This is a genomic window from Lentzea sp. NPDC037011, from assembly GCF_055607425.1.
The window spans coordinates 56,087-109,902 of sequence record NZ_JBVJRT010000004.1; the positions used below are offsets into that span (position 1 = coordinate 56,087).

At 71.7% G+C, this 53,816-nt stretch carries 60 protein-coding genes and 1 pseudogene (2 of these 61 running past the window's edge); 33 read left to right on the top strand and 28 right to left on the bottom strand.

The window, feature by feature from the left end; translation table 11 throughout:
- The 3 genes from ACZ7CH_RS12265 to ACZ7CH_RS12275 all read right to left on the bottom strand — a co-directional run.
- Positions 1–44, bottom strand: partial view of an ABC transporter ATP-binding protein gene (locus ACZ7CH_RS12265; protein WP_470374184.1) — the beginning only. The gene continues 1,927 nt to the left of window position 1, outside the view; the window shows 44 of its 1,971 coding nt (coding positions 1–44); the start codon lies at positions 42–44; the stop codon falls past the left edge of the window.
- Complete coding sequence (locus tag ACZ7CH_RS12270; RefSeq protein ID WP_470374185.1) at positions 44–622, bottom strand: TetR/AcrR family transcriptional regulator; 579 nt, start codon at positions 620–622, stop codon at positions 44–46. Before ACZ7CH_RS12270 ends, ACZ7CH_RS12265 begins: the two co-directional genes overlap by 1 nt.
- Positions 623–863: 241 nt before the next feature.
- A complete protein-coding gene (locus tag ACZ7CH_RS12275) occupies positions 864–1,997 on the bottom strand; it encodes an epoxide hydrolase family protein (protein WP_360396549.1) in 1,134 nt (377 codons plus the stop codon).
- A 74-nt stretch (positions 1,998–2,071) separates the two neighbouring features.
- On the opposite strand from ACZ7CH_RS12275, the gene ACZ7CH_RS12280 reads away from it, so the two are divergent.
- Both ACZ7CH_RS12280 and ACZ7CH_RS12285 read left to right on the top strand, forming a co-directional pair.
- Complete coding sequence (locus tag ACZ7CH_RS12280) at positions 2,072–2,701, top strand: TetR/AcrR family transcriptional regulator (protein WP_470371903.1); 630 nt, start codon at positions 2,072–2,074, stop codon at positions 2,699–2,701.
- Positions 2,698–3,105, top strand: coding sequence for a PPOX class F420-dependent oxidoreductase (locus ACZ7CH_RS12285; protein WP_360396553.1), 408 nt, complete (start codon positions 2,698–2,700; stop codon positions 3,103–3,105). The genes ACZ7CH_RS12280 and ACZ7CH_RS12285 overlap by 4 nt, the downstream gene beginning before the upstream one ends.
- Here the strand turns inward: ACZ7CH_RS12285 and ACZ7CH_RS12290 are convergent, their stop codons facing one another.
- The gene (locus tag ACZ7CH_RS12290; RefSeq protein WP_470371902.1) at positions 3,106–3,807 is read right to left on the bottom strand and encodes an SDR family NAD(P)-dependent oxidoreductase; all 702 of its coding nucleotides are present in this window, start codon (positions 3,805–3,807) and stop codon (positions 3,106–3,108) included.
- Between the two features lie 105 nt (positions 3,808–3,912).
- On the opposite strand from ACZ7CH_RS12290, the gene ACZ7CH_RS12295 reads away from it, so the two are divergent.
- Positions 3,913–4,779 carry a helix-turn-helix domain-containing protein gene (locus ACZ7CH_RS12295; RefSeq protein WP_470373869.1) on the top strand — a complete coding sequence of 289 codons (867 nt, stop codon included), beginning with the start codon at positions 3,913–3,915 and terminating at the stop codon, positions 4,777–4,779.
- 9 nt (positions 4,780–4,788) lie between these two features.
- Here ACZ7CH_RS12295 and ACZ7CH_RS12300 read toward each other — a convergent pair whose 3' ends face one another.
- The gene (locus ACZ7CH_RS12300; RefSeq protein ID WP_470373870.1) at positions 4,789–6,414 is read right to left on the bottom strand and encodes a hypothetical protein; all 1,626 of its coding nucleotides are present in this window, start codon (positions 6,412–6,414) and stop codon (positions 4,789–4,791) included.
- An 812-nt stretch (positions 6,415–7,226) separates the two neighbouring features.
- Here ACZ7CH_RS12300 and ACZ7CH_RS12305 point away from each other — a divergent pair.
- Both ACZ7CH_RS12305 and ACZ7CH_RS12310 read left to right on the top strand, forming a co-directional pair.
- Positions 7,227–7,688 (top strand): VOC family protein, encoded by a 462-nt coding sequence (locus ACZ7CH_RS12305; RefSeq protein ID WP_470369328.1) that lies wholly within the window; start codon positions 7,227–7,229, stop codon positions 7,686–7,688.
- Positions 7,689–7,907: 219 nt separating this feature from the next.
- Positions 7,908–8,594, top strand: coding sequence for a nitroreductase (locus ACZ7CH_RS12310; protein WP_360396562.1), 687 nt, complete (start codon positions 7,908–7,910; stop codon positions 8,592–8,594).
- Between the two features lie 6 nt (positions 8,595–8,600).
- Here the strand turns inward: ACZ7CH_RS12310 and ACZ7CH_RS12315 are convergent, their stop codons facing one another.
- Positions 8,601–9,503 carry an AraC family transcriptional regulator gene (locus ACZ7CH_RS12315; RefSeq protein ID WP_470373871.1) on the bottom strand — a complete coding sequence of 301 codons (903 nt, stop codon included), beginning with the start codon at positions 9,501–9,503 and terminating at the stop codon, positions 8,601–8,603.
- Between the two features lie 12 nt (positions 9,504–9,515).
- Positions 9,516–9,809 (bottom strand): putative quinol monooxygenase, encoded by a 294-nt coding sequence (locus ACZ7CH_RS12320; RefSeq protein ID WP_470373872.1) that lies wholly within the window; start codon positions 9,807–9,809, stop codon positions 9,516–9,518.
- 189 nt (positions 9,810–9,998) lie between these two features.
- Here ACZ7CH_RS12320 and ACZ7CH_RS12325 point away from each other — a divergent pair, with 189 nt between their 5' ends.
- Positions 9,999–10,367, top strand: a complete 369-nt coding sequence (locus ACZ7CH_RS12325; protein ID WP_360396568.1) for a MerR family transcriptional regulator — start codon at positions 9,999–10,001, stop codon at positions 10,365–10,367.
- Positions 10,368–10,373: 6 nt separating this feature from the next.
- On the opposite strand, the gene ACZ7CH_RS12330 is transcribed toward ACZ7CH_RS12325, so the two are convergent.
- Positions 10,374–11,300: an NADP-dependent oxidoreductase gene (locus ACZ7CH_RS12330; protein ID WP_470373873.1), complete on the bottom strand. Its 927-nt coding sequence runs from the start codon at positions 11,298–11,300 to the stop codon at positions 10,374–10,376.
- Positions 11,301–11,616: 316 nt separating this feature from the next.
- Here ACZ7CH_RS12330 and ACZ7CH_RS12335 point away from each other — a divergent pair, with 316 nt between their 5' ends.
- Positions 11,617–11,853: a hypothetical protein gene (locus tag ACZ7CH_RS12335; protein ID WP_360396571.1), complete on the top strand. Its 237-nt coding sequence runs from the start codon at positions 11,617–11,619 to the stop codon at positions 11,851–11,853.
- A gap of 250 nt (positions 11,854–12,103) precedes the next feature.
- On the opposite strand, the gene ACZ7CH_RS12340 is transcribed toward ACZ7CH_RS12335, so the two are convergent.
- The 4 genes from ACZ7CH_RS12340 to ACZ7CH_RS12355 are packed head-to-tail and all read right to left on the bottom strand — an operon-like array spanning position 12,104 to position 16,150.
- Complete coding sequence (locus tag ACZ7CH_RS12340; RefSeq protein ID WP_470373874.1) at positions 12,104–13,096, bottom strand: serine hydrolase domain-containing protein; 993 nt, start codon at positions 13,094–13,096, stop codon at positions 12,104–12,106.
- Positions 13,097–13,143: 47 nt separating this feature from the next.
- Positions 13,144–13,803, bottom strand: a complete 660-nt coding sequence (locus ACZ7CH_RS12345; RefSeq protein ID WP_470373875.1) for a response regulator — start codon at positions 13,801–13,803, stop codon at positions 13,144–13,146.
- A complete protein-coding gene (locus ACZ7CH_RS12350; RefSeq protein WP_470373876.1) occupies positions 13,800–15,035 on the bottom strand; it encodes a sensor histidine kinase in 1,236 nt (411 codons plus the stop codon). The genes ACZ7CH_RS12345 and ACZ7CH_RS12350 overlap by 4 nt, the downstream gene beginning before the upstream one ends.
- Positions 15,032–16,150, bottom strand: a complete 1,119-nt coding sequence (locus tag ACZ7CH_RS12355; RefSeq protein WP_360396578.1) for a glycosyltransferase 87 family protein — start codon at positions 16,148–16,150, stop codon at positions 15,032–15,034. The genes ACZ7CH_RS12350 and ACZ7CH_RS12355 overlap by 4 nt, the downstream gene beginning before the upstream one ends.
- 188 nt (positions 16,151–16,338) lie before the next feature.
- On the opposite strand from ACZ7CH_RS12355, the gene ACZ7CH_RS12360 reads away from it, so the two are divergent.
- The gene (locus tag ACZ7CH_RS12360) at positions 16,339–17,118 is read left to right on the top strand and encodes an IclR family transcriptional regulator (RefSeq protein ID WP_470373877.1); all 780 of its coding nucleotides are present in this window, start codon (positions 16,339–16,341) and stop codon (positions 17,116–17,118) included.
- A 34-nt stretch (positions 17,119–17,152) separates the two neighbouring features.
- Here ACZ7CH_RS12360 and ACZ7CH_RS12365 read toward each other — a convergent pair whose 3' ends face one another.
- Complete coding sequence (locus ACZ7CH_RS12365) at positions 17,153–17,812, bottom strand: GntR family transcriptional regulator (RefSeq protein ID WP_470373878.1); 660 nt, start codon at positions 17,810–17,812, stop codon at positions 17,153–17,155.
- Positions 17,813–17,880: 68 nt separating this feature from the next.
- On the opposite strand from ACZ7CH_RS12365, the gene ACZ7CH_RS12370 reads away from it, so the two are divergent.
- The 7 genes from ACZ7CH_RS12370 to ACZ7CH_RS12400 all read left to right on the top strand — a co-directional run bounded on the left by ACZ7CH_RS12370 (position 17,881) and on the right by ACZ7CH_RS12400 (position 25,427).
- Positions 17,881–19,110 carry a sarcosine oxidase subunit beta family protein gene (locus ACZ7CH_RS12370; RefSeq protein ID WP_360396583.1) on the top strand — a complete coding sequence of 410 codons (1,230 nt, stop codon included), beginning with the start codon at positions 17,881–17,883 and terminating at the stop codon, positions 19,108–19,110.
- Positions 19,111–19,289: 179 nt separating this feature from the next.
- Positions 19,290–19,571 carry a sarcosine oxidase subunit delta gene (locus ACZ7CH_RS12375; RefSeq protein WP_360396584.1) on the top strand — a complete coding sequence of 94 codons (282 nt, stop codon included), beginning with the start codon at positions 19,290–19,292 and terminating at the stop codon, positions 19,569–19,571.
- Positions 19,568–22,384, top strand: coding sequence for a 2Fe-2S iron-sulfur cluster-binding protein (locus ACZ7CH_RS12380; protein ID WP_470373879.1), 2,817 nt, complete (start codon positions 19,568–19,570; stop codon positions 22,382–22,384). Before ACZ7CH_RS12375 ends, ACZ7CH_RS12380 begins: the two co-directional genes overlap by 4 nt.
- Positions 22,374–22,991 (top strand): sarcosine oxidase subunit gamma, encoded by a 618-nt coding sequence (locus tag ACZ7CH_RS12385; protein WP_470373880.1) that lies wholly within the window; start codon positions 22,374–22,376, stop codon positions 22,989–22,991. Before ACZ7CH_RS12380 ends, ACZ7CH_RS12385 begins: the two co-directional genes overlap by 11 nt.
- A gap of 73 nt (positions 22,992–23,064) precedes the next feature.
- Positions 23,065–23,421, top strand: a complete 357-nt coding sequence (locus tag ACZ7CH_RS12390) for an OsmC family protein (RefSeq protein WP_360396588.1) — start codon at positions 23,065–23,067, stop codon at positions 23,419–23,421.
- A 90-nt stretch (positions 23,422–23,511) separates the two neighbouring features.
- Positions 23,512–23,847 (top strand): hypothetical protein, encoded by a 336-nt coding sequence (locus tag ACZ7CH_RS12395; RefSeq protein ID WP_470369317.1) that lies wholly within the window; start codon positions 23,512–23,514, stop codon positions 23,845–23,847.
- A gap of 44 nt (positions 23,848–23,891) precedes the next feature.
- Entirely contained in the window at positions 23,892–25,427 is a 1,536-nt protein-coding gene (locus ACZ7CH_RS12400; protein ID WP_470373881.1) for an outer membrane protein assembly factor BamB family protein, read from the top strand.
- A gap of 7 nt (positions 25,428–25,434) precedes the next feature.
- Here ACZ7CH_RS12400 and ACZ7CH_RS12405 read toward each other — a convergent pair whose 3' ends face one another.
- Together ACZ7CH_RS12405 and ACZ7CH_RS12410 are read right to left on the bottom strand one after the other, a co-directional pair.
- Entirely contained in the window at positions 25,435–27,057 is a 1,623-nt protein-coding gene (locus tag ACZ7CH_RS12405) for a RecQ family ATP-dependent DNA helicase (RefSeq protein WP_470373882.1), read from the bottom strand.
- Positions 27,054–27,821, bottom strand: a complete 768-nt coding sequence (locus ACZ7CH_RS12410) for an esterase/lipase family protein (RefSeq protein ID WP_470373883.1) — start codon at positions 27,819–27,821, stop codon at positions 27,054–27,056. Before ACZ7CH_RS12410 ends, ACZ7CH_RS12405 begins: the two co-directional genes overlap by 4 nt.
- A 186-nt stretch (positions 27,822–28,007) precedes the next feature.
- Here ACZ7CH_RS12410 and ACZ7CH_RS12415 point away from each other — a divergent pair, with 186 nt between their 5' ends.
- The 8 genes from ACZ7CH_RS12415 to ACZ7CH_RS12450 all read left to right on the top strand — a co-directional run bounded on the left by ACZ7CH_RS12415 (position 28,008) and on the right by ACZ7CH_RS12450 (position 33,634).
- Positions 28,008–28,886: a hypothetical protein gene (locus tag ACZ7CH_RS12415; RefSeq protein WP_470373884.1), complete on the top strand. Its 879-nt coding sequence runs from the start codon at positions 28,008–28,010 to the stop codon at positions 28,884–28,886.
- Positions 28,873–29,280, top strand: a complete 408-nt coding sequence (locus ACZ7CH_RS12420; RefSeq protein ID WP_360396600.1) for a phage holin family protein — start codon at positions 28,873–28,875, stop codon at positions 29,278–29,280. The genes ACZ7CH_RS12415 and ACZ7CH_RS12420 overlap by 14 nt, the downstream gene beginning before the upstream one ends.
- The gene (locus ACZ7CH_RS12425; protein ID WP_360396602.1) at positions 29,256–29,921 is read left to right on the top strand and encodes a DUF3618 domain-containing protein; all 666 of its coding nucleotides are present in this window, start codon (positions 29,256–29,258) and stop codon (positions 29,919–29,921) included. Before ACZ7CH_RS12420 ends, ACZ7CH_RS12425 begins: the two co-directional genes overlap by 25 nt.
- 43 nt (positions 29,922–29,964) lie before the next feature.
- Complete coding sequence (locus ACZ7CH_RS12430) at positions 29,965–30,216, top strand: hypothetical protein (RefSeq protein WP_470373885.1); 252 nt, start codon at positions 29,965–29,967, stop codon at positions 30,214–30,216.
- 118 nt (positions 30,217–30,334) lie between these two features.
- The gene (locus ACZ7CH_RS12435) at positions 30,335–30,610 is read left to right on the top strand and encodes a hypothetical protein (RefSeq protein ID WP_360396606.1); all 276 of its coding nucleotides are present in this window, start codon (positions 30,335–30,337) and stop codon (positions 30,608–30,610) included.
- A 92-nt stretch (positions 30,611–30,702) separates the two neighbouring features.
- Positions 30,703–31,920, top strand: a complete 1,218-nt coding sequence (locus ACZ7CH_RS12440) for an extracellular solute-binding protein (protein ID WP_360396608.1) — start codon at positions 30,703–30,705, stop codon at positions 31,918–31,920.
- Positions 31,920–32,816: a carbohydrate ABC transporter permease gene (locus ACZ7CH_RS12445; protein ID WP_470369313.1), complete on the top strand. Its 897-nt coding sequence runs from the start codon at positions 31,920–31,922 to the stop codon at positions 32,814–32,816. Before ACZ7CH_RS12440 ends, ACZ7CH_RS12445 begins: the two co-directional genes overlap by 1 nt.
- Positions 32,813–33,634, top strand: coding sequence for a carbohydrate ABC transporter permease (locus ACZ7CH_RS12450; RefSeq protein ID WP_458432200.1), 822 nt, complete (start codon positions 32,813–32,815; stop codon positions 33,632–33,634). The genes ACZ7CH_RS12445 and ACZ7CH_RS12450 overlap by 4 nt, the downstream gene beginning before the upstream one ends.
- Before the next feature lies 1 nt (position 33,635).
- On the opposite strand, the gene ACZ7CH_RS12455 is transcribed toward ACZ7CH_RS12450, so the two are convergent.
- Positions 33,636–33,806: a hypothetical protein gene (locus ACZ7CH_RS12455; protein ID WP_360396613.1), complete on the bottom strand. Its 171-nt coding sequence runs from the start codon at positions 33,804–33,806 to the stop codon at positions 33,636–33,638.
- The gene (locus tag ACZ7CH_RS12460) at positions 33,803–34,150 is read right to left on the bottom strand and encodes a hypothetical protein (RefSeq protein ID WP_360396615.1); all 348 of its coding nucleotides are present in this window, start codon (positions 34,148–34,150) and stop codon (positions 33,803–33,805) included. Before ACZ7CH_RS12460 ends, ACZ7CH_RS12455 begins: the two co-directional genes overlap by 4 nt.
- A gap of 69 nt (positions 34,151–34,219) precedes the next feature.
- On the opposite strand from ACZ7CH_RS12460, the gene ACZ7CH_RS12465 reads away from it, so the two are divergent.
- Positions 34,220–34,714: a DUF2231 domain-containing protein gene (locus ACZ7CH_RS12465; protein WP_360396617.1), complete on the top strand. Its 495-nt coding sequence runs from the start codon at positions 34,220–34,222 to the stop codon at positions 34,712–34,714.
- A gap of 201 nt (positions 34,715–34,915) precedes the next feature.
- Here ACZ7CH_RS12465 and ACZ7CH_RS12470 read toward each other — a convergent pair whose 3' ends face one another.
- The 4 genes from ACZ7CH_RS12470 to ACZ7CH_RS12485 are packed head-to-tail and all read right to left on the bottom strand — an operon-like array spanning position 34,916 to position 38,689.
- Complete coding sequence (locus ACZ7CH_RS12470; RefSeq protein WP_470369310.1) at positions 34,916–35,740, bottom strand: SDR family NAD(P)-dependent oxidoreductase; 825 nt, start codon at positions 35,738–35,740, stop codon at positions 34,916–34,918.
- 4 nt (positions 35,741–35,744) lie between these two features.
- Complete coding sequence (locus ACZ7CH_RS12475; RefSeq protein WP_470373886.1) at positions 35,745–36,782, bottom strand: type III polyketide synthase; 1,038 nt, start codon at positions 36,780–36,782, stop codon at positions 35,745–35,747.
- Complete coding sequence (locus ACZ7CH_RS12480) at positions 36,779–37,921, bottom strand: acyl-CoA dehydrogenase family protein (protein WP_458432202.1); 1,143 nt, start codon at positions 37,919–37,921, stop codon at positions 36,779–36,781. Before ACZ7CH_RS12480 ends, ACZ7CH_RS12475 begins: the two co-directional genes overlap by 4 nt.
- A 3-nt stretch (positions 37,922–37,924) precedes the next feature.
- Positions 37,925–38,689: a methyltransferase domain-containing protein gene (locus ACZ7CH_RS12485; RefSeq protein WP_470373887.1), complete on the bottom strand. Its 765-nt coding sequence runs from the start codon at positions 38,687–38,689 to the stop codon at positions 37,925–37,927.
- On the opposite strand from ACZ7CH_RS12485, the gene ACZ7CH_RS12490 reads away from it, so the two are divergent.
- On the top strand, positions 38,654–39,493 hold the full coding sequence (locus ACZ7CH_RS12490) for a UbiA family prenyltransferase (RefSeq protein ID WP_470373888.1): 840 nt from the start codon (positions 38,654–38,656) through the stop codon (positions 39,491–39,493). The two genes, ACZ7CH_RS12485 and ACZ7CH_RS12490, sit on opposite strands and share 36 nt — an antisense overlap.
- Here ACZ7CH_RS12490 and ACZ7CH_RS12495 read toward each other — a convergent pair.
- Positions 39,486–39,728 carry an acyl carrier protein gene (locus ACZ7CH_RS12495; protein WP_360396629.1) on the bottom strand — a complete coding sequence of 81 codons (243 nt, stop codon included), beginning with the start codon at positions 39,726–39,728 and terminating at the stop codon, positions 39,486–39,488. The two genes, ACZ7CH_RS12490 and ACZ7CH_RS12495, sit on opposite strands and share 8 nt — an antisense overlap.
- Positions 39,729–39,847: 119 nt before the next feature.
- Between ACZ7CH_RS12495 and ACZ7CH_RS12500 the strand changes: the two genes are divergently transcribed.
- Complete coding sequence (locus ACZ7CH_RS12500) at positions 39,848–40,246, top strand: hypothetical protein (protein ID WP_470373889.1); 399 nt, start codon at positions 39,848–39,850, stop codon at positions 40,244–40,246.
- Positions 40,243–41,412: a zinc-dependent alcohol dehydrogenase gene (locus ACZ7CH_RS12505; protein ID WP_360396633.1), complete on the top strand. Its 1,170-nt coding sequence runs from the start codon at positions 40,243–40,245 to the stop codon at positions 41,410–41,412. The genes ACZ7CH_RS12500 and ACZ7CH_RS12505 overlap by 4 nt, the downstream gene beginning before the upstream one ends.
- A 41-nt stretch (positions 41,413–41,453) precedes the next feature.
- Here the strand turns inward: ACZ7CH_RS12505 and ACZ7CH_RS12510 are convergent, their stop codons facing one another.
- Positions 41,454–41,780 carry a DUF8129 domain-containing protein gene (locus ACZ7CH_RS12510; protein WP_470373890.1) on the bottom strand — a complete coding sequence of 109 codons (327 nt, stop codon included), beginning with the start codon at positions 41,778–41,780 and terminating at the stop codon, positions 41,454–41,456.
- 94 nt (positions 41,781–41,874) lie between these two features.
- Between ACZ7CH_RS12510 and ACZ7CH_RS12515 the strand changes: the two genes are divergently transcribed.
- The 3 genes from ACZ7CH_RS12515 (at position 41,875) to ACZ7CH_RS12525 (ending at position 45,854) form a co-directional block, all read left to right on the top strand.
- Positions 41,875–42,966 (top strand): amidohydrolase family protein, encoded by a 1,092-nt coding sequence (locus ACZ7CH_RS12515; protein ID WP_470373891.1) that lies wholly within the window; start codon positions 41,875–41,877, stop codon positions 42,964–42,966.
- 102 nt (positions 42,967–43,068) lie between these two features.
- Positions 43,069–45,339: a proprotein convertase P-domain-containing protein gene (locus ACZ7CH_RS12520; RefSeq protein ID WP_470373892.1), complete on the top strand. Its 2,271-nt coding sequence runs from the start codon at positions 43,069–43,071 to the stop codon at positions 45,337–45,339.
- Between the two features lie 83 nt (positions 45,340–45,422).
- Positions 45,423–45,854 carry a GNAT family N-acetyltransferase gene (locus ACZ7CH_RS12525; RefSeq protein ID WP_470373893.1) on the top strand — a complete coding sequence of 144 codons (432 nt, stop codon included), beginning with the start codon at positions 45,423–45,425 and terminating at the stop codon, positions 45,852–45,854.
- A 194-nt stretch (positions 45,855–46,048) separates the two neighbouring features.
- Here ACZ7CH_RS12525 and ACZ7CH_RS12530 read toward each other — a convergent pair whose 3' ends face one another.
- Complete coding sequence (locus tag ACZ7CH_RS12530; protein ID WP_360396643.1) at positions 46,049–46,438, bottom strand: HPF/RaiA family ribosome-associated protein; 390 nt, start codon at positions 46,436–46,438, stop codon at positions 46,049–46,051.
- Between the two features lie 202 nt (positions 46,439–46,640).
- Between ACZ7CH_RS12530 and ACZ7CH_RS12535 the strand changes: the two genes are divergently transcribed.
- Both ACZ7CH_RS12535 and ACZ7CH_RS12540 read left to right on the top strand, forming a co-directional pair.
- A complete protein-coding gene (locus ACZ7CH_RS12535; protein WP_470369305.1) occupies positions 46,641–47,351 on the top strand; it encodes a ThuA domain-containing protein in 711 nt (236 codons plus the stop codon).
- A complete protein-coding gene (locus ACZ7CH_RS12540; RefSeq protein WP_470373894.1) occupies positions 47,321–48,469 on the top strand; it encodes a Gfo/Idh/MocA family protein in 1,149 nt (382 codons plus the stop codon). The genes ACZ7CH_RS12535 and ACZ7CH_RS12540 overlap by 31 nt, the downstream gene beginning before the upstream one ends.
- On the opposite strand, the gene ACZ7CH_RS12545 is transcribed toward ACZ7CH_RS12540, so the two are convergent.
- Positions 48,393–49,880 (bottom strand): flavin-containing monooxygenase, encoded by a 1,488-nt coding sequence (locus ACZ7CH_RS12545; protein ID WP_470373895.1) that lies wholly within the window; start codon positions 49,878–49,880, stop codon positions 48,393–48,395. The two genes, ACZ7CH_RS12540 and ACZ7CH_RS12545, sit on opposite strands and share 77 nt — an antisense overlap.
- Before the next feature lie 93 nt (positions 49,881–49,973).
- Between ACZ7CH_RS12545 and ACZ7CH_RS12550 the strand changes: the two genes are divergently transcribed.
- Entirely contained in the window at positions 49,974–50,609 is a 636-nt protein-coding gene (locus ACZ7CH_RS12550; RefSeq protein WP_470373896.1) for a TetR/AcrR family transcriptional regulator, read from the top strand.
- A gap of 186 nt (positions 50,610–50,795) precedes the next feature.
- Here the strand turns inward: ACZ7CH_RS12550 and ACZ7CH_RS12555 are convergent, their stop codons facing one another.
- The 3 genes and pseudogenes from ACZ7CH_RS12555 to ACZ7CH_RS12565 all read right to left on the bottom strand — a co-directional run.
- The gene (locus tag ACZ7CH_RS12555) at positions 50,796–52,049 is read right to left on the bottom strand and encodes a cation:proton antiporter domain-containing protein (protein WP_470373897.1); all 1,254 of its coding nucleotides are present in this window, start codon (positions 52,047–52,049) and stop codon (positions 50,796–50,798) included.
- 279 nt (positions 52,050–52,328) lie between these two features.
- Entirely contained in the window at positions 52,329–53,405 is a 1,077-nt protein-coding gene (locus tag ACZ7CH_RS12560) for an NAD(P)-dependent alcohol dehydrogenase (RefSeq protein ID WP_458434397.1), read from the bottom strand.
- A 39-nt stretch (positions 53,406–53,444) separates the two neighbouring features.
- Positions 53,445–53,816: pseudogene (locus ACZ7CH_RS12565) on the bottom strand (SRPBCC family protein); its annotated part runs 18 nt beyond the window's last position; the annotation flags it as partial.

The following is a 53,816-nucleotide window of genomic DNA, read 5'->3' on the forward strand; positions in this document are numbered from 1 at the left end:
CTGCGGCCACGCCGGCCCAGCAGGAACTCCACGCCGCCCGGCATCATGCGGCCTCCACGGCGCCGTGCAGGAAGAAGTCGACCACCTGGCGCGTGGTGGGCGCGTCGACGTCGGAGGCCAGCCTGCGGCCGCCGAACAGCAGGGTCAGGAACAGGGCGGCGAGCTGGTCGGGTGGCAGGCGCAACCGGTCGGTGTCGGGCACGAACAGCTCGACCACGGCCTCCCGGATCGCGATCATCGACTCGTGCCGCCGGCTCCTGCCGCCGTGCTCCTCGCGGCGGTGGTCGCGGTGCTTGGGACGGCCGGACGCGCGCAGCGCCCCCATGAGCGCGCCCATCCGCTCGAGGTGCGCGCCGAGCGCTTCTGCCGCCTCGACGAGGCGGTCCTCCAGCGGCTGGTCGAGGGGGATCTCGGCGATGGCGTCGAGCACGTGGTCGGGCTTGAGCGCCTCGGCCGTGCAGGCGTCGAACAGCTCGTCCTTGTCCTTGAACGCGCGGAAGACGGTGCCCTCGCCGATGCCGGCGGCGCGGGCGATCTGGCTGCTCGTGACGTTCGTGCCGTGCTCGACCAGCAGCGGCAGCACGGCGTGCACGATCATGGCGCGGCGGTCCTCCGCGCTCATGCCCGGCGCTCGCCGCCGGGCCTCGGATGTCGGTGTCATGCGCCCAGCATGCGGAGTGAGTGCTCACTCCGTCAAGCGGGTTCGCCAGGAGCGGACCGGCCGATCTCGCACGAGTGGTACCCGGTCGCGGTCGAAGCCGGGGTCAACCTGTGGCGCGGGGGAGCGGGCAACGCCATCGAGAGCTCCTCGGTCTCCGTGGACGACCGGGAACCCCGGTGAGCTGCCGAGCCGAGCTGCGTGCTCAGCGCAGCGACCGGAACGTCGTCCGGATCTCCTCGGTGAGGACGCGCGGCTGTTCGAGGGCCGCGAAGTGGCCGCCGCGCTCCAGCTGGGCGTGGTGCAGCACCGTCGTGTACCGCCGCTCCACCCACCGCCGCGACGCCTGCACCGCCTCACCGGGGAAGATGCTGAACCCGGCGGGCACGGGGTTGGGTTCCTGGGCACCGCCGCCGGTCCTGGCCTCCTCCCAGTAGAGGCGCGCGGACGACGCGGCGGCGTTGGGCAGCCAGTAGAGCATGATGTCGTCGAGGATCTCGTCGCGGTCGATGACGTCCTCGGGGTTGCCGTCGCTGTCGGTGACGTCCTGGAAGAGCGTGTAGATCCAGGCCGCGAGGCCGGCCGGTGAGTCCGCGAGCGAGTAGCCGATCGTCTGCGGGCGGGTGGCCTGTTCGCGGGCGTACGCGCTGAGCTCGTCCTGGTAGCGCTGGGCGCGGGCCACCATCCGCTGCTCCTCCTCGGTCGCCTCGGCCAGTTCGGCGGCGGTGGGGAACACCAGCGGCAGGTTGAAGTGCACGCCCCGGCACCGTTCGGGTGCCCTGCGGGTCAGCTGCTCGACCACGGCCGCACCCCAGTCGCCGCCCTGCGCGAACCAGGTGTCGTGACCCAGCCGCAGCATGAGGGTGGTCCACGCGTCGGCGACGCGGGCGGCGGTCCAGCCGGTCGTGGTCGGTTTGCCGGAGAACCCGAAGCCCGGCATCGACGGGATCACGACGTGGAACGCGTCGCGGGCGTCGCCGCCGTGGGCGACCGGGTCCGTCAGCGGGCCGACCAGGTGCCGGAACTCCAGGACCGAACCGGGCCAGCCGTGGCACAGCAGCAACGGCACCGCGTCCGGCTCGGCCGAGCGGACGTGCAGGAAGTGGACGTCGACGCCGTCGATGGTGGTGCGGGACGAGCCGAGGTCGTTGAGGACCTGCTCGGCCCGCCGCCAGTCGTAGCCGGTGGCCCAGTGCTCGCACAGGGCGCGGATGCGGTCGAGCTGCGGACCCTGGCTGCCGTCGGTGACGGTCTCGCGGTCGGGCCACCGGGTGGCGGTCAGGCGGGCGCGCAGGTCCAGCAGGTCGGCTTCGGGGACGGCGATCGGGAACGGCTCCATGGCACGAGCGTAACCTAGAAGTGGAAGAAATATTCAACTTGGAATTTCTCTTCCACTTGTCTAGGGTTCGGTGCGTGACCGGACCTCCTCCCTTGCGGCGCGATGCCGAGCGCAACCGCCAGCTGCTGCTGCGCACGGCGTACGAGCTGATGGCCACCCAAGGGCTTGACGTGTCCTATGAGGACATCGCGCGGGCCGCAGGCACCGGGATGGGCACGGTGTACCGCCGCTTCCCCGAGCGCCAGGACCTGCTGGACGCCCTCTTCAGCGACCACGTCGACACGGTGGTCGGCTTCGCGGAGGAGGCCGCCGAGCACGAGGACGCACTGGCGGGGCTCGCCTGGTTCCTCGAACGGCAGCTGGAGGTCGAGGCGCAGAGCCGCGGCCTGGGGGAGCTGCTGCGCGGCCGCGACCAGGCCACGGCGCTGGTGCAGCGGGCGCACGACCGGATGACCCCGCTGGTGGCCGGCCTGGTCGACCGGGCCGTCCGCGCGGGTCAGCTCCCCGCCGGTGCGACGCCCGCCGACTTCGCCGCGGTGCACGTGATGGTCGGCAGCGTCATGGACGCCACCCGCACCCGCGCACCCGGCCTGTGGCGCCGTTCCCTGCGGATCGCCCTGGCCGGCCTGCGCCACGCCGACCTCTCCGGCGACGCCCCGGACGAGGCGCTCATCGGCCACCTCTACAACGACCAGAAGAGATGAAGGCCCTCACCATGACGGCACTGCCCGCCGACCTGATCGCCGTGCTCGACGCCAAGGCGATCTGCTTCGTCACCACCCTCATGCCTGACGGCTCACCGCAGATCTCCCAGACCTGGGTGGGCACCGACGGCGACCACGTGCTGATCAACACGGTCGACACCCACCAGAAGACCCGCAACCTCCGCCGCGACCCGCGCATCGCGATCGGCATCGCCGACCCGGCCGCGCCCTCCCGGTACTGGGCGCTGCGCGGCAGCGTCGTGGACATCACCGCCGACGGCGCGCGCGAACACATCGACGAGCTGTCGCAGAAGTACCTCGGGCGGCCCTACCCGGGCTTCGGCGGCGGCGAGCAGCAGCGCGTCGTCCTCACGGTGAAGGTCGACCGCATGCACACGCCCTGATCAGGACCAGGCGAGCTCGCCCTCGCGGGACACGAACCGGCCTGTGTCCGCCCCGCGGCCCTCGGTGGCGAGCGCGACGATCGCATCCGTGCCCTCGGTGACCGTCTGGAAGCCGCTGTGCCCGTTGAGGTCCGTCGCGGTGTAGCCGGGGTCGGCCGCGTTGACGCGGATGCCCGGCAAGCCCTTGGCGTACTGCGTGGTCAACATCGTCAGCGCCGCCTTCGAGGCGGCGTAGAACGGTGCGACCACGCCCGACTCGGGGCGGCCGGGGTCGTGGGTGAGGGCGAGGGAACCCATGCCGCTACTGACGTTGACGACGACCGGGTCGTCGGAGCGGCGCAGCAGCGGCAGGAACGCGTGCGTCGTGCGCACGACGCCGAGCACGTTGACCTCGAAGACGGCGAGGGCGTCGGCGGCGGTCAGGTCGCCCAGCTCCCCTCCGAGGGGGCCGTGCACGCCGGCGTTGTTGATCAGGACGTCGATGCGGCCCTCGTGGTCGCAGACGTCGGCGGCCGCAGCGGCCACTGACGCGTCGTCGGTCACGTCGATCGGGACGAACCGCGCGCCGAGCGCCGCGGCGGCCTCCTCGCCCCGCTCCCGGTCGCGGGCACCGACCAGGACGGTGTGGCCGAGCCCGGCGAGGCGGCGGGCGGTCTCGCGGCCGAGACCCTTGTTGGCCCCGGTGATGAAGGTGATCGTCATGAGACCGATCGTGAGCGCCGGCGCGGCCGTGGACCAGGACCGGCCCGGCGGTAGGAACGGCAGTACCACCCTCCCACCCGGACAACGGACGCCGCGGGCAGCAGGATGGACGTCGTGACGACCTCCGGCACCGGACTCGGTGCGATGATCCGGACCTGGCGGGACCGGCTGTCCCCGGCGGCCGCCGGGATCGGCACGGCGCGCGGGCGGCGTGCGGCGGGGCTGCGGCGCGAGGAGCTGGCCGACCTGGCTGGCGTCTCGGTCGACTACGTCGTGCGGTTGGAACAGGGGCGGGCCACGGCCCCCTCCGCGTCGGTGGTGGCATCGCTGGCGCGTGCTCTGCAACTCTCCACCGCCGAGCGGGACCACCTGTACCGGCTGGCCCTGCTCGTGCCGCCGGCCGAGGGGACCATCTCCGACCACGTCCCGCCGGGGATGCAGCGGGTGCTGGCCCGCCTCGGCGACGTGGCCGCCGCCGTCTTCGCGGCGGACTGGCAGCTGGTGTGGTGGAACCGCGGGTGGGCGGCGCTGCTGGGCGACCCGGCCCTCTCCCCGCCCCGGTCGCGCAACTTCGCCCGCGACCGGTTCGCCGCCGACGGCGGCCCCGCCCACCTCGCGCGGTGGCCGGTGACCGAGGCGGACCGCGCCGCCACCGACGCCGCCGTCGTCTCCGACCTGCGCCGCGCGACCGGCCGGTTCCCGCGGGACCGCCGCCTGGCCGCGCTCGTCCGGGAGCTGACCGCGGGCAACGAGACGTTCGCGCGGCTGTGGGCCACCGGGGCGGTCGCCGCGCACCGCGAGGACCACAAGACGATCCACCACCCGTCGGTGGGCCCGGTCGAGGTCGACTGCGACGTCCTGGGCGACGGCGACACCGAGCTCAAGATCGTCGTCATGACGGCGGTGCCCGGCAGCGCGGACGAGACCAAGCTCCAGCTCGCCACCGTCACCGGCGCACCCGCCGCCGTCTGAGGGCGTGCGTCAGTCGCCCGGCGCCGCCCAGCCGAGCTCCTCCAGCAATGGCAACGGCACCGTGGAGTACTCCGGGAACCGATGGTACGGCTTGACCATCGGGCGGAAGCGCTCCGGCAACCCGCCCGACCGGGCCAGGGCGGCCAGTGCCGTGCCGATGCGTTCACCGGGGACCTGGAACGCCAGGTCGTGACCGTCCAGTTCGGACACCCGCGGCAGCCACCCGTCCAGGAACGCCTCCATCCGTGGGCGGTGGCCGGCGAGTGCGTCGGCGAAGACCGAGGACAGCGCGAGTGTGACGGCGGAGTCGTGGCGGTCGCCGCGGAAGTGGCGCACGGTCAGGCTGATCGACTCGTTCGTGCTGTCCGGCCCGCGCTGGGCGAACACCTCGCCGAGCGCGGCCCACGCGTCGACCTCGGCCAGGGCGGTGAGGGCGGACTCCCGGTCGCCGCGGGCGAGCAGGGTGTCCTCCAGCACGAACCACAGCGGACCCAGGGAGGTGCGCCGGGTCAGCTCGCCGGTCGCGGTGCCGAGCAGCCGCTGCGCCGCGGCGACCGTTCCCGGGACGTCGACCCACAGGTAGTCGACGTCGGCACCGGTGATCGTCTGCGGTGAGGAGCGGAGCGCGGTCTCCAGGGTCGTGCGCTGGGCCGCGGTCAGCTCCTCCGGCGCCAGCGCGCGGTAGCCGTCCCCGCTGCCGCGGAACTGGCGCGCCATCCGTTCGAGCAGCCGGGCGTGCAACGTCGGACGGCTGCCCTCGGGCGCGGTCAGCAGTCCGTCGTCGTCCGTGCCGAAGGTCCACGCCGCCGCGGCCAGCTCGCCGAGGTCACCCGTCCACGTGTCGTGCACCGGGTACTCGCCCTGCGCGAGGTGGTGCAGCAACGCCCGCGTGCCGTCGTCGGCGAAACCCGAGTAGACCAGGCACGCGGCCGCGGCACCGCGCACGTGCAACGACGGGCTGGTCGTCATCAGATCCCGTGCCGCGGCAACGTGGTCCACCCTCGCGTCGGTGCGTCGCGCGCAGCCGGGCGTGACGCCGTTGTCGCGCGCGGCGAGGAAACCGTGGGCCAGGCAGAGTCCCGCAGACGCGTCGGGTGTCAGGGCGGGCAGGCTTTCCGGCTCCCGGCCCAGCAGCACCAGCAGCCGCAGCGCCTCGTCGTCACCGGTGCGGGTCCACATCGCCTCGACGTCGGCGGCGAACTCCGCGACCAGCCCCGCGTACTCGCTCGTGGCCTTGGCGACGTCGTCCGGCCGGGCCACGAAGTGCGTCTCGCCGACCGCGATCCTGGCCAGGAACAGCGGTGCCAGCTCGTTGTCCTGGTGCAGCAGCTCGGCCAGGAACGGGATCGCGGCCTCGGACGCCGTGTAGACCGACCCCTGGTGCGTGGTGGCCGAGTAGAGGCCGTACACGCCGAAGTTCCGGTCGCCGTCGTCGTCGCTCGTGATCGCCTCGATGAACAACGGCGTGTCGGCGGCCGTGCCGTAGGCGTCCTCCAGGGCCGCCCAGTCCACGTCGGCCAACCCGGGGGGAGGCGTCGTGCGGCCGCGCAACGGCGGCCGTTCCGCGTCGTCCCCGTCCTCGTGCTCGCCGAGGTCCGGCGGTGCGAAGGCGGGCAGCGCAGCAGCGTCGAACATGGTCCGTCCTGCCAGGTCAGAGGATTGACGTGGAGGCTAGCAGTGCCGTGCTGGTGGTGTTGCCCAGATCGTTGACCCGGTAATTGGTCTTCCGCGCTGACCGGGCAAGGCTGGTCCCGCTTGTCGAGTGCGGAGGTGGCCATGGCTCGTCGTCCGGGCGTGTTCATCCGCATGGAGCGGGGGCGACCGGAGACGATCGGTGACCGGATCTGCCTGATCGCCCGGACGTCCCCCGCCGACTGGGGCATCACCGCGTTCTCCACCTGGTCGCTGAGCACGCTGTGCGCTCCACCTGCTCGACCGCGGCACCGTCGCCGCGATCAGCCGGGAGACCCTGCACCGAGATGCACCGTGTCCTGGACCTCTACGAGTGCATCACGATTCATGCTGAAAGGCCCGGCTCATCCGCGAACCAAAGTCCAGATTCCAGAGGCGATGATACGAAACCATCAGACGCGACGGCTTCAATGATCCAGAAGTGAACCGGATCTGCGCCGATGATGGCGTCGGGCATGACATTGGCAAGATCGATGTCGATGCCGAGCGCTCGTAGTCGCGTGCTGGGGTACAGGCGTTTCTCGCGCCACTCATTCGCCGCTTGTTCGAAGCCTTCGTCGGTGAGACCGGATCGAACGAGTCCGCAAAGTCATTCGGCAGCGCCTATCGAGACGCAAGGAGAGGACGGTGACCCGTCCAGTGGTGCGCTTACGGCCGTGCTCCTCCGTCGAGTGTGGACAAGATCTTGCACAACACATTATGTTGCGCTTGATCGTCCCCCGCGACCGCATCGAACGCCCGGAGGTGCGCACGCCATGGAAGTCCGCCTGAGCTACGCCAAGATTGTGGTCAGCGATCTGGAACGGTCCATCGACTTCTACACGAAAGCGATCGGATTGTCAGTGCTGCAACGGGTCGAGTTCACCGCACCGGACGTCACCGAGGTGGTGCTCGCCGACGCGAGCGGTCAGGGCAGGGTGGTGCTGATGTGCGGCGACAGCATGCCGGTCCAGTCCGGCGCGCCCGCGTGGACGCCGTTCGTCCTCACCGTCGACGACGCCGCGGCAGCCGCCGCCGAGATCGCGGACGCGGGCTACGCCCTCGCGTGCGACCCGCCGCTGAAGGTCGGCGGCATCACCATCACGCTGGCCCCGGACCCCGACGGCTACCTCATCGAGGTCATCTCGTTCCCGTCGGACCCGTCGGGCCACCCACCGGTGCCCGAGGGCAAGGTCCCGCACCCGCTCCCGCAGTTCCACGACCGCGTCCTGAACTGAGGACGCCCGGAGGTGGTGGTCCCGCCCGCTGGCGACCCATCGCCCCGCCTCGGCGGACCGGCCGGCCACTCCTCGGGGCGCTCAGCCCCCGAGCCGACCTCCGCGCTCGACAAGCGGGACCAGCCTGGCCGGTCAGCGCGGAAGATCAATTACCGGGTCAACGATCTGGGCAGCACCACTGGCTCCGGCCGGGAGATCGACACCGCCGCGGAGGTCGCAGTGAGCACGACGACCGGGTTGCACGAGGCGCTGCGGCGGCTGCTGGACGAGAGGTGGACCTGCCGGCAGTTCCTGCCCGACCCGGTCCCGAGGTCCACGATCGAGCAGCTGCTCGCGCTCGCGCAGCGCACCCCGTCGTGGTGCAACACCCAGCCGTGGCACGTGGTCGTCACCGAGGGCGCCGGCACCGAGCGGTTCCGCACCCGGCTGCTCGGACACCTGCGGGAGCACCCCGGTCAGCCGGACTTCCCGTTCCCCGTCCAGTACACCGGGGTCTACCAGGAACGCCGGCGGGAGTGCGGCAAGCAGCTCTACACCAGCGTCGGCGTCGAACGCGGTGACCACGAGGGCGCCGCACGGCAGCTGCTGCGCAACTTCGAGCTGTTCGACGCACCGCACGTCGCGATCATCACGACCGAGGCGGACCTGGGCGTCTACGGCGCCGTCGACTGCGGCCTCTACCTCGGCTCGTTCCTGCTCGCCGCCCAGAGCCTCGGCCTGGGCGCCGCACCCCAGGCCGCCCTCGCCGGGTACAGCGACTTCCTGCGCGACCACTTCGAGCTCCCCGCGACCAGGCGGGTGGTGGCCGGCGTCTCGTTCGGCCACCCCGACCTCGCGCACCCGGTGAACGGCTTCCGCACCTCCCGCGCGGACGTCGGCAGCGCCGTCACCTGGCACTCCTCGTAGCGCGCTTCAACGCCTGGCTTTCCGGAGACTTCCGGGCGATCTCCCCGTCGAGCGCTTGAACGCGACGTTGAACGCGCTGGATGACGAATATTCAAGATGTCGCGCAATCTGGTCGACCGACATCTCCGTGGTTTCCAAGAGGCTGAGTGCCAGCTGCATCTTCCACTGCAACACGTACGAGGCGGGAGGAATCCCGGCACTTTCGCGGAACTTTTCGATGAAGACCGTCCGCGAAAGCCCGCAGGCGCGCGCCAACTCGCCGACCGACAGGGCGAACTTGCGCTCGTGGTGGATCAGTCTCACGGCAGGGCTGAGCACCGGGTCTGCAAAGAGGTGGATCCAGCCGGCGGGGAGTGCCAAGCCGGCCGACAGCCACTCGCGCATGACGTGTATGAAGAGGATCTCCAAAACGTGTTCGGAGGCGCGGTGAGATGCGGGCAGCCGGTGCTTCATCTCAACGTCCAGCTGCCGCAGCAGCCATCCCATGGCCGGGCCGGCGTTCGAATCAGCGGAAACGTGGGTGACGGCCGGCACGGCTTGTTGCAGGAACAGATCAGCCCCGCCTCTCAGGTCGACGTGCGCGGTGACGCACACGGTCTCATCGTCAGGCGAGGGCGAGATGTCCTGCTCGCCGAGGACGGCCTGCGTGGGTGCCATGTCGAGCTTCGTGCCGAACACAAACGGAGACCGGCCATCCAGGACAAGCGCTTCACCGGCTGCTACTTCGAGCCACTCCGGCTCCTTGCCGAGGCGGAACTTGATCTGCCCTCGCGTCACCGCCAGGACCTTGACCCTGCCGGGCGGTGGCGATTGGATCAACCAATCGCCCGAACCGGACCGATGACCGGCAAGGACGCAACTGAGACGCAATGTGCTCATCACGTCGGAAAAAATGTCTTCGCCGGTCATGACTCTCCGGTGTCAGGCGTTGATCTCATCCCACCACTCCAGCGAGAACGAGTCGATCATCTCGCTGAAAGCCGCGCTGACTTCCGGTGTGGTGGCGCGCCAGGCGGCGTAAGCGGCCTGGTCCTCCTTGGAATCCCACTGCTCGATCAGCATGAAGTTGTCGGGGTTTTTCGCCTCGCGCACCACGCGAAGCCCGATGAGTCCCGGACGGGAGCGCGTGGCAGCCAGCGTGACCCGGTAAAAATCGATGACGTCTGACGCGCGGCCGGGCTTGGCCGTGACTTTCAGCAGAGCGGTGTGTGCCATGAGGAGCCTTCTTCTGGGGGAGTGGCCGGTTCGGCCTGGAACTACCTGTCGCAGGTCGCTCAGCCAAGCTACAGGCTCCGATGCGGACCGCAGTCGTCATTCTGACCGCCGTTGTTGTCAATGCGTACGGGTTGGGCAGTCGAATGACGCGGCTACGAGATCCGCATGCCACCCGCCTAGGCTGGTGGCATGCGGATCGGAGAACTGGCCCGGCTGACCGGGGTCAGCGCCCGCTCGCTGCGCTACTACGAGCAGCAGGGCCTGATGCACAGCACGCGGTCCGTCGGCGGGCAGCGGCACTACCCGCCGACGACGGCCGTGCGCGTCGAGATCATCCGGCGGCTGTTCGACGCGGGCCTGAGCAGCAAGGTGATCGCGCGGCTGCTGCCCTGCGTGGACAGCGACAGCAGGGCCGTCGCCGAGGACGCCTTCACCACGATGACCGGCGAACGGGACCGGCTGACCGCCGACATCGCCAGGCTCGTCGAGGCCAGGGCCGTCCTCGACGAGCTGATCGAGATCAACACCAGCTACCGGCAGGGGACGGCCACCGGCTGAGCGCCGTCAGCGGCTCAGGTCGACGACGAGCTTGCCCGTGGCGTGCCGCGACTCGACGAGCGCCAGCGCCTCCTGCGCCCGCGCGAGCGGGTAGGTGCCGGTGATGTGCGGGTCGAGCCGCCCGGCGACCATCAGCTCCGCCACGCGTTCGAGCCCCGCCCGGTCCAGCCGCCGCCGGACCGCCGCGCCACCCAGGTCGGCCACCGACGGGTCACCGACGGAGACGAGCGCCTCCGGCTTCACCGCGAGTGCGGCCACCGCGCGCAACGACTCGCCGCCGACGGTGTCGACCACCGCGTCGAACCCGCCGGGCGCCAACTCGCGCAACCGCTGCACGACATCGCCCCCGGTGTAGTCGACGAAGGTCGCACCGGTCTTCGCGACGAGCTCCCGCTTGGCCGAGCTCGCCGTGCCCGTCACGACCAGGCCGCGGTCACGCGCGACCTGCGCCAGCGCGATGCCGACACCGCCGCCGATCCCGTTCACCAGCAGCGAGGAACCGGCGGGCAGGTCGAGCTGGTCGACCACGTCCAGCGCCGTGGTGCCCGCGACGGGGATGGTCGCCGCCCACGTCGCCGGCAGCGCGTCGGGGATGCGGGCCGTGGACTCGGCGAGCAACAGCGTTGTCTCGGCGTAGGTGCCCGCGAACGTGAGCGCGAACCCGGTGACCCGGTCACCGACGGCCAGCCCGGTCACGTCGGCGCCTACAGCGAGGACCGTTCCCGCTGCCTCCATGCCGAGCACCTGCGGAAAGGGCACGTCGCCGTTCATCGCGGTCACGTGCCCGGAGCGCAGCAGGTGGTCGAGCGGGTTGACCCCGGCGGCCTCGACGCGGACGAGGACCTCCGCCGGACCGGGCACCGGATCGGGCCGCTCGAAGAACTCCTGGACCTCCGGTCCGCCGAAAGCCTTGTAGCCCAACGCAGTGCCCATCGCGGATCTCCTCCACCGGTGGCGTTCCGGCCTTCGGAACGCGCTGCCCCGACGCTAGGTGCTGACACCGGTGTCAACTTCCACCCGATGTGACGCGGACAACTCGGGGAGGGCGGGAACCACCTGAAACGGACGACACGGCGCAAACATCAATTGCGCGAAACAACCCGATGGTGTGGTGATCGGCCGACATTCACACCATCGCGTGATCATGGATTTCTGGGTCCCGCACCGGTCTGGCTACGGTGCTGCGAGGTTCCGGCTGAGCGGTTGCTCGCCGAGTCCCGAGTGAACACAACCATTCTTAGGAGATTTCGTGCTGAAGAAGGCAGGAGCGGCCGTCGCCATCGCGGGCGCTTTCCTCGGTTTCGGTTCGCAGGCCATGGCCGCCACCCCCGAGCTGGACCTCACCCACCAGGTCGGCCTCGTCGACCTCGACGACACCGAGATCGCCAGCGACATCAACGCCTGTTTCATCGACGTCAACGTCATCGCCGTGCCGGTCCTGTCGGACAACGACAGCGGCCTCTGCGGCAACCCGGACGACAAGTAGGCGGTGGGCCGGGCGCCTGGGCGGCGCCCGGTCTGCCCCGCCGGTGCCGGAAGTCGGCGCGCGGGCTGTGACGGCTGGTACTTCGGGGATCGGCCGCCTGTCCGCCGCGCCGGCGCCGGTGCGGCGCTCGCCACCGGGAGGAGCGTGCCGGCAGCGGCTCCGGTGCTCCTCGCCGCACCGTCCATTCGGAACAGACTGCCGGTGGTGTCGGACTACGCCATCGCGAAGGCCGACGACGTCGGCCACTCGATCACCATCTTCCGCCGGCCATGGCGCGGGCGATCGGCCAGGCGCCGGGGGAGGTGTTGGACAGCACCGTGCAGGTGGTGCCGGTGTGCGGGTCGTGGGTCGACTTGAACGACACCCCGGCGTCGCTGCCGACGAGCATCACCGTGTCGGTGCCGCCGCGCAGCCAGAAGCCCAGCGCGTACTGCACCGGTTCGTCCTCGGGCACGTCGAACCGCGGGCGCACGACCTCCTCGACGTCGGGCACGATCCGCCCGGCGAACAGGGCGCGCCAGAACGCCGACATGTCCGCCGCGGTGGTGTGGATGCCGCCGTCGCCGGTGGCCAGCACCGGCAGGTGGAAGACGTTGGAGCGGTCCACGCCGTCGATCGGCAGGTAGCCGACGGCCGCGTCGCCGGGCAGCTCGTCGGAGCGCAGGAAGTCGGTCCTGGTCATGCCGGCGGGCCGCAGGACGCGTTCGCGGACCAGGTCGTGGTAGCCGGTGCCGCTCGCGCGTTCGGCGAGCAGGGCGAGGACGACGAAGCCGCTGTTGCAGTAGCTGAACCGTTCGCCCGCGGGGAACTTGGCCGGGTGGCCGTCGAGCAGCGGCAGGAACGCCTCGGTGGTCGTCAGTTCGTGCGCGGCGCCGACGACGTAGTCGGTGAGCTCGTGGCCGGCTTCCTCGTCGAGGTAGTCGCCGATGCCGGAGGTGTGGGTGAGCAGGTGCTCGACGGTCACGTCGTCCGCGATCAGCGGCAGGTCGTCGCCGAGCAGCGAACGGGCCGCGGTGTCCAGGGAGAGCTTGCCCTCGTGCACCAGCGAGAGCACGGCCAGCGCGGTGAAACCCTTGCTGCCGCTGGCGATGCCGAACCTGGTGTCGACGGTGTTGGGCACCCGGTGGGCGCGGTCGGCGAGCCCGTAGGCGCGTGCGATCTCGACCTCTCCGCCGTGGTCGAGCCACGCGACCCCGGAGAAGTCCTCTTCCTCTGCTGTGCGGTCGATCTCCCCCTGCACCATCCAGGCAGGGTAGGTCCGGTGAACGCGCCGGACGAACGATTTACCGCTCACTCACCGGGGACCACGATGCCCATCTCGTAGGCGGCCACGATCGCCTGCGCCCGGTCGCGCACGCCGAGCTTCGCGAACACCCGGCTGACGTGCGTCTTCGCCGTCTGCTCGACGATCACCAGCGCGGCGGCGATCTCGGTGTTCGAGAGGCCGCGCGCGACCAGCCGGAGCACCTTCAGCTCCTGCGCGGTCAGCCGGTCGGCGCGTTCGGGCCGCACCGCGCCTGGGCGGCGGGCGGCGAACTCCGCGACCAGCCGACGGGTCACGGCGGGCGCGAACAGGGCGTTGCCGGCCGCCACCACCCGCACGGCGTTGACGAGGTCCTCCAGCGGGGCGTCCTTGAGCAGGAAGCCGGAGGCGCCGACCCGCAGGGCGCCGTAGACGTACTCGTCGACGTCGAACGTGGTCAGCATCAGCACGCGCGTGCCGAGGTCCGGGGCGCCGAGGATCAACCGGGTGGCCTCCAGGCCGTCCATCACCGGCATTCGCACGTCCATCAGCACGACGTCGGGTCGGTCGCGGACGGCCGCGTGCACGGCGTCGGCGCCGTTGCTCGCCTCGCCGACCACGGTGATGTCCGGCTGTGCGGCGAGCACGGCGCGGAAGCTCTGCCGGACCATCGTCTGGTCGTCGGCGATCAGCACTGTCGTGTTCACGGCTGGTCCTCGTTCCCGGTCAGGGGCAGCGTGACCGCCACGACGAAACCACCCCGTTCACCCGGACCCGCGACGATCGTGCCGCGCAGGGTCGCGACCCGCTCCCGCATGCCGAGCAGGCCGTGCTTGGCCCGGTCGTCCGTCGGCGGCCCGGGTTCGGCGGCGGCGCTGTTGCGCACCACCACCCGCAGGTCGGCGCCCACCGTGACACGCACGTCCACAGTGGACCCCGGGGCGTGCCGGACGGCGTTGCTCAGCGCCTCCTGCGCGATCCGGTACGCCGACAGCGCGACACCGCCGGGCACGCCGCTCACGTCGCCGTCGAACCGCACGGTCACCGCGACTCCAGCGCTGCGCAGGCGGTCGACCAGCTCGGCGATCTGCTCCACGCGCGGCTGGGGCGCGGTCTCGGCCTCGCCGTTCTCGTTGCGCAGCACGCCGAGCAGCCGCCGCATCTCGGTCAGGCCCTCCCGCGCGGTCTCCTGCATTTCGGCGAACTCGCCCTCCAGCTCCGCCGACAGGCCGGGGAACCGGTACCGCGCGCTCCCGGCCCGCAGCGCCAGCACGGACATGTGGTGCGCCACCACGTCGTGCAGCTCGCGGGCGATGACCGCGCGTTCCTGCAGCGTGGCGGCGCGGACCTCCTCGACCTCGCGGCGCCGGGACTGCTCGTTGCGGTCGGCTTCGGCCACGCGCCGCAACCGCATCGCGTTGCCCACGACGAGCACACCGCCCACGATGGCACCGACCAGGAAGATGTCCCGGTAGTCCCACATGTGCGCCCACACGACGACCATCGAGAAGAAGAACACCCACACGAGCACGGTCTGCCGGTAGGCCTGGGCGGTGGTCAGCAGTGCCGCCGCGGCTGCGAGGACCGTGCCGGGCGTCCACGGCCAGCCCCACGCCGAGCGGAAGTCGTGCAGGACCACCGGTTCGAACACCATCACGACCGCGAGCATCCGCCACGCCCACAGCGGGTGGACCTGCGTCAGCAGCACGGCGGCGACGGCGAGACCGGTGAACCACCACGCGGGGATCGACGAGTAGGTGAACCGCAGCTCGGCCGGGCCGACCACGTTCAGGAAGACCACCCAGGACGCGACGCCGAGCACGAGCACGATCCGGAGGCGCCGCCAGCCCGCCGACGCCGGCGTCCTGACCAGCCTGCTCGCCGAGAACAACGTGAACACGCCGGCGGCGAGGAACTGCCGCACCACGGCACCCCTCATCCGCCCCACCGCCCCGGAAGATCATCCACTCGCGCCGAACCTACTCCGCCCCCGGACAGGAGGCCGCGCCACGCGAGCACCCCACCGACGACCGCGACCAGCACGTAGAGGTTGTCCAGCACGGCGTTCCCCGTCGGCACCAGCAGCGGCCACAGGACGAAGACCGCCCAGACGGGCACCTGCGCGGCACCTGGCCCGCGCAGGAGGAACGCCACCAGCGGCACGACCCACACCCAGTGGTGCGACCACGAGATCGGGCTGACCAGCAGCCCGCAGAACGCTGTGACCAGCAGCGCCCCCAGGGGCTCACCGCGCAGGTGCGCCCGCCGGGCCAGCACCGCCGCCGCGGCCACGCAGCCCAGGCAGAGCGCCGCGACCAGCAGGGGAGCCCACGGTGCCGCACCGGTCAGCCGCTGCACCGCACCGGAGATCGACTGGTTGGCGAGGTGCCCGTTGCCCGTCGCGTCGTTGCCGCGGAGGACCGCCGACCCCCAGTACCGCAGCGAGTCACCGGGCAGCAGCAGGAACCCGAGCAGCTGCAGACCGCCGAACACCGCCAGCGCCCGCCCCGCGTCCCGCACCCGCCCGGTGACCAGCAGGTGCAGCACGAACACCAACGGCGTCAGCTTCACCGCCGCGGCGATCCCGACCAGCACGCCGGAGAACCGGCCCTGCCGCAGCACGTCGACCACGACGACGGCCATGAGCAGCACGTTGACCTGACCGTACCCGACGGTCCGCCACACCGGTTCGAGACCGAACACCGCCGCGAACAGCAGCGGTGACGGCGTCCGGCCGGTGGTCCACCGCAGCACCACGCCCACGCCGAACGCGGTGGCGGCGGCGAACACCGCCCACGTGAGCTGGGTCGGCAGCACCGCCAGCGGCGTGAACAGCACGGCCGCGACCGGCGGGTAGGTGAACGGCAGGTCGACCGCCCACTCCGGTGTGGCGGTGAGGTGGTCGTACAACGCCTCACCGCGGAGCACGGCCAGCGCGCCGGAGCGGTACACCGCGCTGTCGAGGCCCAGCGGCAGCCGCAGCGCCCACCCGGCCAGTCCGAACAGGACGAACGAACCGGCGAGGAGCACCGGGGCGGAACGGGAGCTGAGCACACCGGGAACGCTAGGGGGACGGCGCCGTGGCGTCGTCGTACCCCGGCGCCCACCGCGAGCGCTACCGCGGTAGCGGGTGTTCGGGCGTGCTACCGGGGTAGCACGGAACGCCTCACCACCGACCGTCCTCACGCAACAGCCCGGTGACGGACGCCGGGGAAGCCGGTCGAAAGCGTTACCTTGGCTTCATGAGCAACAACGGGGAGGGGCGCGACGGAGCGCTCGTGCAGTCCGTCGACCGGGCCATCGCCGTTCTGGAGCTGTTGGCGCGCAACGGCGAGGCCGGCATCACCGAGATCGCGGCCGAGCTCGGCGTGCACAAGTCCTCCGCGTCCAGACTCGTCTACACCCTGCGCGCCCGCGACCTCGTCGAGCAGAACGGGGAGCGCGGACCGTTCCGGATCGGACTGGGCATGCTCCGGTTCGCGTGCGCCGTCACCGGCCAGCTCGACTACGCCCGGCTGGGTGGCCCGGTCTGCTCGGCGCTCGCCGACCAGCTGGGGGAGACGGTCAACATCGCCGTCCTCGACGGCGACAACGCGCTCAACGTCAGCCAGGCCCGCGGCAGCTCCGCCGTGGCGGCGCAGAACTGGGTCGGCCAGCGCACGCCGCTGCACGCCACGTCCAGCGGCAAGGTCCTGCTCGCCGGTGCGTCCGGTGCGGACCGGGAACGCGTGCTCGGCGGTGACCTGGAGGCCTGCGCGCCGCGCACGATCACCGATCCGGTGCGGCTGCGGGAGGAGTTGCGGCGCACCGCCACGGACGGTTACGCGACCTGCTTCGAGGAGCTCGAACCCGGCCTGCACGCGGTCGCCGTCCCGGTGTTCGGCGCGCACGGCGACGTGGTGGCCGCGATCAGCGCCGCCGGACCGGCCTACCGGCTCTCGCAGAAGCGCGTGCCCGAGGTCGTCGAGGAGCTGCGCGCCGCGTCCCGCGACCTCTCGGCCCGCCTGGGGCACCCCGCCTGACCGACCCCGCCCGCCGCGGCGACCGGCGCCAAGGTCAGATCAGGGCCCGGATCGCCCGCTCGAACCCGATGACGTGCTGGGAGGCCAGCTCGGCCGCCTTCTCGGCATCGCCCTCGACGATCGCGGTCAGCAACGGCACGTGCTCGTCGACGTGCCCGGTCATCCCGGACAGGCGCGGCAGGAACACGCACCAGATGCGGGTGGCGAGGTTGTCGTAGGAGATGAGCGTGTCCTCCAGGAACGGGTTGTGCACGCACCGGTAGATCGCGCGGTGCACGTCCACGTCGGCGCGCAGCAGCGCGGTGTTGTCGCCCGGCCGGGCTGCGGTCTCCAGCTGGGACCGCAGCCCGGTCAGGGCGGCCCCGTCCGCTGCGGTCGCGCGCTCGGCCGCGGCGGCGGCGGCCAGCGGTTCGAGCGTGCGGCGCACCTCGGAGACGTGGGAGAGGTCGGAGATGTTCACGTCGGTGGCGAACGTACCGCGGCGGGGGAAGGCGACGACGAGCCGTTCCTGCTCCAGGCGCTTGAGCGCCTCGCGGATCGGTGTGCGGCCGACGCCGAGCTCCGCGCGCAACCGGTCCTCGTTGATGGGCTCGCCCGGCCTGATCTCCAGCATCACCAGCCGGTCGCGCAGCACGGCGTACGCCCGTTCGGTGAGCGAGACGGCCGCCGGCTCGTCGTTGACCCGTGCGTTCATGTGACCTACGGTAACTCACAGACTGATATACCAGAAGTCGACCAGGTGATTCCCGCTGGAGGCGTCGCATGACCAGCCCGCCAGGAGCCCATCTGCCCGAGCACCCGGACTTCCTGTGGGAGAACCCGGAGCCGAAGGCCTCCTACGACGTCGTGGTCGTCGGCGGCGGGGGCCACGGCCTGGCCACCGCCTACTACCTCGCGAAGGTCCACGGCATCACGAACGTGGCGGTGCTGGAGAAGGGCTGGCTCGCGGGCGGCAACATGGCCCGCAACACCACGATCATCCGGTCGAACTACCTGTGGGACGAGAGCTCCGGCATCTACGAGCACTCGCTCAAGCTCTGGGAGGGCCTGGAGGACGACCTCGGCTACCCGGTCCTGTTCGACCAGCGCGGCGTGCTGAACCTCGCGCACAGCCTCCAGGACGTCCGCGACAGCGTCCGGCGGGTCAACGCCAACCGCCTCAACGGCATCGACGCCGAGTGGGTGGACCCCGACGGCGTCGAGGAACTCTGCCCGATCGTCAACACCTCGCCGGACGTGCGCTACCCGGTGCTGGGCGCGACCTACCAGCCGCGTGCGGGCATCGCGAAGCACGACTACGTGGCCTGGGGCTACGCGCGGGCCGCGCACGCCATGGGCGTCGACCTGATCCAGAACTGCGAGGTCACCGGCCTGGAAACGGCTCACGGCCGGATCACCGCGGTGCGGACGTCGCGTGGCCGGATCGCCGCGGGCAAGGTCGCGTTGTGCGCGGCCGGCCACAGCTCCGTGCTCGCGCAGATGGTCGGCCTGCGGCTGCCGCTCGCCTCGCACCCGTTGCAGGCCCTGGTGTCCGAACTGCTCGAACCCGTGCACCCGACCGTCGTGATGTCCAACGCGGTGCACGTCTACGTCTCCCAGGCGCACAAGGGCGAACTGGTGATGGGCGCGGGCATCGACAGCTACAACGGCTACGGCCAGCGGGGTTCGTTCCACGTCATCGAGGAGCAGATGGCCGCGGCGCTGGAGCTGTTCCCGGTGTTCGCGCGGGCACACCTGCTGCGGACGTGGGCGGGCATCGTCGACGTCTCGCCGGACGCCTCGCCGATCGTCGGCCTCACCCCGGTCGGCGGCCTGTACCTCAACTGCGGCTGGGGGACCGGCGGGTTCAAGGCCACGCCCGGTGTCGGCGACTGCTTCGCGCACACGGTCGCGCACGACGAACCGCACCCGTACAACGAGCCGTTCACCCTCGACCGCTTCACCACCGGCGCCCTCGTCGACGAGCACGGCGCCGCCGCCGTCGCGCATTAGGGCCTGTGTCGAGGTCCGTGTTCGCGATAGCCGGGCCTGAGGCGGCCCCAGGGGGCACGGGCGGACAGCCCACATACAACACCGCGGTATGCGGGCTGTCCGCCCGCACCGCCAGGAACCACCTCAGGCACGACTCTCATCGAACGGGACCTCGACACAGGCCCTGGCAGGAGCTGACGATGCAACTCATCCCGTGCCCGTGGTGCGGACCGCGCGAGGAAGCCGAGTTCCACTACGGCGGCCAGGCCCACGTCGCCTACCCCGAGGACCCGTCGGCGCTGACCGACGAGCAGTGGGCGCAGTACGTGTTCTTCCGGGACAACCCCAGCGGCCCGTTCGCCGAGCGCTGGAGCCACAGCGCCGGGTGCCGCCGCTGGTTCAACGCCGTGCGCGACACTCGCACCCACGAGCTCCTCGCCACCTACCGGTCCGGCGAGCCGATGCCGGAGGTGGCCCCGTGACGTTCCGGACCCCGACCGGCGGCGAGGTCGACCGGACCACGCTGCTGCGCTTCACGTTCAACGGACAGGACTACACCGGCCACCCCGGCGACACGCTCGCCTCCGCGTTGCTGGCCAACGGTGTCCACGAGATCGGCACCAGCGTGAAGCTGGGCCGCCCGCGCGGGATCGTCGCGGCCGGGTCGGAGGACCCGACGTCATTGGTGCAGGTCGAGGCGCCGTTCCCCGAGCCGATGCTGCTCGCCACGACCGTCGAGCTGTACGACGGCCTGGTGGCGCGCGGCCTGGCCGGGCAGGGACGGCTCGCCGCCGAACCCGACCCGGCGCGCTACGACGCCAAGCACGTGCACTGCGACGTGCTGGTCGTCGGCGCCGGACCGGCGGGGCTGATGGCCGCGCTGACCGCCGCCCGCAGCGGTGCCCGCGTGGTGCTGGTGGACGAGCAGAACCGGCCCGGCGGTGCGCTGCCGGTCTTCGAGGAGCACCTGGACGACCGGCCGGCGGCCGCGTGGGTCGCCGACGTGGTCGCGGAGCTCAAGGGCACGCCCGGTGTGCTGGTGCTGGACCGCACCACCGCGTTCGGCATGTACCAGGACGGGTTCGTGCTCGCGCTGCAGAAGCGCACCGACCACCTCGGGTTCGCCGCACCCGCCGGCGTCGCCCGGCAGCGGGTGTGGCGGATCCGCACCAAGCAGACAGTGCTCGCCACCGGTGCCCACGAACGCCCGGTCGCGTTCCCGGACAACGACCGGCCCGGGATCATGCTGGCGTCCTCGGCCCGCACGTTCCTGCGCCGCTACGGCGTGCTGCCCGGTTCACGCGCGGTCGTGTTCACCACCCATGACAGCGCGTACTGCGCGGCGATCGACCTCGCGGAGTCCGGTGTGGACGTCGCGCTGGTGGTCGACGCCCGGCCGGAGGTACCCGCCGCGCTCGCGGCCGAGTGCGCGGCGCGGGGGATCGAGGTCCGCGCCGGGCGGGTGGTCACCGGCACGGAGGGCGAGGGACGGATCACGGCGGTGCACGTCGGCGACGAGGTCGTCGCGTGCGACACCCTGCTGGTGTCGGGCGGCTGGAACCCGGTGGTGAGCCTGTTCAGCCAGGCCGGCGGCACACTGCTCCACGACGACGGGCTCGGCGCGTTCGTGCCGGGACCGGCCGAGCCGACGGTGCGGGTCGCCGGTGCGGCGAACGGGAACCTCGACCTCGCCCGGTGCCTGGGCGACGGCAGCGTCTGCGGTGCCGAGGCGTCGCTCGGCGCCGGGTTCGCCCCCCGGACGACGGTGCCGCGACCGGTGCCGGACGCGCGGTGCACGGGCCGGTCCGGTCTGGTGCTGTGGCGGGTGCCCGGCTCCGACGAGACGAGCTTCGTCGACCTGCAACGGGACTCGACGGTCGCGGACGTGCTGCGCGCGACGGGCGCGGGGTTGCGGTCGTTGGAGCACATCAAGCGGTACACGACCATCGGCACCGCGCACGACCAGGGCAAGACCTCGGGCATGATCGCGGCCGGCATCGTCGCGGAGGCTCTCGGCGTCGAACTAGCCGAGCAGCGGCCGACGACGTTCCGACCGCCCTACACCCCGGTGTCGTTCGCCGCGCTGGCCGGGCGCAACCGCGGCGAGCTGCACGATCCGGTGCGGGTCACGGCGATCCACCCGTGGCACGTCGCGCACGGGGCGGTGTTCGAGAACGTCGGCCAGTGGAAGCGGCCCTGGTACTACCCGCGGCCGGGTGAGGACCTGCACACGGCCGTGCTGCGCGAATGCCGGGCCGCACGCGAGGGCGTCGCGCTGATGGACGGCTCCACGCTGGGCAAGATCGACGTCCAGGGCGCGGACGCCGGCGAGTTCCTCGACCTGCTCTACACCAACCTGATGAGCACGCTGAAGGTCGGCCGGATCCGCTACGGCGTCATGTGCGGCGTGGACGGCATGGTGATCGACGACGGCACCGTGATCCGCGTCGGCGAGGAGCGCTACCTCGTCACCACGACGACCGGCAATGCCGCCAAAATCCTCGACTGGATGGAGGAGTGGCTGCAGACGGAGTGGCCGCACCTCGACGTGCACTGCGCGTCGGTCACCGAGCACTGGGCCACGATCCCGCTGGTGGGGCCGAAGTCCCGTGCGGTGCTCGCCGCGGTGGCGCCCTCGCTCGACGTCTCGAACGCGGCGTTCGAGTTCATGACCTGGCACGACACCGAGGTCGCCGGTGTGCCCGCGCGGGTGTGCCGGATCAGCTTCTCCGGCGAGCTGGCCTACGAGATCAACGTGACCGCCTGGCACGGCATCGCCGTGTGGGAGGCGCTGATGGCGGCGGGGGAGGAGCACGGGATCACGCCGTACGGCACCGAGACCATGCACGTCCTGCGCGCCGAGAAGGGCTACCCGATCATCGGCCAGGAGACCGACGCCACCGTCACACCCCAGGACCTCGGCATGTCGTGGGCGGTGTCGAAGAAGAAGGCCGACTTCATCGGCAAGAGGTCCTTCGCCCGTGCGGAGAACAACCGCGCCGACCGCAAGCAGCTCGTCGGCCTGCTGCCCGTGGACCCGCGGGTGCTGCTGCCGGAGGGCGCGCAGGTCGTCGAGACCGACCGGCTGCCCGAACCGCCGGTGCGGATGCTCGGCCACGTCACCTCCAGCTACCCGAGCGCCGCGCTGAGCCGCACCTTCGCCCTCGCTCTCGTGCGCTCCGGCCGCGACCGCATCGGCGAGACCCTCTACGTGCCGGTCGGGGACGCGCTCGTCCCGGTCACCGTGACCGGCTCCGTGCTCTACGACCAGGAAGGAACCCGCCGTGACGGCTGACCCGGTGAGCCCGCTGGCGGCCTGGACCGACCGGCTGACCGCGCTTGCACCCGCGCTGGGCGTGCGCGAGGTGCCGTTCCGCTCCCAGCTCACGGTGCGGGTGTCCAACTCCGGCGCCATCGCGGCCATGGGCGGCGCGCTGGGTGTGGTGTTCCCGGCGGATGCGTGCACGTTCACCATGGACACCGGCCCGTTCGGTGCCGTGGAGGTGCTGTGGCTGGGGCCTGACGAGTTCCTGGTCGTGGCCGGACCCGATCTGCAGGCGGTGGTCGAGGAGGTGCTGCGTGGCGCGCTCGGTGGTGAAAGGGGGTCCGTTGTGGACACTTCGGCTCAGCGCACGACCGTGGAGCTGGAAGGTCAGCACGTCCGCGACGTGCTGGCTCACGGATGTGCCGTGGACCTGCACCCGGCTGCGGCTCCCGTCGGCACTTGCGTGCAGACGCTGCTCGCACGCACAGGGGTCATCCTGCAGGTGACCGGGCCCGACCGGGTCGCGCTGCTGGTGCGGTCGTCGTTCGCCGGGTACCTGGCGGCGTGGCTGGCCGACGCGTGCACCGAGTACCTGGCGGTGCCGTTCGACGGCAGCGGCACGGTCGTGTTCCGCTGACCCCGATCGCGGTTGAGCCGCCAGGCCACGGGTATGCGCGGAGGGTTCACACCCGTCGACGAAGCAGGTGGCGATGAAGGTCGAAGAGGTCGAGGCGGTCTCCCGGAACGACGAGGTCGAGGTGTCGGGGTCCGCGCTCCCCGTCGGTGACGGGTCCTGGGACCCCGAGAAGCTGTACGCCGCGGCGCTGGCCACGTGCCTGCACCAGGCCGTGGCGCTGGCGGCCTCCACCGGCGACCTCGACACGACCGGCAGCGCCGTGCGCGCACGGGTGGCGCTGAACCACGGCACCGCCCAGGACTACACCGTCGACGCGTCGCTCTCGGTCGCGCTGCCCAACGTCCCGAGCGAACGCCGGGCCGACCTGCTCGACCAGGCGGTCCGGCACTGCCCGCTGGTCGGTGACTGGCCCGTCGCCCTGGACGGCTGATCCTGTTTTCGGCGGGTGCGCGGTGGGTAGGCACTGCGCATGGCCGACAGTTCAGCAACCACGGTTCGTTGTCAGGTCTCGCAGGCTGAGGTGACGCTGCGGTCCAAGACGGTGCTCCTGGACCTGGTCGGAGAGTGCCGCGTCGAGGGCGGCGCGGTGGCCGTCCTGCGGCTGTCCGCGGACCTGCCCGACGCGGGCGGGCCCGAGGACGGCGGCACCGTCGTGCTGGAGCAGGACGGGGACGGGCTCACCGCCGTGGTGACGCAGCCCGGCGGTGAGGTGCGGCTGAGGAGCGAGGAACCCGTGCGCTGGACCGGGAGCGGATCGCGGTTCGAGACGGGGGAGCTGACGCTCGTGCTGGCCGAGGCACCGGACGCGCCGGTGCTGTCCGCGCCGGGCTTGGAGCTGCGGGTGGAGGGGCAGTAGCGCCGGGTCGTGTCACGGCGCCTGCGGAGCGCGACACTCCTCAGGTGGAGCCCAACGAGCAGTACGACTTCGCGCTGTCGTTCGCCGGACCCGACCGGGTGTTCGCACGCGGTCTCGCCGAGGCGCTGAAGGCCGACGGGCACAGGGTGTTCTTCGACGAGTACCACCAGGCCGAGCTGTGGGGCACGAACCTCTTCGAGAAGCTGCTGGACGTCTACGGCAAGCGGTCCCGGTACGTCGTGGTGGTCGTGTCCCGCCACTACCTCGACAGCGTGTGGACTAGGTGGGAGCTGCGCTCGGCGCTGGAGACGGTGCTCCAGGGCAGGGACGACGCCGTGCTGCCGCTGCGCCTCGACGACACCGAGCTGCCCGGCCTGCCCAGGAGCACCGCCTGGATCGACGTGCGGGAGGACGGCGAGACCGACGTCGAGCTGCTCACCCGGCTGCTGGCCGGCAAGCTCGCCGCCGCCACACCGGTGCGCCGGCGGCGGGTGCTCGCACTGGGCCTGGGCGGGGTCGCGGTGGCCGCGACGGGCACCTACTTCGGGACCCGGTTGTTCGCACGCGCTGAGCCGGGCAGCGAACTGTGGCACAGGGGGTTCGAGTCGGCCTGCTTCCCCGTCGTCAACGGTGCCGACGTGGTGCTGTCGTTGCGGGACGGCGGCGTGGTCGGGCTGGGCCAGGACGACGGCGCGCAGCGCTGGCGGGTGGACCTCGGCGGCGCGATGACCGGGCCGTGCTCCGTCGTTCGCGGTCTGGTGCTCGCCGGCCGGGCGATGACGCAGAACCGAGGACGCCTGACCGCGATCGAGGACGGCGGCGCCGTGCGCTGGTCGCTGGACACGGACGGCCTCCCGGCCTGCCACCGGGAGGCGCGGGACGGCACGGTCCTGGTCGGCACGAACACCGGCTGGGTGTTGCGCGTCGACGAACGCTCCGGTCAGGTCGTCGAGCAGGTGCGGGTCTCCAGGCAGGTCAACGACGTCGTGGAACAGCAGGGGTTCGTGTACTCGGCGACGGCGGTCGACGGCGTTCAGGTGCACGCCGACGGGAAGCAGGCGTGGAGCCGCACCACCGCCGGGGCCGTCCAGGGGCTCGCCACCGACGCGAACCACCTCTACGCGACGGTCGGCATCACCCGGCAGGGGGCGTCGAGCGGGCAGGCCGTCAGGTACGACGCGATCACCGGTGAGCTCGGCTGGCAGCACAGCTTCGACGCGCTCGTGCAGGCGGCACCGGTGGTCGTGCGCGGCCAGCTCGTCGTCTCCGACATCGGCGGCACGGTGCACTCGCTCGACGTGGAGAGCGGCGCCGTGCGGTGGCAGCAGAACGTCGGTGCCGCTGCGCAGAGCCGGACGACGTGGGACGGCGACGCCCTGTACGTCGGGACCCGCCGCGGCCTCGCCGTGCTCGACGTGCGCAGCGGCGCCGTGCGGTGGACCAAGGACGTCACGACCGCGGTGCCCACCACCGCGCACTGGGCGGCACGGCCGGTGCTGGGGGACAAGGCGGTCTTCCTCGGGTACGGCGACATGCAGACGTCCAGCACGAACGGCGACCTGTACGCGCTCGTGCGCTGAGCCGGCCTCAGACGTAGTCCAAGACCCCGGCCTCCTCCGCCGCCGCCAGCGACAACGTCTTGTACCCGACCTCGTCGAACAGCACCATCAACCGGTCACCGTCCTGCTGCACCACCGTGCCGCGCCCCCACATCTCGTGCCGCACCTCGGAGTCCGGCCGGTGCTCAGCGGCCACGCCGGCCGCGCCGGCTTCCTCGGGCAGCCCCTCGTCGCACCGGTCGCAGTGACCGCACGGCCCGTCGAGCTCCTGCCCGAAGTACCCCAGCAGGAACCGGCGGCGGCAGCCGCGGGTGCCGGCGTACTCGCGCATGACCTCGACCCGTGACCGGTCGCGTTTCAGCTGCCGTTCGGCTTCTTCCTCGACGACCGCGACCGACTTCGCCGGCGTGGGTGCACCGTCCGCGTACCGCACGCCGTCGCGCGTGATCTCCACGATTCCGGCGCTCTCCAAGAGGTTCACCGTGCCGGTGACCTTCCGGCGCGAGCACTCGACCCGGTCCGCCAGCGCGGTGAGCGTGATGCCGGGCTGCTCGCGCACGAGCGCGGCCACCTCGCGGGCGCAGTCGAGGTCGGCGCGGCGGGTGTTGAGGAACCGTTGCAGGCCCTCGTCCTCCTGCCGGTGGAACAGGACGACCTCGGCGGGCTCGCCGTCGCGGCCGGCGCGGCCGATCTCCTGGTAGTAGGCGTCGAGCGAACCGGGGGTGGCCGCGTGCACCACGAAGCGCACGTCGGGCTTGTCGATGCCCATGCCGAACGCGGAGGTGGCCGCGACGACGTCGAGGCGGTCGGCCATGAAGTCGTCCTGGACCCGTTTGCGGTCGGCTGCCTTCATGCCGGCGTGGAACGCGGCCGCCCGCAGTCCCTTGGCGGCGAGGGTCTCGGCGTAGCGCTCGGCGTCTTTGCGGGTGGCCGTGTAGAGCAGGCCTGGGCCCTTCCGCTCGACCACCCGGTCCACAACGGACCGGGAGCGGTCGTCCTCGTCGGTGCTGAAGCGCACGGACAGGTGCAGGTTGGGCCGGTCGAACCCGGCGACCACCACGGCGGGGTCGCGCAGGCCCAGGTGCTCCACCACGTCGCCGCGGACCGGGCCGCTCGCCGTGGCGGTCAGCGCGAGCACGACGGGGTGGCCGAGGCGGTCGACGACCTCGCGCAGCCGCAGGTAGTCGGGCCGGAAGTCGTGACCCCACGCCGACACGCAGTGCGCCTCGTCGACCACGAACAACGACGGCCGACGGCGGTCGAGTCGGTCGAGCACGTCGGGGTTCGCGAGCTGTTCGGGAGAGAGGAACAGGTACTCCGTCCGCCCCTCCGCGAACTCCCGCCACGCGTCCTCGTTGGACTCCGCCGAACGTGTTGAGTTCACGGCCGCAGCCGGGGGAGCGCCCGCCGCGCGCAGTGCCGCGACCTGGTCGCGTTGCAGCGCCACCAACGGCGAGACCACCACCGTCGGGCCGTCGAGCAGGATCGCGGGGACCTGGTAGATCGCGGACTTGCCCGCGCCGGTGGGCATCACGACCAGCGCGTCGCGCCCGTCCAGCACGTGCCGCATCGCGCACAGCTGCTCGGGCCGCAGCTCGGTCCAGCCGAAGACGTCCTCCGCCGTGCGCACCAGCCGGTCGTGCGAGCTCATCCGGTCGCCCGCAGGTCGTAGCGCTGGGCCGCCCACTCGGCCAGCCGCGGCCGCAGGACCTGGTACACGTCCGGATCGAGCGCCATGCCGGTGTGGGTGCTGTGCACCTCCACGCACTCGGCCGACGGGTCCTGGCACAGCTGCCACGGCACGATGCCGTCCGACCTGGAGTAGATCGACACGGCGGGCAGTTCCGGCGGCAACGGCGCGGCGGCGGCCTGGACGTTGTCCTCGAAGCAGTCACCGGCGAGGCACTCCGGGTGCATCAGCCCCGGCACGCCGACGCGGGACAGCTGCGCCAGCGCCCGTGCCGCGAGCAGCACCTGCGGGTGCGCGCCCATCGGGTCGAGCACCGGGCTGCCCATCATCACCAGACCGCTCACCAGGTCGGGCCGGCGGGTGGCGGCCACCCTCGCGAGCCCGCCGCCGCGGCTCTGCCCGAGCAGCACGACCGGGCCGCCGGTGGCCTCCGCGTGCTCGACCAGCCGCTGCTCGACCCGGTCGACCAGCTCGGACGTGCAGCCCACGGTGAACCCGGTGCCCGCGCCGGTCGGGACGTAACCGCGGTCGCGCAGCCACGTCGTGGTGAAGGTGAGGCTCAGGTCGCTCGCACCGAAACCCGGCACCAGCACGACACCGAGACCGGCTCCCTCGTGCGGGTTCGCGTCGCGCCACACCCGGTGGCGCAGCAGCCGCGGGATGGTCAGCGCGGCGACGGCGACGTGTTCACGTGCGAGTGAACGCAGTTGTCCAGCAGGGGTCATCCGTGGTCTCCGCTTCCAGTTCGTGCGCGTGCGGAGGAATTAGCCCGGACGGGCGTCGGCAAACACGGACGGCGGTCACGTTTTCGGTTCAGCAGCTTTTGAAAATGATCAGAACCGAGTCGTTTGCGACGGATTTCGACGGGTAGCTCGTAGGCCAGGACACGACTACGAGCTGAGGAGTCAGCCGTGACCGAGAACCAGATGGGTGGAGTGCGCACCGCGGCCCGGGACGAAGGTTCCCAGGTCGCGCAGCACGCCAAGGAAGCAGCCGGCGAGGTCGGCGGCACAGTGCGCGACCAGGCCGCGCACGTGGCGCAGGAGGCGAAGCAGCAGACCCGCCACGTCGTCAACGACGTGCGCGACCGCGTCGCGGCGGAGGCGGAGCAGCAGGCCCAGCGGGTGTCGAAGCAGCTCGGCCGCATCGCCGACGAGCTGAGCGAGATGGCCGGCGGCGCGTCGTCCGACTCGATGTCGGCGGGTGCGATCCAGAGCGCGGCCGACACGAGCCGCCAGGCCGCGCGGTTCCTCGACGAGCGAGGAGCGCAGGGGCTGCTCGACTCCGCACGGGACTACGCGCGGCGCAAGCCGGGCACGTTCCTGCTGGGCGCCGCGGTGGCCGGGTTCCTCATCGGCCGTGTCGCGAAGAGCGCGACCGGTGGCGGCCAGAGCGGGCAGCGCTCCGGCGGCGGCGTCGTGCCGGTGACGTCGGAACGCGCCGACCTGGCACCGGGCTACACCGAGCCCACGGGATACCCGTCCACGCCGGGCTACGGCTCGACGCAGGGTTATGCGGAGTCGCCGGGCTACGGCTCGACGCAGGGCTATGCGGAGTCCCCGGGCTACGGCTCGACGCAGGGCTACTCCGAGACGCAGGGCTACACCGGGACGCAGGGCTACACCGGGACGCAGGGCTACACCGAGAGCTCCGGGTACGCCGGGACCACGGGTCAGCAGGTGACCGGTGAGACCCCCGGCTACGGCGCGACGCCCGACTACGGTGCCCCGGCCACGTCGAACCCGGCGCCCGGTCGGCCCGCGGCGGGGGTGCCGCATGTCGAGCCCTGAGTACCCGCAGGCCCGCACCGAGGAGTCGCTCGGTGATCTGGTCAGCGAGCTCACCGGTGACCTGTCGAAGCTGATGCGCCAGGAGCTCGAACTGGCGAAGGCCGAGCTGCGGCAGGAGGCGAGCAAGGCCGGCAAGGCCGGTGGCATGCTCGCCGCCGCCGGGTTCGCCGGGTACCTCACGACGGTGCTGCTGAGCTTCGCGCTCGTGTTCGCGCTCGGCGCGGTCATGCCGCTGGGCTGGGCCGCGCTGATCGTGGCCGTGCTGTGGGGCATCGCCGGCGCGGTCCTCTACACCAGCGGGCGGGCCAAGCTGCGCACCGTCAACCCGAAACCCGAACGCACCGTCGAAACGCTGAAGGAGGACGCGGAATGGGCGAAACACCCGACCAAATAAGGCGTGACATCGAAGTCACCCGCGCCGAGCTGAGGGCCGACGCGAACCGGCTCGTCGACCACACCAGCCCGAAGCGCATCGCCGAACGGCGGGTGCAGGGCGTGCGACGGGGACTGACCGCGATGAAGGACAGGGTGATGGGAACCGCGAGCGACACCGCCCAGAGCGTGCGGGCACAGGGGCAGAACACCGGGCAGGCCGTGGCCGAACGGGCCGAGCAGGCCGGTCAGGCCGTTGCGGACCGCGCGCAGCAGGCCGCGCAGGTGGTGCAGGAGGCCCCGCAGCGGGTCGCCCGCCAGACGCAGGGCAGTCCGCTCGCGGCCGGCCTGATCGCGTTCGGCTCCGGACTGCTGCTGGCGGCCGTGCTGCCCCGCACCGACGCCGAACAGCAGGCGGTGCAGCAGCTCTCCGACACCTTCAGCGATGCGATCGAACCGGCCAAGGAGGCGCTGACCGAGTCCGCTCAGCACCTGAAGGAGGACGTGACGTCCTCGGTGACCGACGCCGCCGGTGAGGTCAGGCAGGTCGCAGCGGACGCCGCGCAGACCACCGCCCAGCACACCCGTGAGGCGGCGCAGGACGTCGGCGGCCACGCCAAGGAGTCCGGTCAGCGCGTGGGCAACGAGGCCACCGGTCACTGACCGCCCGCACATCGCCGTTGTGGCGCGACGAGAGGAGAACGACGTGCCCGTTCCCGTCGAAGACCTGAGGAAGCTGCTCGACTCGCCGCGCCACAACGCGATGCTGGTGCACGTGGAGGGCCGGTACGTGGTGGCCGGCAGCACCGAGCTCGACCGGCCCGACCTGCGCGGCGCCCTGCCCGTGGTGTCCAGGGACGACCTGCTGGACCGGGCCGGTGGCGAGCCGGTCTCGGACCGAGCGCTCGCCGAGGTCGCCGCGGCACTGAGCTCCGCGGTCGACAACCGCGGCGGCTGATCGGGGGACACCGCGACTTTCCCGCGCACAACCCGTTTGCCGCCCGTGAACCGCGGGTAGCCGGGATCGGCGTCAAGCAGTCGGCGCTCCCGTTCCCGACTGTCCGAAGGTGGCCACCGTGCAGCACCGCTCCCTCGACCAGGCCATCTGCGACGCCCTGGTGCTCCTCCGCGCGACCGGCGGCGCCGACCTGGCGCTGCAGGCGGAACAGGCCCGCAAGTGCCTGGCGCGCGCGGTGCTGAGCGCACCTGCGGCGCCGCAGCAGGCGCTGGCCCACGTCGCCGCCGCTGACGACCACCTGGAATACGGTGAGCTGATGGAGGCGCGGACGCTGCTGACGGCGGCGCGCAACCACCTCCGCGGCCGTCGCGCCGTGGTCGCCGCCCGCGCATGAGGGGGCCGGCCTTAGCACTGGCCGTTCTGTTCGTCGCGGGCTGCGGAGGCCTCGGGCCCAGCGCGGCCGATCGGCCGAACACGCTCGTCACCATGGGTTTCGGCCTGCCGGACGAGCACGCCACCGCCCGCGTGGCGGTCTTCAAGGCCGACCGGCCCGAGGTCGACCTGCGGGTCAACGAGGGCGTGTTCGACGAGCAGCAGTTCCTCTCCTCGGTGGCCGCGGGCGACCCGCCGGACCTGGTCTACGCCGACCGCCGCAAGCTCGGCGGGTACGCGGCCAGGGGAGCGGTGCAGGACCTCGGGCCGTGCCTGGCCCGCCACCGCGTCGACCTCGCCGGTTACCGCGAGGCGGCGGTGCGGCAGGTGACCTACGAGGGCACCGTGTACGGGGTGCCGGACTTCTTCACCGTCCGGGTGCTGATCCTCAACAACCCGGTGCTGCGCGAGAACGGCGTCGACCCGGCCCGGCTGTCCACAACGGACTGGAACGCTCTCGCCGAGGTCACCGCGCGGCTCGCCCGCGTGCAGGACGGCCGGGTGCAGCGCATCGGGTTCGACCCGCGCATGCCGGAGTTCGTGGCCATGTGGGCCAAGGCGAACGGCGCCGACCTGCTCGGCGACGAACCGCACCTGGACGACCCGCGCGTGGTCGAGGCCGTCCGCTACACCGCCGGGCTGGTGCGCGAGCAGGGTGGCTGGGCGGCGTTCAAGGCGTTCCGCGACACGTTCGACTCCTTCGGGGCGAAGAACGAGATCGCCACCGGCCAGGTCGCCGCCATGGCGATGGACTCCTGGTACGTCAACACCCTCGCCGCCAACTCGCCGGACGTCGACGTCACGATCGCACCGTTGACCGACCGGCGCGGTGCCCCGCTGACCGAGGCAGGAGGGCAGGCCTGGGCGATCCCGAAGGGCGCCCGCCACCCGGACCTCGCCTGCGACTTCATCACCACCATGACCGCGACCGACACGTGGGTCACCGCCGCGAAGGCGCGCAGGGACGCACTGGCCGCGAAGGGGAAGCCTTACAGCGGCACCTTCACCGCCAACCGCGCCGCCGACGAGAGGATCTTCGCCGAGGTCTACGACCCGCGCGGCATCCGGGTGCTCGAACAGGGCGTGCGAGTGCTGCAGTCCGTGCAGGACAAGGCCTTCGCGCTGCCACCGAGCCCCGCTGCCAGCGACCTCGTGCGGTCGTGGGAGGCCGCGGTCACCAGGGTGCTGCTCGGTCAGCAGAGCCCCGAGGAGTCGATGGCGCAGGCGCAACGCGAGGCCGGCCGGGCGCTGACCCGCGTCGGAGGACGCTGATGACGACCGCGCGGGAGGCCCGCGCGGGCTGGTTGTTCGTGTTGCCGTGGGTGCTCGGGTTCCTGCTGCTCACCGCCGGGCCGATGCTCTACAGCCTGTACCTGTCGTTCACCCACTACGACCTGCTCAAGCCCGCGCGGTTCACCGGCCTGTCGAACTACCGGGAGATCCTGACCGACGACCGGGCGGCGACCGCGTTGTGGAACACGGTCTTCTTCACGCTGCTGCACGTGCCGCTGCAGATCGTGCTCGCTCTCGGGCTGGCCTCGCTGCTGCGCCGCGCCGGCCGGTCCGCCGGGTTCTTCCGCACCGTGCTGTTCCTGCCCACGATGACCCCGCCGGTCGCGCTGGCGGCGTTGTTCCTGTTGCTGCTCAACGGCCAGAACGGCGCGGTCAACGCGGTGCTGGGCTGGTTCGGTTTCACCGGTCCGCAGTGGACGACCGACCCGGACTGGATCAAACCGGGCCTGGTGCTGATGAGCCTGTGGACCGTCGGCAGCACCGCCGTGCTGTACCTGGCGGCGCTGACCAGGGTGCCGGGGGAGCGCTACGAGGCAGCCAGGCTCGACGGCGCCTCGCCGTGGCGGCAGTTCTGGCACATCACCCTGCCCGGCATCAGCGGCACGGTGTACTTCACGGTCATCGTCAACACCATCGCGTCGCTGCAGGTCTTCACCGAGGCCTACACGATGTTCTTCGGCGCCCGCCCGTCGTCACCGGCCGAGGGCGACGCGGCGCTGTTCTACGTGATCTACCTGTTCCAGGAGGCGTTCGGCTCGCTGCGCATGGGCTACGCCTCGGCGCTGGCGTGGGTGCTGTTCCTGGTGATCGCGGCGATCACCGCCGTGCAGGTGCGGCTCTCGCGCGACTACGTGCACTACGAGGACCGGTCATGACCCGCAGGTTGCCCGTGGTGCTGGCGCTGGTCGCCGTCGGGGTGCTGTTCGCGTACCCGTTCTGGTGGCTCGTCAGCGCGTCGCTGAAGGACCGCTCGCAGGTCTTCGACAACGCCCTGCTGCCCGAGGTGCTCCGGCCGGAGAACTACGCCGAGGTCTGGCGGGCCGTGCCGTTGCTCGCGTGGGTGGGCAACAGCGTGGCGGTCGGGTTCGCGGCCGCCGCGGCGGCGACGGTGTCGAGCGCGGTCGTGGCGTTCGGCTTCGCCCGCTTCCGGTTCCGCGGCCGCGGTGTCCTGTTCGGGCTCGTGCTCGCCACGATGATGCTGCCCGCCGCCGTCACGATGGTGCCGGTGTACCTGGAGTGGCACGCGGTCGGCCTCGCGACCACGCAGGTCCCGCTGTGGGCGGGCAACCTGTTCGGGTCGGCGTTCTACGTGTTCCTGCTGCGCCAGTTCTTCCTCGGCCTGCCCGCGGAGGTGTTCGACGCGGCACGGGTCGACGGCGCCGGGCCGTGGCGGCAGTTCCGGTCCCTCGCACTGCCGCTGGCCCGGCCCGGCTTGATCGTCGTGTTCGTGTTCGAGCTCAAGGCCGCCTGGACGGACCTCATCCGGCCGCTGATCTACCTGCGCGAGCCGGAGCTGTACACGTTGCCGCGCGGGCTGAAGGCGGTGCTGGACCGGTTCGGCCAGGGCGGCGAGGCGCAGTGGGAGCTGGTGATGGCGGCCAGCGTCGTCGCCACCGTGCCGATGATCCTGCTGTTCCTGGTGGCCCAGCGGTACTTCGTGCGCGGCACGGTCACCCAGCAGGTCGAGGAGTGACTCACGGGTCCATGCCGCCCTCGTCGTCGGGCTCGGACTCGTCGGGTCCGCGGTGCGGGCCGCCGGGGTTCTCGTCGGCGTAGGTGGGCCGGGTGTGCTCGCCGCCGATGTCGGCGTCCTCCAGCTCGCTCTCGGCGGTCACCCGGTCGGGCTCGGGCGCGCGGCTCGTCATCGCCACTCCTCCTGCCAGTCGTGGTGCTCGTTGTAGGCGGACGCGACCAGCCGCAGCACCGCCTCGTCCTCGGTCTGCTCCACCTCGGTGCGCAGCAGGCCGACCTTCTCCGGGAACGGCACCGTCGCCCGTTCCTCCGCCGCCTGCACCGGGCCGGGCAGCAGGAGCAGCCCGGCGCCGTCGTCGGAGCGCACGACCCGCAACCGGCCGCGGCGCTCGGCGTCGTCGAGCCGCGGCAGCTCCTCGTCGGCCAGGCGGCGTTCGTCCTCGTCGAGCCGGTCCAGCACGAACCGCCGCAGTTCCTCGATCGGCACGCCAGGGGTGTTCACGCCAGAGTTGTTCATGAGAGAGGGGTATCCGCTCCGCCGCCGGGTACGCCTGCTGGCAGCAGTCGCTTCCGGAAGGAGCACCTCATGCGCAGTCGCGTCCGCGCCGCGGGCCACGCCGTCCACCCCATCCTCATCGTGTTCCCGTTGGGCCTGCTGACCACCGCGGTCGGCTTCGACGTGCTGTACCTGCTCACCGACCGGGTGAGCTTCCAGTTCACCGCCGCCCACCTCATCGCCGCGGGCGTGCTGATGGGGGTGGTCACCGCCGCCACGGGCTGGCTCGACTGGGCGCTGGTCGTCCCGCGCGGCACCCGAGCGCGGCGGATCGGGTTGCTGCACGGCCTGTCGAACGGCGTGGTGCTGGTGGCGTTCGCGATCAGCTGGTTGCTGCGCCTGGGCGAGCCGGACTGGCACCCCACCTGGCCCGCGATCGTCGTGGCCTGGCTGGGTTTCCTGGCCGGCGGCCTCGGTGGCTGGCTGGGCGGGGAACTGGTCGAACGCCTCGGCGTCAGCGTCGAGGAGAACGCCCACCCCGACGCACCCAGCTCCCTGAGCGGTGCCGCCCCGTCCCGGCGCTAACCGCCCCTTGGCTTTTCTGGCATCTGCAAGTACCCCCAACTCAACATCAACAGGCACTTTCCTACTACCAACAGCGTTTCCCGCCACCTGCGCACGCCGATCCGGTCCGGCGGGCGGCGACCATGTTGGTAGTGGTCAGCGGCGGTTTGATCATGAGTTGGTGGTACTTGCAGATGCGTGGGGCGACAACGGAGGGGCGGGCTAGGGGCTCAGGTGGCGGCCGTAGCGTCGGGCGGCTCGGACGATCGTGGTGGAGGCGGGTGCGACCACGAGGTCCAGCACCCGGCTCACCGGCGCGAGAGCACCCAGGCGTGCGACGGCCCACCAGCGCGGCGCGGCCACCGTCCTGGAGGTCCGCGCGGTCAGGCACCGCTCGACCGCGCGGGCCACGGCCTCCGGCGCCGAACCCGCGGACAGCCGGTTCGGGGCCTCCTGCTCGGACGGACGGCCGTTGAGGTCGCGGGAGAGCCACTCGGTGCGGATCGGACCGGGGCAGACCGCGTGCACCTTCACGCCTCGCGGCACCTCGCGCCGCAACCCGACCGCCAGCCCCAGCACACCGGCCTTGGTGGCCGAGTACAGCGACAACGGCGGCACGGGCACCCACGCGCCGATCGACGACATCATCACCACGTGCCCGCCGCGGGACTCCAGGTGCGGCAGCACCAGCCGGGTCAGCTCGACCACCGCCGTGAAGTTGACCTCGACGAGGCTGGTCGCCTGCTCGGCGTCCAGCTCGGCGAGCTTCGCGACCCGGCCCTGCCCCGCGTTGTTCACCAGCGCGTCGATGCGGCCGAACCGGTCGACGACACCGCGCACCAGCTCCTCGCGCGCCCGCGGATCGGTGACGTCGCAGCACATGCCCCAGGCACCGGGCAGCTCCTGCACCGCGGCGGTGAGCCGGTCCTGGTCACGGCCGCAGATCGCCACACGGGCACCGCGACGGGCGAGCCGCCGCGCGGTGACGCGGCCGATGCCGGCCGACCCGCCGGTGATGAGCACGACCTGACCTTCGACGGAGCGCACGGCGTCACCTCGCGGACAGCAGAGTGGTGTACAGGGTCAGACCGGGGCCGAACGCCATCGCCACCACCGGGTCACCCGGTCGCAGCCCAGCGCCCCGCACCAGCTCGTCGAGCACCAGCAGCACGGTCGGCGACGAGCAGTTGCCGTGCTCGCGCAGCACCCGCCGGGACGGCTCCAGCGCGTCCGGCGGCAGCCCGAGCTCGTGCTCGACGGTGTCGAGGATGCGCGGACCACCGGGGTGCACGGCCCAGCCGCGCACCTGCGGCACGGTCAGGCCGTGTTCGGCGAGCAGCCGTTCCACGGCGTCCCGCACGTGCTTGCCCAGCACGTCGGGCACCTGCGGGGACAGCGTCATCCGGAACCCGTGGTCGGTCACGGTCCACGTCATGTGGTCCGCGGTGGCCGGATCGGTGACGGCACCGGTCCCGACCACCTCCAGTCCGCCCTGACCGGGCAGCACGACCAGCGCGGTGGCCGCGTCGCCGAACAGCGCGTGCGTGACGACCTGCTGGAGGTCTTTCGTGGAAGGTTGGACGTGCAGTGACGTGAGCTCCAGGCACAGCAGCACCGCAGGACGGCGGTGCACGGTCACGTAGTCGGCCACGGAGCTGAGCGCGGGGAGCGCGGCGTAGCAGCCCATGTGCCCGACGAGCAGCCGCTGGGCGTCTTGGGGGAGTTCCAGCGACGCGGCCAGCTGCACGTCCAGGCCCGGTGCCGTGTAGCCGGTGCACGACACGACGGTGAGCTGACCGACGTCGGACGCGTCGAGACCGGCCGACCGCAGCGCGGTGGTCACGGCCCGGTGTCCCAGCGGCCGCGCGTGCTCGTCGTACAGGCGCATCCGCTCACCGGTCGTCCACGCCGACACGTCGAGCTCCAGCGGGCTGACGACGGCATGCCTGCGCTGCACGCCGGCCGCCGCGAAGATCCGCCCGGCCGCCCTGCTGCCGTCCAGCAACGGGCTGAAGTGGTGCTCCCACACGGCGTCCTGCTCGATCACCGGCGGGAACGCGGTGCCGATCGCGGCGATGTGCGCGGTCACCAGCGCGCCACCTCGTCCGGGTTGTCGCCCAGTGCGCTCGCGCCGAGCCAGTCGGCGCACACGTCGGACGTCGCCGGTTGCAGCGCACCGCAGCGGGCGTCGCGGTAGAGCCGTTCCAGCGGGTGCCCGCGCCGGGTCGCCGACGCCCCCGCCGCCTCCAGCACGGAGAACGCCACCTGCGCCGCCGTGTCTCCAGCGGTGAGCTTCGCGCGCCACACCCAGCGGTTCGTCTCCGGGCTGCCGGGGTCGTCGGTGACCTGCCGCGCCGCCCTGCGCACGACCAGCTCGGCCGCGGCGACCGCCACGTCGGCCCGCCCGAGCCGGGCGCGCACCATCGGCAACGTGTGCAGCCCGCGTTCCCGCAGGTGCGCCACGCCGTGCCGCAGCACGGACTGCGCGACACCCACGTAGACCGCGGCGTAGGAGGCGACCAGCCACTGCGGCATCACCTGGGCCAGCAGCAGCGCGGCCCCCTCGATCCCGCCGACCAGCGCGTCCTCGCCCACCTCGACGTCGAGGTCGAGGTCGTGGCTCGTGGTGGCGCGCATCCCGAGCGCGTCCCAGGTGGGCCTGACCTCGACGCCGGGACCGGCCGGCACGAGGAAGTACGACACCTTCGGTTCCTCCGACGTGCTGTCCCGCGCGGCCACGAGGTAGGCGTCGGCGTGTCCCGCGCCGGAGACGAACGTCTTCGCGCCGGTGATCCGGAAACCGGAACCGGTGCGCTCGTAGGAGGTCCGCACCTGCGACAGCCGCGAGCCGACGCCGCGTTCGCTCATCGCCACCGCGTACAGGGCGCCTTCCGCGGCAGCGGCCAGCACCCGGTCGCGGGAGGCGAAGAAGCTCTCCGGCGCACCGAACTGGCGCACCAGCTCGTCGGGGGTGTGGGCGAGCGCACCGGTGACCGACGCGTGCATGTTGAAGATCAACGCCGTCGCCCCGGCGCCACTGCCCAGCTGCACGGCGACGTCGGTGTAGTCGGCGAACGAGGCACCCGTGCCACCGAGCCGCTGCGGCACCATCAGGCCGAGCAGGCCCGCGGAGCGCAGGTCGGCGAAGTCCTCCTCGGGGAACTCCCCGGCCACGTCGTACTTCGACGCGCGGCCGGACATGCGGTCAACCAGTGCGGGGAGGTCCACGGATCATCCCTTCTTGCGGCCGGCGCCCTGGAAGAGCACGGCCGTGGACGCGGTCGGCACCATGCGGACGGACCGACCGCGGCGCGCGAACCACGTGAGCAGGTCGGGCAACGAGGGGCGGATACCCCGCAGAACCAGGCGCACACCGTGCCGGGCGCACTCGCGCACCAGCAGTGCCCGGTCGACGAACAGCGCCGGGTCGTGCACCCCGCGCGGCGCCAGGCCGAGCACGCGTTCCGCCACCCCGACGGCCACCAGCCGGCACAGCGCGGTGTCGGCCAGCGTGTCGAGCACCAGCAGGCCACCGGGGCGCAGCACCCGGCAGGCCTCGGCGACGGCCGCGGGCAGGTCGGGGACGTGTTCGAGGATCTCGCCGGCGACGACGACGTCGGCGCACCCGTCGGGCAGCGGCACGGCGAGCACGTCCGCGCGGACGGGCAGCACGCCGCGTTCGGCCGCCTGGCGCAGTGCTTCGTGGGAGAGGTCGATCCCGATGTGCCGGTAGCCGCGCACATGCGGCGCGAGCAGGCCCGCACCGCAGCCCAGGTCGACCAGCACCGCACCGGGAACGGCCGGTGGAACCAGGGCGGCCCGTGCGGCGGCGAGCCAGTGCAGCATCACGAACGCGCCGCTCGGCCGCCACCACTCGGCGGCCAGTCGTTCGTACAGCTCGGGGTCGTTCGGTTCAAGATCGTTCTGCGCGGTGGCCGCCCGCTGGCAGACTGGAGGCCCATGGGTCGCCTCGAAGCTCTCGCGCGTTCCTGTCATCCGCTGCCCTCCGTCGCGGTCACCGTGGTGGCCACCGTGCTGGCCGCGGCGGTCGGTCGGTCGGCCGCCGGACTGGTGGCCGTCGCGGCGGCGGTGCTGGCCGGGCAGCTGTCCGTCGGCTGGCTCAACGACCTGCTCGACGCCGGCCGGGACGCGCGCGTGGGCCGCGCGGACAAACCGGTCGCCACCGGCGTGGTGTCGAGGCGGGTGGTGGCGGTCGCGACGGTCGTCGCCGCGGTGGCCGCGGTCGGACTGTCGTTGCTGTCCGGTGTGGACGCAACGCTGCTGCACGTCGTGATGCTGTGTTCGGCGTGGGCGTACGACCTCGGGGTCAAGGCCACGGCGTTCTCCGTTGTGCCGTACGCGCTTTCGTTCGGGTTGCTGCCCGCGTTCGTGACGCTGGGCGGTCCGGACGGGCGGTGGCCACCGCTGTGGCTCATGGCGGCGGCCGCCGTGCTCGGCAGCGCCGCCCACTTCGCCAACGTCATCCCGGACCTCGACGACGACGCGGCGACCGGCGTGCGCGGGTTGCCGCACCGCATCGGCGGAACCGCCAGCGCGTGCGTTGCAGCCGCGCTGGCGGTGATCACCGGAGTGGTCCTCGCGGTCGGCCCGCCCGGCCCCGTCACCGCGGCGGGGCTCGTGGCGGTGCCGTTGTCGGTGCTGATCCTCGTGCTCGGCAGGCTGCGCGGACGACGGCCGGGGTCGCGGGCGAACTTCACCGCACTGCTCGCGGTGGCGGTCCTCGACGTGGCGCTGCTGATCATCACCGGTGGGGTGGAGCTGGGCGGCACGGTCAGCTGACCGCGGGCCCGGAGTCGCTCGAACCCGACAGCTCCTTGATGAACTCGTGGCACTGCCGGGCGCGGGCGGAGTCCTCCTCCATCACGCGCCGGAAGAAGTCCGCGATGTCCTGACGGCCCGCGTTGTCGGCGTCCCGCACGTACTGGCCGTAGTCGTGACCGGCCTTGAGCGCGTGGTACTGCACGGAGATCAGGTCGTAGGTGACGTCGTCGAACCCGGTTTCACCCGTTGCCATTGATACCTCCAGTGTTTTGTTCGGCACCGGAGTCATACCCGCGCAGATCCGGTCGAACCCGGTTGTTCCGCGCAACGTCGGGTACTCACGGCTCTCGCGCTCCGAGAGAGGCAGAAACCATGAACTCAGCAGGGAAAGCGCTGCTGGCCGCGGGCGTGGTGACCGCGGCGGCGGTGGCGCAGCGCCGGCGGCAGGCGCAGGGGAAGGGGGAGCGGCCGCTGACCGTCACGGTCGACCGCGCTCCCACCGACGTGCAGGCGGCGTTACCGGACCTGACCGGGCCGTGGCGGGACCAGGCCGAGATAAGCATCCGCGCGGCCGCAGGGGACAAGGGCACCGAACTGGTCGCGCAGCCACTGGGCGACGCGTCCCGCGCCGAGCTGCGGGAGGCGCTGCGCAGGGCGAAGTCGGTGCTGGAGACCGGCGAGGTGGTCGAACCCGACACCGCGCCGACGCACCCCGGCCCCCTGGGCAAGGCGCTGCAGCTGGTGACCGGAAGGGGAGGTGGCCGGCTGTGAAGGCGTTGTGCTGGGAGGGGATCAACGACGTCCGCGTGCAGGACGTGCCGGACCCGCGGCTGCTGAACGACCAGGACATGATCCTCAAGGTCCGGCTGAGCACCGTGTGCGGCTCCGACCTGCACCTGCTCACCGGCCACATCCCGTTCATGCAGGCCGGTGACGTGATCGGGCACGAGTTCATGGGTGAGGTGGTCGAGGTCGGGCCCGGTGTCACGCGGCACCGGCCGGGCGACCGCGTCGTCGTGTGCTCGTTCATCGCCTGCGGCCGCTGCTGGTACTGCCGCAACGAGCTGTACTCGTTGTGCGACAACACCAACACCAACCCGGCCATCACCCAGGGCCTCTGGGGCGCCAACCCCGGCGGCATCTTCGGCTACTCGCACGCGATGGGCGGCTTCCGCGGCAGCCACGCCGAGTACGTGCGCGTGCCGTTCGCCGACCACACCGCCATCCCCATCCCCGAAGCGGTCGACGACATGAGCGCGCTGTTCACGTCGGACTCGGCAGCGACGGGCTGGATGGGCGCCGACCTCGGCGGTGTGAAACCCGGTGACGTCGTCGCTGTGTGGGGGTGCGGCGCCGTCGGGCAGATGGCTGCCCGTGCGGCCCAACTGCTCGGCGCGGAACGGGTCCTGGTCATCGACCGGTTCGACTACCGGCTGCGCCAGGCGGAACAGCTGTTCGGCGTCGAGACCATCAACTACGAGAACACCTCCGTCGGTGACGCGCTGCTGGAGGCCACCGGCGGGCGCGGACCGGACGTGTGCATCGAGGCGGTCGGCTGCGAGGCGCACTCGACGGGGCCGCAGTACGCCTACGACCAGGTGAAGAGCAAGCTGAAGCTCGAAACGGACCGGCCGATCGCCGTGCGCGAGGCGATCTACAACTGCCGCAAGGGCGGGTCGGTGTTCGTGCTGGGCGTGTTCACCGGGTTCGTGGACAAGTTCCCGCTGGGCGCCATGATGAACAAGGGTCTGACCGTGCGCGGCGCACAGCAGCACGGCCAGCGCTACATCCCGGCGCTGCTCGACCGCATCGCCACCGGCGAGCTCGTCACGAACCACCTGGCGACCCACGTCATGCCGTTGAGCGAGGGCGCACACGGCTACGACATCTTCAAGAAGAAGGACGACGGCTGCGTGCGGTCGGTCTTCAAGCTGTGAGCAGGTCCCGTGGGGGTGCGGTCACCGCACCCCCACGGGCATCAGCGGCCACGGGCCGGTGTCTGCTGGTACACGCCGTGCCGCAACGGGGTGTTGCCGTCCGGGGACTGCTGGGGCGACACCGGCGCCCCGCCGGCCGTGCCGTCCGCCGGTGGCGTGTTGCGCTGGTCGCCGCCTGCCGGTTCGGCGCCGTCCGCGAGCTGCCGCAACCGTTCGTCGACGACCTCCAGCACCGGTGTGCGGTTGCCGTGCGCCTCCTCGTGCTCGCGCACCCGCCGCAGGTCCTGCTCGTCCAGCGACCGGATGCGGTGCTTGAGGTCGCCGAGCGTCAGCTGGTCGTAGCCGGAAATCGGGAGTTGTTCGCTCATGTGCGTCGGCTACCCGGCCGGGTCGGGGAAAAACGACCGGAGTTTGCCCGTGACCCCACCGGGCATTCGCGCACGGACAGGAACGGGGTGAGGTGTGTACGCAGACGACCTGGTGCGGCCGTGGTGGGAGGCGCTCGGGGAGACGGCGCCGTTGTTCGACATCCACACGCACGTGGGCACGAACGACCCGAGCGGGTTCTCCTGCACCTTCGACCAGCTGCTGGACGCCCTGTCCGAAGTGGACGCGGCCGCGGCGGTGTTCCCGCTGACCGAGCCGAAGGGCTACCGCCGTGCCAACGACGCGGTGATCGCCGCCGCGCGGTCACCGGTGGTCGCGTTCTGCCGGGTGGCGCCCGGTGACGACGCGGAGGCGGAGGCGCTGCGGTGCGTGCGGGCGGGTGCGCGGGGGATCAAGCTCCACCCGGCCAGCGACGAGTTCGCCCTCGACGACGACCGGCTGCACGGGGTGTTCGGCCTGGCGCACGAGCTGACGCTGCCCGTCGTGGTGCACGCCGGACCCGAGATCGACCCGTTCGGCGACACGCTGCTCGCGGTGCTGCGCCGCTACCCCCGTGCCCGGTTCGTGCTGGCGCACGCCGCGCTCACGGACCTGGCGTGGCTGTCCGGGCACCCGGTGGACAACCTGTACCTCGACACGTCCTGGTGGAGCCCGACCGACCTGGTCGTCGCGCTCGCCACGATGCCACCCGGGCGGGTGTTGTTCGGCAGCGACGTGCCGTACTCGACGGCGCTGTGGGGTGCGCACGCGGCCGCACGCTGCGCCCGGTACGCCGGCCTGGACGACGAGCAGGTCGCGGGCGTGCTGGGCGGCAACGCGCTGCGGCTGGTGGAACGGCGGGACGCCCCCGACCTCGGTCCGGCGCCCGGCCGGGTGCCGGTGCTGGACCCGTTGCTGGAACGCCTGTACGTGTACCTCGCGGCCGGGGTGGAGGCCACCAAGCGCGGCGAGTCGCCCGGCCAGATGCTCGACCTGGCGCGGCACTGCTGCGGTGTCCGGCCGGAGCACCCCGACCGCGCGGTCTTCGAGTCGGTGCTAGAACTGCTCGACCGCTACGAGAAGCACGCACCGCACCTGGAGACCGGCAACGAGTACGCGCCCGGCTGGGACCTGATCGCGGCCGCCGCGCTGGTCGCCCGCACCCCCGGCACGGCGCTGCCGGGCTGAACCCGCACCACAACCCTCCGAACGACCGGATGTCGTCAGCGCTCCGCGGAGCTACCTTCGCCAGACCCTGCAAACCTGCAGACCCTGCGAAGGAGCTCCACCGTGCGAAGAAGACCCCTGCTCGGCACGGCACTGGCGGCAATCGTCGCCGCGGCGGTCGCCCTGCCCGCCTCCGCCACGGCCCAGGCCGGCTGTTCGGGCACCAACGACGGTGACGTCGCGATCGGTGACAACACCACCGTCGAGTCACCGCTCACCATCACCGACTGCCCCTCGGCACCGTCCGCCACCAGCACGGTCCCGGTGAAGATCGTCCACACCTACATCGGCGACCTCGCGGTGACGCTGGTCGCCCCGGACGGCTCCACCTACCCCCTGCACAACCGCAGCGGTGGCTCCGCGGACAACATCGACCAGACCTACACCGTCGACCTGTCGGCCGAGACCTCGAACGGCACCTGGAAGCTGCGGGTCAACGACAACGCGGCCAACGACGTCGGCCGGATCGACTCCTGGTCGCTGAACCTCGGCGGCTCCACCCCGGCCGGCGACTTCTCCGTCGCCGTGTCGCCCACGTCCGGCTCGGTCGCCGCGGGCTCGTCGGCCTCGGCCACCGTCTCGACCCAGACGACGGCCGGCCAGGCGCAGACCGTGCAGCTGACCGCCACCGGCCTGCCCTCCGGCGCCACCGCGTCGTTCAGCCCGGCCTCGGTCACCACGGGCGCGAGCTCCACGCTGTCGGTCAGCACCACGTCCTCGACCGCGTCGGGCACCTACCCGATCACCGTCCGGGCCGCGGGCGGCACCACCAAGACCGCGACCTACACCCTGACGGTCACCGGCGGCACCGGCCCGCAGATCCCCGACGTCGACGTCGCGGCGGTCAAGGCGCACCTGACCCAGTTCGCCACCATCGCCTCCCAGAACGGCGGCAACCGCCGTTCGACCACGGCCGGCTACCGCGCCTCGGTCGCCTACGTGAAGGACAAGCTGACCGCGGCCGGGTTCACGGTGTCCGAACAGGCCTGCACCTCCGGCTGCTCCACCGGCGCCGGCCCGAACGTGATCGCCGAGTGGCCCGGCGGCAACGCGAGCAACGTCTACATGTTCGGCGCCCACCTCGACGGCGTGTCCGCCGGTCCCGGCATCAACGACAACGGCTCGGGCTCCGCGGCGCTGCTGGAGACCGCGCTCGTGCTCTCCCGCAGCAACCCGGCGATGCTGAACAAGGTCCGGTTCGCCTGGTGGACCGACGAGGAGCAGGGCCTCAACGGCTCGCGCTTCTACGTCTCGCAGCTGCCGTCGACCGAACGTTCGAAGATCAAGACCTACCACAACTTCGACATGGTCGGTTCCGTCAACGGCGGCTACTTCATCAACAACATCAACTCCACCCAGTCCGTGCACATGAAGGCCTACTGGGACTCGCTGGGCCTGCAGCCCGAGGAGAACACCGAGGGCCGCAACCGGTCCGACGACGCGTCGTTCACCAACGCGGGCATCCCGGCCTCCGGGTACGCGATGGGTGCCAGCGCCACCAAGACCTCGGCCCAGGCGACGAAGTGGGGCGGCACCGCGGGCCGCGCGTTCGACCCGTGCTACCACTCCTCCTGCGACACGACGGCCAACATCAGCGACACCCACCTCAACCGCGCGGTCGACGGCATCGCCTACACCCTGTGGAAGTCCGCGGTCGGCAGCAGCACCCCCGGCGCGGACTTCTCCGTCGCCGTGTCGCCGACGTCCGGCTCGGTGGCGGCGGGTTCGCCGGTCTCGGCCACCGTCGCGACCCAGACGGTGAGCGGCAACGCGCAGACCGTGCAGCTGTCGGCCTCCGGCCTGCCCTCGGGCGCGACGGCGTCGTTCAGCCCGGCGTCGGTGAGCACCGGTGGCAGCTCGACGTTGACGATCAACACCACCGCGTCGGTCGCGTCCGGCACCTACTCGGTCACGGTCACCGCGGCCGGTTCGGTGTCGCGCACCGCCACCTACGGCCTCACGGTCACCGGTGGTGGCGGCGGGAGCTGCAACGGCACCAACGGCACCGACCTCGCCATCCCCGACGCGGGCGCGGCCGTGGACAGCGACCTGGTGATCTCCGGCTGCTCGGCCACGCCCTCGGCCACCGCGACGGTCGCCGTGCGGATCGTCCACCCCTACATCGGCGACCTGACGGTGTCCCTGATCGCACCGGACGGCACGGCGTACGTGCTGCACAACCGCAGCGGCGGCAGCGCGGACAACATCGACCGCAGCTACACCGCCGACCTGTCCGCTGAGACCGCGAACGGCACGTGGAAGCTCCGCGTGCGCGACCTGGCCTCGTCCGACACCGGCACCCTCGACACGTGGAGCCTCAACCTGACCCCGTAGTCACCTGTTGGGGAAGTGGCCTCTCAGAAATCTTGTGGACTGGGCCTTCTGGGAGGCCACTTCTTGCCGTGATGATCGTCGGCATGACGACGCACACCGTTGCCGAGCTCGACGACGAGAACACCGCCCTGGCATTCGAGGCGATGCGGGAGCTGCGGGCACACCTCGTCTCCGCGGACGAGTTCGTGGCGGCGGTGCGGGTGCAGCGCAAGGAGGGCTACCGGCTGGTCGGTTCGTTCGACGCGGACGGGAAGGTCGTCGCGGTGGCCGGGTTCCGTCCGCTGACGAACCTCTACGTGGGCTACCACCTCTACATCGACGACCTGAGCACCCTGCCCGCCGTGCGCAGGCAGGGCCACGGGGGAGCGCTGCTGCGCTGGGTCGACGAGGAGGCCCGCCGGCTCGGCTGCGGTCAGGTGCACCTGGACTCCGGCACGCACCGGCACGAGGCCCACAGCCGCTACTTCTCCGCCGGGTACGTGATCCCGGCGTTCCACTTCAGCAAGCCGGTCTGAGCACCCGGCCAGAAGCCTTTCCCGCCCCCTCGTTGCTGCCCAGGCGTCTGCAAGTACCACCAACACTTGATCAAATCGCCGCCAACTACCACCAACCTGTTCGCCACCTGTCGAATCAGGTTGATGTTGAGTTGGTGGTACTTGCAGACGCCGGCAAAGGCAGCGGCCCGGAGGGGCGGCCGGAGATGCGCCGATCAGCCCTTGGGCTCGTCCTCGATCACGCCGACCAGCTCCGGGTCCTCGGGAGCGGGCATGTGGCGGATGCTGTCACTGCCCTTGTGGTCGCGGGCGCGGGCGTAGCGGGAGTCCAACGCCCTCACCAGCTTCTGCGCCGCGCCGGCGTACGCGTCGTCCACGGTGGTCGCGTGGTGGGTGACCGCGACCGGCTGCTTGCCCTTCGGCCGCGCGTCGATCACGCACTTCTTGTCCTCCGGGGTGGTGCCCCCGTCCTCGCTGAGGTGCACCTCCACCCAGGTCAGCCATTCGCTGAACCGGGACAGGCCGCTCTCCAGGTCGGTGGTCACATAGGCGGCCAGTCCTTCGCCACCGTGGATGTTGTGGTCGGTGTTGACCTGGATCTGCATGAGCACCCTCCATACGGGAAACAAATGGTCCTGGTCGATACCACGGGAGCGGCCGGTTCAAACGCGGCGCCGTTCAGCGCAGGGGAGCTGCCCGGCAGCCGTTCTCGGCGCCGACCGGTGCGGAGGCTGGGAAGTTCTTGACCACCGGTGCCGTTCGAGGCACTGTTCAGCCAGGTGTGGAAAGCGGTTACCAGGGGGTGGCGTGGCACGGCCGAGTGCGTTGGTGGTCCGCGGTGGCTGGGAAGGCCACCAACCGGTGGAGGCCACCGAGTTGTTCATCCCCTTCCTGGAGGACAGCGGTTACGCCGTGCGGGTCGAGGAGTCGACCGAGGTGTACGCCGACGCCGCCGAGATGGCGCGCACCGACCTCGTCGTGCAGTGCATGACGATGTCGGAGATCACCGACGAGGAACTGAGCGGGTTGCGCTCGGCGGTCGAGGCCGGCACCGGGTTCACGGGATGGCACGGCGGCATTGCGGACTCGTTCCGCGCGTCGGCGGACTACCTGCACCTGGTGGGTGGGCAGTTCGTCACGCATCCGGGCAAGGAGCCGTGCGAACGCCAGGGTGGGCCGGAGGACAACTTCCTGCCGCACGAGGTGACCATCACCGCGCTCGGCCGGGAGCACCCGATCACCGCGGGCGTCGAGGACTTCGAGCTGGTCACCGAGCAGTACTGGGTGCTGCACGACGACCTGGTCGACGTGCTGGCCACCACCACCCACCCGGTCCGGCCGTGGCACCCGTGGCACCGGCCGGTCACCTGCCCGGCAATCTGGACGCGGCGGTGGGGTGCAGGGCGGATCGTGGTGACGACGCCGGGGCACAGTCTGGACGTCCTGCGGCACCCCGCTGTCCGCACCGTCATCACGAGGGGGATGTCGTGGGCGACCCGCACCGCGTCGGAATCGTAGGGCTCGGGTTCATCTCCGGGCAGTACCTGGACACGCTCCGCGGCCACCCGGCGGTGCGCGTCACCGCGGTCGCCGATCTCGACACCACCCGCGCGGCGGCGGTTGCGGCCGAGTTGCCGGGTGCCGAGGCGGTCAGCGTCGAGGGCCTGCTCGGCAGGGCGGACGTCGACACGGTCCTCAACCTGACCGTGCCCGCGGCCCACGCGGAGATCGCGTTCCGGGCGATCGACGCGGGCAAGAACGTCTTCGGCGAGAAACCGCTCGCCGTCACCTTCGCGGACGGCCGGGCGATCGTCGACCGGGCCGCCGCGGCCGGTGTCCGGGTCGGGTGCGCGCCGGACACCGTTCTCGGCACGGGCACGCAGACCGCGCGGGCCGCGATCGACAGCGGGCTCATCGGTCGCCCGCTCTCCGCGTCGGCCGTGATGGTCACGCCGGGGCACGAGCGCTGGCACCCCAACCCCGACTTCTACTACACCGCGGGGGGCGGTCCGCTGGCGGACATGGGGCCGTACTACCTCACCGCGCTGATCCACCTGCTCGGCCCGGTGCGCGCGGTGGTCGGCGCGGTCAGCCGCCTGCGCAGCGAGCGCGTCATCGGGTCCGGGCCGCGGACCGGTGAGCGGGTCCCGGTCGAGGTCGACACCCACGTCTCCGGCGTGCTCGAACACGTCAGCGGTGCGCTCTCGACTATCACGACCAGTTTCGACGGGGTGACCACCACCGCCGTGCCGATCGAGGTGCACGGTGAGACCGGCACGCTCGCGGTACCCGACCCGAACCACTTCGACGGCGAGACCCGCCTGTTCCCGATCGATGGCACCGGGTGGCGGACCCTTCCCGCCGCTGCGGGCTACACGGGAGCAGGGCGCGGAGTCGGCCTGCTCGACCTCGTCGCAGCCGACGGGCAGCGGGCGCCGCGCGCCGGCGACGAGCTCGCGCTGCACGTGCTCGAGACGATCACGGCCGTGCTCCGGGCGGGGGAGGAGGGGCGGCGGATCGAGCTGACGACCACGGCGGAGCGGCCGCCGCTGGTGCCCCTCACGCCCGTGGCCGGGCTGACAGCGCGAACCGGTAGTGCTCCAAGGGAAAGCGCCCCGCAGCCTGGTGCGCGTTGATCGTCGAGGTCGGTCGCAGCAGCGTCGCCTCGCCGTGCTGGTTGAAGTAGTAGCTGCGCGAGGTGGCGCACTGTCCCAGTGAGAACACGGAGTTCTCCGCGACCCGCGTCCGCATCCGGTGCAGGAACTCGTCGTTGGCCCGCTGGGTCACCTCGAAGACGTCCGCCCCGCGTGACCGCATCGCCGTGAACAACCGGGCCATGTGCTTCATCTGGCTCTCGATCGTCGTGAAGTACGACAGGCCGCTGTAGGAGTAGGGGCTGTTGAGCGACACCAGGTTCGGGAACCCCGGCACGGTCACGCCCTCGTAGGCCTGGAACCGGTTCTCCCGCCACCACGTGCCCAGGTCCCTGCCTTCGCGCCCGAGCACCTCGAACGCGGGGAAGTTGACGTCCCACAGGTTGAAGCCGGTCGCGAGCACGAGCACGTCGATCTCGGTGCGCCCGGCGGCGGTGACGATGCCGGACGAGTCGACGCCGGTGATCGGCGACGTCTCCAGGTGGACGTGGGGACGCGTGAACGTGCGGAAGTAGTCGTTGGAGAACGTCGGCCGCTTGCAGCCGAAGGAGTAGTCCGGGGTGAGCGCGCGGCGCAGCCCGGGGTCGCGGACCTGGCGGTGCAGGTGCGCCCGGCACCACCGCTCTGCCAGCCGGTTGGCGACCCGCAGCTGCCGGTAGTGCACGACACCGGAGATCATCATGAGCTCCAGCACCGAGCTGCCGAGCCGGCGCACGGCCCGTTGGACGACCGGCAGCCGCGCGAACAACCGCCGCACCGGCGGCGGGATGCGGTAGTCCGGTTTGGGACTCACCCAGATCGGGGTCCGCTGGTACACGGTCAGCGCCGCCGCCGTCCTCGCCAGCTCCGGTACCAGCTGGACCGCCGTGGCGCCGGTGCCGATCACCGCCACCCGCTCGCCGGTCAGGTCGACCGGCTCCCACGCGGCGGTGTGGACGACCCGGCCGGCGAAGGTCTCGATGCCGGGGACGTCCGGCGTCCTGGGCATCGACAGGAACCCGGTCGCCGTCACGAGGTACCGCGCCGCCACGACCGAGCCGTCCGCGGTCCGCACCTCCCAGTGGTCGTCCCGCCAGACCGCACCCGTGACGGTTGTGCCGAACCGCATCGACCGGCGCAGGTCGTATTTCGCGGCCACGTGCTCGGCGTAGCGCTTGAGCTCCTCGCCCGGCGCGAAGAGCCGCGACCAGTGCGGGTTCGGCTCGAACGAGTAGGAGTACGTCGGGGAGGGGATGTCGACCGCGAGGCCGGGGTAGCGGTTGACGTGCCAGGTGCCGCCGAGGTCGTCCTCCCGCTCCAGGACCAGCAGGTCGCACATCCCCAGCCGCCTGAGCTGGATCGCGGCACCCATGCCGCCGAACCCGGCACCGACGACGACCGCGTCGTGGACCATCGGGAACCTCCTCACGGAATCGCGTGTCAGCTTCGGAACCGTATGTCAGTTTTGTGGTGATCACAAGGGATCGCAGGTCATAGACTCGGCGTCATGACGTCCAGCGCCCACCCGGTCAGCCGCGCCGAGCGCAAGAAGCAGGAGCTGCGCCGCGAGATCATCGACGCGGCCTTCGACTGCTTCGCCGAGACCGGCTACCACGCCACCGGCATCGCCGACGTCGCCGCGCGCCTGGGCATCGGGCACGGCACCTTCTACCGCTACTTCCAGAACAAGCGCGACATCGTCGACCACGTCATCGACGACCTCGTCGCCCGCGTCACCGGCGCCCTCGCCGCGGAGAACGCCCCGGACGCCGTCTCCACCCTCGACGAGTACCGCGCCCAGTCCGCCCGGATCGGGGAGTCGCTGGCGCGGATCTTCACCGCGGACCCGCGGGTGCCGCGGCTGCTGCTGTTCGAGGCCCCCGGCATCGACCGCGCCATGGCCGACCGCGTCCTCGACCTCTTCGAGCTGGCCGACTCGCTGACCGCCGCCTACCTCACCCACGGCGTGGAGCTCGGCTACCTGCGCGCGGACCTCGACGTCGCGAACACCGCGCGGGCCGTCAACGGCATGATCCTCGGCTCGGCGATCGCGTCGTTGCGCGCGCCGGGGGAGCAGGAGCAGCGGCGGTTGAGCGAGGCGGTGCGGCGGGTGATGTACGACGGGATCGCGGCACGCGGCTGACCGCGTCCTGATCGAAGCTCAAGCCTTCCCCAAATGAGATGCGCGTCACTCGCGCGGTCCCTAACCTCGGTTCATGAAACTGCTGCTCTGGTTCGCGCTGGCGTGCATCTGCGCGCTCAGCGGTGACCACGCGCTCGCAGCGGTCACCGTGATGCTGCTGGTCGCCTGCGCGACCGACCGGGTGCGTCACTGACCCTTCGACAGGAGCCGGGCCGTCGGCCTGGCCCCGATGCCGTGCACCAGCACGCTGCCGAGCACGCACACGATCGTGATCACCAGGATCGTGTCCGCGGCGTCGCCCTCCGGCAGCTTGTTGAACGCGAGCAACCCGAACACCACCGTGGTCGTCCCGCGCGGCCCGAGCGCGCCCACCAGCACGCGCTCGCGGCCGCGCAGCCGCGACCCGCCCAGCGCCAGCACCACCGGGACGAGCCGCACCACCGTGAGCACCGCGAGGCAGAACAGCAGGACCTGCCACGACACGCCGAGGGAGAAGGTCAGCACCGCGGCGATGCCGACGACGAACCACATGGTCATCGTCAGCAGCCCGGTGACGTCGTCCAGCAGGTGCAGGTCGTTGTTCAGCACGTCGGCCCTGATCTCCGCGCGGTCGGCGGCACCGGCGCGGACCCGGCGTGCCTTGAGCAGCCGGTGCACGTACCGGAAGGCGATGCCGCACACGAACGAGGCGACGAACCCGTTGCCGTCGATCGCGACCGTCGCGGTGTAGGTGAGCAGCGGTGCCAGCAGCACCGCAACGCGTCCGGACTGCGCCGTCACCCAGCCCGCCCGGTGCGCCCGGTCCATCAGCCACCCCAGCAGCAGGCCGAGGACCACGCCGGCGACCACGGCCTTGACCGCGAACGGCAGCACCGTGGCCAGCGCCTCGACCGGCGAGCGCTCCTGGGTGTGGTCGCCGGCCAGCACCAGCGCGAACAGGAACAGCGGGGAGACGATGCCGTCGTTGTAGCCGCTCTCGACGTTCAGCGTGCTGCGCACCCGCACCGACAACGCCGGATCGCGCACCACCCGCTCGGCCGCGGCGAAGTCCGTCGGCACCGTCACGCACGCGACCAGCAGCAGCACCGCCCAGGACAGCGACGGGAACAGCAGCCAGCCCAGCACCGCCGCCAGGCCCAGGCTCAGCGGCATCGCGACGAGCAGCACCCGTGCCGCGGCACCGGGGTAGGCGCCCCACAGCCGGCCAGCGCGCACCTCGGTGGCGTCGGCGAACAGCAGCACCGCGAGGATGATCTCGGCGACGTGCTGGGCCGCCTCGGTGTTGAAGACCGCGGCGATGGAGTCCTCGTTGGCGAGCCCGACCGCGACGCCGGCGAGCACCATCACGACCGGTGCGCCGAGGTTCCAGCGGTCCAGCCGGGACGCCGCCAGCGAGCGGACGACCATGGCGAACGCGGCGGCGAGCAACAACGAGTTCATGCCGCCATCTTGACCCAGAAGTCCTAAGAGGACCCTGTTCGGCGCGAAGTGGGACGACCTCGTGTCCACGGTGAAGTCGATGGGCGCCGGAATTCGCCTGGAGCGCGCATCGGATAGTAAATAACCTCTATAACTTCAGTGCTATCTAAAACCAACCCTCTGCTCCGGGTGCCGCAAGTCCAGTCTTGTGCGCCAACAAGACCGCCTGTACGTGGCCGACCAGCGGGTGGTGAGCCCGTTCACCGGACGGTAGATCGCCCGGTGAACGGGCTCACCGGGCTACCTCTGAGCGGTCATGGTGGCCGTGTCGATCACGAACCGGTACCGCACGTCGCCGGCCACCACCCGTTCGAACGCCTCGTTGATCTGCGCGGCGTCGATCACCTCGACCTCCGCGCCGATGCCGTGCTCGGCGCAGAAGTCGAGCATCTCCTGGGTCTCGGCCATGCCGCCGATCTGCGAGCCGGCGAGCGAGGTGCGGCCCTGCAGCAGGGAGAACACGCTGACCTCCATGGACTCCTCGGTGATCCCGAGGCAGACCATGGTGCCGCCGTTGGCCAGCAGCGTCAGGTGGGAGTCTACATCGGACAGTCCGGAGACCGTGCACAGGATCAGGTCGAACGTGCCGGCGAGCTGTTCGAACGTCGCCGGGTCCTCGGTCGCGTGGTAGTGGGCGGCGCCGAGTCGCAGGCCGTCGTCCTTCTTGCGCAACGACCTCGACAGCACGGTCACCTCGGCGCCCATCGCGTGTGCGATCTTCACCGCCAGGTGTCCGAGCCCGCCCAGGCCCACGACCGCGACCTTGCGGCCGGGTCCGGCCTGCCAGTGCTTGAGCGGGGAGTAGGTGGTGATGCCCGCGCACAGCAGTGGTGCGGCCTGCTCCAGGGGCAACGCGTCCGGGATGCGCAGCACGAAGTGCTCGTCGGCCACGATGTGCGTGGAGTAGCCGCCGCGGGTGCGTTCGCCGCCCTGGTAGCTGTCCACGTCGGAGTAGGTCTCGACCGAGTCCGCGCAGTACTGCTCCATCCCGTCGGCGCACTTGTCGCACGACCGGCACGAGTTGACGATCACGCCCACCCCGACCCGGTCTCCGACGGCGTGGCGGGTCACCTCGGGGCCGATCTCGGTGACGACGCCGGCGATCTCGTGGCCGGGCACCATCGGGAACAGTTCCCTGCCCCAGTCGCCGTTGACCTGGTGGACGTCGGAGTGGCACACCCCGCAGTAGCGGATGTCGATCGCGACGTCGTTCGGGCCGAGTGGGCGGCGGGGGATGGTGGTCGGTTGCAGCGGGGCGCCGGCTGAGGGGGCGGCGTAGGCCAGCGCTGTGTGCTCGGACGGTTTCTGGTCGGTCAGGGCGCCGGAGAGGAGCTCCGCCGGACCGGCCAGTGCGTCGACGACGTCGGCGGCGGCGCGCAGCAGCACGCGGGCGAGCACCGGTTCGATCGCGCCGGCCAGGTGCGGCACGCTGGTGCGGAACGCCACCCGGTGCACGACGCGGCTGCCGGTGCCGTCGGGTTCGACCTCCCATGCGCCGCCGAAGTCGACGAAGTCGCCGCTGACCTGTTGGAACCGCACGACTCGCGCGTCGTGGTCGGTCTCGGTGCGCTGTGTCCAGCGGGCCAGTCCGCCGCGGAACCGCAGGGCGTACCGGTCGCCGTCGTCCGACGGTGCCACGGACTCGATGTCGGTGGCGGCGTCGGCGAAGCGGCCGGGGTGCAGCAGTTGGTCGAAGACCTCGTCGGCCGGTCGTGGTGTGCGCAGGAC

What these genes read in the sequence shown, in the direction of transcription:
- ACZ7CH_RS12270 (WP_470374185.1), bottom strand. Translation starts at nt 622, where the DNA reads ATGAGCGCGGAGGACCGCCGCGCCATGATCGTGCACGCCGTGCTGCCG.
- ACZ7CH_RS12275 (WP_360396549.1), bottom strand. Translation starts at nt 1,997, where the DNA reads ATGGAGCCGTTCCCGATCGCCGTCCCCGAAGCCGACCTGCTGGACCTG.
- ACZ7CH_RS12285 (WP_360396553.1), top strand. Translation starts at nt 2,698, where the DNA reads ATGAAGGCCCTCACCATGACGGCACTGCCCGCCGACCTGATCGCCGTG.
- ACZ7CH_RS12290 (WP_470371902.1), bottom strand. Translation starts at nt 3,807, where the DNA reads ATGACGATCACCTTCATCACCGGGGCCAACAAGGGTCTCGGCCGCGAG.
- ACZ7CH_RS12295 (WP_470373869.1), top strand. Translation starts at nt 3,913, where the DNA reads ATGGACGTCGTGACGACCTCCGGCACCGGACTCGGTGCGATGATCCGG.
- ACZ7CH_RS12300 (WP_470373870.1), bottom strand. Translation starts at nt 6,414, where the DNA reads ATGTTCGACGCTGCTGCGCTGCCCGCCTTCGCACCGCCGGACCTCGGC.
- ACZ7CH_RS12305 (WP_470369328.1), top strand. Translation starts at nt 7,227, where the DNA reads ATGGAAGTCCGCCTGAGCTACGCCAAGATTGTGGTCAGCGATCTGGAA.
- ACZ7CH_RS12315 (WP_470373871.1), bottom strand. Translation starts at nt 9,503, where the DNA reads ATGACCGGCGAAGACATTTTTTCCGACGTGATGAGCACATTGCGTCTC.
- ACZ7CH_RS12320 (WP_470373872.1), bottom strand. Translation starts at nt 9,809, where the DNA reads ATGGCACACACCGCTCTGCTGAAAGTCACGGCCAAGCCCGGCCGCGCG.
- ACZ7CH_RS12325 (WP_360396568.1), top strand. Translation starts at nt 9,999, where the DNA reads ATGCGGATCGGAGAACTGGCCCGGCTGACCGGGGTCAGCGCCCGCTCG.
- ACZ7CH_RS12330 (WP_470373873.1), bottom strand. Translation starts at nt 11,300, where the DNA reads ATGGGCACTGCGTTGGGCTACAAGGCTTTCGGCGGACCGGAGGTCCAG.
- ACZ7CH_RS12340 (WP_470373874.1), bottom strand. Translation starts at nt 13,096, where the DNA reads ATGGTGCAGGGGGAGATCGACCGCACAGCAGAGGAAGAGGACTTCTCC.
- ACZ7CH_RS12350 (WP_470373876.1), bottom strand. Translation starts at nt 15,035, where the DNA reads ATGAGGGGTGCCGTGGTGCGGCAGTTCCTCGCCGCCGGCGTGTTCACG.
- ACZ7CH_RS12360 (WP_470373877.1), top strand. Translation starts at nt 16,339, where the DNA reads ATGAGCAACAACGGGGAGGGGCGCGACGGAGCGCTCGTGCAGTCCGTC.
- ACZ7CH_RS12365 (WP_470373878.1), bottom strand. Translation starts at nt 17,812, where the DNA reads ATGAACGCACGGGTCAACGACGAGCCGGCGGCCGTCTCGCTCACCGAA.
- ACZ7CH_RS12370 (WP_360396583.1), top strand. Translation starts at nt 17,881, where the DNA reads ATGACCAGCCCGCCAGGAGCCCATCTGCCCGAGCACCCGGACTTCCTG.
- ACZ7CH_RS12375 (WP_360396584.1), top strand. Translation starts at nt 19,290, where the DNA reads ATGCAACTCATCCCGTGCCCGTGGTGCGGACCGCGCGAGGAAGCCGAG.
- ACZ7CH_RS12390 (WP_360396588.1), top strand. Translation starts at nt 23,065, where the DNA reads ATGAAGGTCGAAGAGGTCGAGGCGGTCTCCCGGAACGACGAGGTCGAG.
- ACZ7CH_RS12405 (WP_470373882.1), bottom strand. Translation starts at nt 27,057, where the DNA reads ATGAGCTCGCACGACCGGCTGGTGCGCACGGCGGAGGACGTCTTCGGC.
- ACZ7CH_RS12410 (WP_470373883.1), bottom strand. Translation starts at nt 27,821, where the DNA reads ATGACCCCTGCTGGACAACTGCGTTCACTCGCACGTGAACACGTCGCC.
- ACZ7CH_RS12420 (WP_360396600.1), top strand. Translation starts at nt 28,873, where the DNA reads ATGTCGAGCCCTGAGTACCCGCAGGCCCGCACCGAGGAGTCGCTCGGT.
- ACZ7CH_RS12425 (WP_360396602.1), top strand. Translation starts at nt 29,256, where the DNA reads ATGGGCGAAACACCCGACCAAATAAGGCGTGACATCGAAGTCACCCGC.
- ACZ7CH_RS12440 (WP_360396608.1), top strand. Translation starts at nt 30,703, where the DNA reads ATGGGTTTCGGCCTGCCGGACGAGCACGCCACCGCCCGCGTGGCGGTC.
- ACZ7CH_RS12445 (WP_470369313.1), top strand. Translation starts at nt 31,920, where the DNA reads ATGACGACCGCGCGGGAGGCCCGCGCGGGCTGGTTGTTCGTGTTGCCG.
- ACZ7CH_RS12450 (WP_458432200.1), top strand. Translation starts at nt 32,813, where the DNA reads ATGACCCGCAGGTTGCCCGTGGTGCTGGCGCTGGTCGCCGTCGGGGTG.
- ACZ7CH_RS12455 (WP_360396613.1), bottom strand. Translation starts at nt 33,806, where the DNA reads ATGACGAGCCGCGCGCCCGAGCCCGACCGGGTGACCGCCGAGAGCGAG.
- ACZ7CH_RS12460 (WP_360396615.1), bottom strand. Translation starts at nt 34,150, where the DNA reads ATGAACAACTCTGGCGTGAACACCCCTGGCGTGCCGATCGAGGAACTG.
- ACZ7CH_RS12465 (WP_360396617.1), top strand. Translation starts at nt 34,220, where the DNA reads ATGCGCAGTCGCGTCCGCGCCGCGGGCCACGCCGTCCACCCCATCCTC.
- ACZ7CH_RS12490 (WP_470373888.1), top strand. Translation starts at nt 38,654, where the DNA reads ATGGGTCGCCTCGAAGCTCTCGCGCGTTCCTGTCATCCGCTGCCCTCC.
- ACZ7CH_RS12485 (WP_470373887.1), bottom strand. Translation starts at nt 38,689, where the DNA reads ATGACAGGAACGCGCGAGAGCTTCGAGGCGACCCATGGGCCTCCAGTC.
- ACZ7CH_RS12495 (WP_360396629.1), bottom strand. Translation starts at nt 39,728, where the DNA reads ATGGCAACGGGTGAAACCGGGTTCGACGACGTCACCTACGACCTGATC.
- ACZ7CH_RS12500 (WP_470373889.1), top strand. Translation starts at nt 39,848, where the DNA reads ATGAACTCAGCAGGGAAAGCGCTGCTGGCCGCGGGCGTGGTGACCGCG.
- ACZ7CH_RS12510 (WP_470373890.1), bottom strand. Translation starts at nt 41,780, where the DNA reads ATGAGCGAACAACTCCCGATTTCCGGCTACGACCAGCTGACGCTCGGC.
- ACZ7CH_RS12525 (WP_470373893.1), top strand. Translation starts at nt 45,423, where the DNA reads ATGACGACGCACACCGTTGCCGAGCTCGACGACGAGAACACCGCCCTG.
- ACZ7CH_RS12530 (WP_360396643.1), bottom strand. Translation starts at nt 46,438, where the DNA reads ATGCAGATCCAGGTCAACACCGACCACAACATCCACGGTGGCGAAGGA.
- ACZ7CH_RS12545 (WP_470373895.1), bottom strand. Translation starts at nt 49,880, where the DNA reads ATGGTCCACGACGCGGTCGTCGTCGGTGCCGGGTTCGGCGGCATGGGT.
- ACZ7CH_RS12550 (WP_470373896.1), top strand. Translation starts at nt 49,974, where the DNA reads ATGACGTCCAGCGCCCACCCGGTCAGCCGCGCCGAGCGCAAGAAGCAG.
- ACZ7CH_RS12555 (WP_470373897.1), bottom strand. Translation starts at nt 52,049, where the DNA reads ATGAACTCGTTGTTGCTCGCCGCCGCGTTCGCCATGGTCGTCCGCTCG.